Below are 57,671 nucleotides of genomic sequence, written 5' to 3'. Positions count from 1 at the left end.
GAAAACAGGAAGCAAAAACTCACCGAAGCTCACCGTTCCCTGCTCCAACAACTTTACTTTGAAGCCGTCAGTCAGTTTGAGCTGAAGCTATCTCTTTTCGAAAGCACGGAACTATCTCCCCTGGCAGTTACCATTGGTAATCCCGTTCGGATTAACACCAACAATAAAGATCTGGCCTATCGTCTGAGCCGAAGTACCCCCAGGGCAGCCTCTACCATTTACAGACGTTTGGAACGGCTGAAAGAATGTGGAGCCATAAAGAGTAAAATCACCCATGGTGTACAGGCCAACTATGATCTGTACGTAAATCCCGAGCTCATTTTACTCTGGGATGCGGAGGATCCTGATTACCATCCGACCTCTAGATTTTTAAAAGGCGGAAATTCAGCCGTTTACCTCAAAGATAAAGCAAAATGCAAACCATCTAAAGTATCTGTTTCTTTCAGAAAAAATAAAAAAATAATTCCGGTTAATTCTCAGAGTGTTGATAACTCAAATGAATCCGGCCTCGACACGGGCAATGAAATGCCTGATTCAAAGACGGATAAAAAGACACTTTTAGAGACACCGGAAGTGGTTCTGTCTGCCGATCCTGCCCTGTATGCCGGTTTTCCGGAGCGGGCTGCGGTGCAAAATTTCGACAAGCCAGGGGGCGGGCGCGATTATGTTAATCAGAGCGGGTCGAATGCCCGGAAAAGGTCGCTGCTGGCGGCGGAATACCTCTACAAATACGCTGTCTGGCTTTTGTGGAATGCAGACCCGCACCAGGATAATCAACTGCTGCCTGACCATCTGAAAACCCTTTATGGCGGTCAGCTGTGGAACGGACGCAAGGTCCACCGCCCGGAAGAGAAACAAACCATTGAATACCTGGCTGCCAACTACTTCTGTCACGACACATCGCCCAGAGCCCTTGAACTGCAAATTGAGAACCTTCGAAACCGTCTGGTCATGGCTTCCGGTTATCTGCGCAAAAAGGAGTATTACCTGACCGGCAGGTGGTTTGTCTCTCCTTCCGTGTTTTTCCATAAAGACAACTCCAACGGACTTGTCGGCACTTTCAAATGGGTTACCCGGAAAAAGGAATGGCAGGATCGCAAGGCAAAGCAGAAGTCAGATAGGAAAAAGCTGCTTCAGTGCGTGGAAGACTACCTGCAAAATCCCTCAATCGAGAATTACACCCGTCAGCTAAATTCGGTAAGACGCTCCATCCCTTACATGGAGACAGAGTTTATTCAGCGTGTTTCCAGTTGTCCGATGGGAACTACCCCGGCCAAAGAGAAAAGCGATGAACGTTTCCTGTCGATGCTGGACGAGATTAAACAGCTGAGAAACACCAAACAACCTTTCGTTATTGTCAACGCTTAAAACTTTAACATCATGGGAAAATTCTTTGATCCGGATACGGCCTTGTCCTATGCCTGGATTGTGTTCCGCAATGGAACTTCTACGAACAGGGCCTCTGTTACCAAATGGGATCACTATTCACTTCAGTACGGTGCCATGAAGTTGAAACGCTACGTCATGCGCAGCTTCAATGAGTCGGAAATTCAGAAAGTCATCATCTTCGACAACCGGACAAGAGTGGAGATTGACCGAATGATTCCCTTTACCGATTCCTGGAATGACCATTATCCACGGAGAACCATTGAAAAACAAGGGCCTCAAAACGAAAAGTCCCCCATTAATTAATCTCTAAAACAATCTTATGGAAGTAAAAATCAAGGGGTGTGTCCCCAAGTCCCTCTTCGCCCGGATGTACATGCGCGAAGGGGTTTATTCGCGCCCGGTGGAGGCATTCTCCAGGATGCTGAAAGAAAGCCGGGAAGTCATGGAGAAACTCAGGGCAGCCGGCTATGTGCCTACGCACAAAACCCTGACTCCAAAGCAGGCGCAAATAGTCATTGATCACTTTGGATTGCCCGACATTGATAGTCCCGAAACTAAAAAGTATTTCTCATGTTCGACCACTGTCACACCCTCGAAGAGCTGAAAGTGGAATACCGCCGCCTGGCTTTTGAATACCATCCCGACAAGGGAGGTAATGCAGATGAGTTTATTAATATTCAATCGGCCATGCACCAGCGATTAAAAGAACTGTCCGGGAACTCCCCTTTCCGGCTTCCTGATTTTTTGCCGGAAGAAATGTCGCGCAAAATTGTGGATCTGGGCTTTGAGCTGCTTGATGATGCCATTGTTTCTCTCAAGGAGAAGATTACCAATAAGCTTTTTGAACACCGTAACTAGGGTCAACACCGCTCAGCAACAGCCAATCCCTGTTACTATGCAGAAAGACAGATAATTCCCGGGTAACCGGTAAAAAACAACAGAAACACCCTGAATACCTGAGCAACCCCGAAAGGGGAATCTCCATGCTGCTAATTTCGTTTTATGAATCGGAAGAAAGCAGTTTTGTTTGGGTTATTTGCCGTCGGAACCGGCATTGCAGTAAAGAAACTCTGGTCGCTGATGGACATCAGTGACCGGGTTTCTTTCGTTATTTCCTCTTTCAAAATTCACAACCTTGTTGTTCCCTCCAATGTGCTTGATATTGCCGGATACAGAGTAATCCTCTCGGTCGGAATCAGGATCTACAACCATTCGGAAAACACGGTAAACCTTCAAATTCCTTCGGTAAAAGCTTTTTACAAAGGTCAGCCCATCGGTTATTCAACGCCGGATGGTTCAACAACGGTAATCAGACCAAATACAGCCGGAGAAAAGAGCATCAGGATTGAGATGCCTGTTCACTCCCTGAACAGTAATGGTGTAACGCAGGACATACTCCATAATTCAGAGCAACTAAAACAGCTCCTGGCCGATCATCTTACATTTTTCATTACCGTTAAAATCAACGGGACCACCATGACTGCCACCAAATCACTTGAAGGAACAGGACTGGCTTTGTCGGCAGGCCCCCGGAAAGTGAAAGATGGTTCCAGATTCAATAAGTATTTTACCAAACCGGATAATAAAAACAAACGGCTTACCAGCAATGGTGAGGTGGAAGAAGTGGTTGATCTGGCCATCCGGATTGTTCGTGACCACCATCAGGAAGCGGCACAAATAGCACAGGTTCTGAAAGGACGTACCGTACAGGAAACGGCGGCCAACATCTTTGAATTTGCTTACAATTACCTGCAATACCGCCGTGACCGACCCGGCGTGGAGGAGCTTAGGACTCCTGCCCGCAGCTGGCATGATGGTCAGGTGCGTCACAAACAGATGGGCATTGACAGTGCCGGCATTGACTGTGACTGTTATTCAATATTCTGCGGGTCTATTCTTCACTGCCTGCAGATCCCTTTCAAGTTTCGCATAACCAAGTATTACGGACGTGACTATTACCAGCATATCTACGTGTGCATTCCCGCGACAGACAACAACCCTGAAATTATTATTGACCCGGTTCTGGACAGCTTCAATTTTGAGAAGCCTTACTCAGAACAAAAAGACGATTTTAATATGGCTTCACTTTATTCGGTAGAAGGATTGGCAGGAATGCCCATCGAAATGCTTCACGGCATTGACAATGCAGATCTTGAAGATGTTATCACGGGAAGGACGTTCCTTGAAGGGCTGGATGGCCTCGGTGATGTTTCTGATGATGATGTGTTGAAGAAAACTTACAATTACCTGGTCAAAACCCGCGATGCAATTCAGACCAACCCCGATTTGGTAAAAAACTTTACCAATGATCCGGCCAGTCTGCTCAACATGCTCAATGATGCCATTAAATACTGGCATACTCCCATGCGTGATCAGGTATTGGAGCGGTTGGAGAAATATGAAGAGCTTCTGGAGAACAGCGGTGTTTTTAAATTAACCATTCAGGGCCTCGATGGCGGTTTGGAGGGAGGATTCTTTAAGAAAATCGGTCGACTTGCCAAAAAAGTAGGGAAAGGTGTTTTCAAGGTGGCAAAGAAAGGATTTAATACCGTCAAAAAAATTGCAATACCTCTGGTTGCCCCGATTTTAACAGCTGTGGTTGCCTCCAATCCGTTAACTATGGCTCTGGCACCTGCAGCAGGGAAACTCACATCTTCTTTGGTAAATAAGTCACGAAGCAGTTCTTCAGGTGGGAAAACCATTGTACCAGCCACCCGGCTTATTCAAAGTGCTGTTGCCTCACGCAGGCCTAAGGTATCCAGACCGGTTGTTTCCAGACCGGTTGTGCAGGCACAAACTTATGCCAGACCAAAGGCACCGGTTATTGCACCCCGCGTAGCAGCCAGGGCCCCTGTTCAATCTTATGCAAATCCAATGCAAACCATATCAACTATGTCAACACCAGCACCCGTTCAACAGCCCGGTTTTTTGGCCAGGCATAAGAAGAAGTTACTTATTGGCGGAGGTCTTCTTCTTGTGGGGACAGCAGCCTATGTAATGTTCAAACCAAAGAAAAAACCGGCAGCCCTGCCCCGTTCAACCAGCCGCCCTAAAGCCCTGGCAGGCCCTCCGGCACCCAACAGAACAAAAAAGAAAAGAAAACCTGCTAAAAGAAAAACGGCAGTACGCAGAAAAACCCGAAGAGGAGTTAAAAAAGTAACTCTTCGGTAAAGAGAAAAACCCCTTTAAAATTTCACAAAATGGCAAAAAGAAAAACAACAACACGAAGACGCCGGAGGTACGTTAGCAGAACTTCCCGCAGAACTTCCTCCCGGGTGTCGGGTGATAAGATGATTGACGATTTAAAATTTGCAGCCGCCGTAGGAACCGGACTTATCCTGGGAAAATCCGTGGCCGGCTTTGTTGATCAGGGCACCAATACCGTGAGTGGTATGATGGGGATTGACGGCACAGATCTGAAACAGTTTATTCGCCCGGTGGTAACCGCCGGTATTGGTTTGGTAACCCATCAGATGGTAAAGCATCCGTTGATTAAACGCGTAGGTTTGGGAATTGCCGCCTATGGCGTGGTGGATGGTGTGCAAAAGATAACAGGCCAGAAGATGCTTGCAGGCCCGGGCCTGGGAGATGTTCCACCTTCTTACCAGGCACTGCCTGAATATCAAATTCCCGTTATGGGCCCTGACGATGATCAGGAAGAGATTGTTGAGGAAGTTTCAACGGAAATTCAGGGTGCCGGGGATATTGGCGATTTATCAGCGGTTACCGGTAATGAAATCACTGCCGGACTTGACGGAGACGGCTCCATCTCAGCTATTGATGAAGACGATGACCTGGCAATAACAGCATAATAACTGACAAGCTGCTTTCTTTCCGATAAAACAGTTTTAATCACTAATTAATTAATGCCATGATTGAAGGTTTAGAGTATGCAAGCTCTTCTATGGAAGAGGAAATCGAAGGTGTTTTGGGTGAAATCGGGGTTCCCGCCCAGGTTCGTCGTCCCGCCGCAAGGAGAATTTCACAAAGAGCTGTTAAGCCTTTTGTTCGTCAGGCCCACAATGCCGGACAAAACAGGGGTAAAAACAGTGTAATGACGGCAGCCGCTTTTCGCACCGACATTACCTCCAAGGGGTTCTTTGAGATGAAGAAGAATGAATTACCCCCGGAAATTGTAAAAGGTCTGGCCAACAGGGCTCTTCAGGTGGTAGATGCCAACATCTACGGAATAAAAGCAATCGAAGGCAAAAGTGTCATTGACCTGCTGACCAGTAGTGATGATAAAGCAACCGGTCGCAGCAACCTTAACGGAGCCAAGCTCGATTTGAATGAGCATTTCCTGGTTACTGCCGTATGTCTTGACTTCGGTACATTCCCGGATGGCGGGGCAGCTACCGACAGTGATTTTGTGGATGATTTGCCGGCCAAAATCAAAAATGGCGAGTTTGAATTAAAAGTGGGTGCAGAAAGTCTGTTGCCTGAAAATATCTCCTGTGAGATTTTCAACAACGAAAGCACCGATGGTGGCAAGCGTCACATTTTCAAACTGGATCACCCCAAATGGATCAAGCCCCAGATGGAGATAAAACCCAGGTTGACCATGACCAAAGCAGGAGCAGCGCTTGAAGCTGTGAAGTTTACTCTCGTAGGGTGTAAAGTGCACAAAAAGTAAGAGGAACGGGCTTTATGTTTCTAATCCTGTTCTGGATTTTTTTCAGGAAAAGGCGGCAGCAAAAGCCGTCTTTTCTTACCAACAAAAAAACTAAAAAACTCTCTGCCATGGAAAATGAAGATTTAGGCTCGGTAAGAAAGAAAGGGCAACCGCAGCAGCTCAGAGGCAAACAAAAATATCAGGTTTTAAGGCTTCAGATAACCGAGGCCGGACAATCACAATTACTGAATACCAACACCAAGCAGGAGCACGACCGGATTACCGGAGCTTTCATCAATGTGGATCAGCAAAACGCTCTGGTGGGTTCCATGATCGATCTGAGTATTGATGACACCGAGATTATCCCCGAAGGCTTTGAGGCGGTGTTGATCAACCGCACGGTGGGTGTAAGTATCAACGATATGCCTTACGAGTTTGATGTACGCGCCCGCAACAGCAAGATCAAGCTGAACTATAAAGACGGAGCTGCTCCCGGAGCTGTTTATCCATACACAGTAAGTGTCTATTTGAGGGCCATTGATTATTAATTTTTTCATTTCCCTGCATGGCAAAGAAAGTGCTCATACATACCCACCAGGCTTTTCCCAATGAGGATTTTATGGCAGACATCCAGCTACCTCTGAATACACGCGAGGTTACCGGAATGCTTGTGAATGCTTATGACCGCGAAAAAGGCGTTACCGTCTCCTGGGGTTATGACCATTTGCAACCCACTTATACGGCAACCGCTTTCCTGAATGACAATCAGGGACTCCCGGCTTTTATGGGGCGAAGTGTACTTGAGAATGGTGCAGGTGATCAGGAATTGACAGAATCAGCTCGTGATCATTTCATTAACTCGCTGGTATCAGAATACATCACCGCTCTTATTGACAGGGAGCAGGATTCCGAGAAGAAAAGCATTTTTACCGCTGATTATCTGAATGGCAAACTGGTCACGCTGAAAGACCGGGTAAATGCAGGATTCTTTGCCATCGGACTCAGACAACGCTGGTATGTACAGCTGGGAGTAAACAAACAAAAGCTGGTGGACGGAAGCTATATCTACGGCACACAGGAACCTCTGAAGTTTGTGGCACAGCAAAAAGCCTGGAACCCTGAGGATTTAAAAGCCTGGTACCAGAATTTTGCAAAGGAGATGACGCTCAAAACCGGAGCAACCACTCCCAACTACCGAAACACATTCTTTGAAGAGCCATCCAATTTTGCCAGGGAAACTTATGAAGCAGCCACCGTTTATGTAACGATTACTTCCGGAGGCCGGGAAGGATCGAGGGAAGTAAATGCCTATACCTGGTTTGGGAACCTTTACGGTTATCCCGACTCATCGTGGTTTGGCTATGTGCCGCAGACCTATAACACCTACAGTTTTGATGCTTATGAAACGGCCCGCATTGCGCTGAACCACTTTTTCAATCACATAACCTGGATAAAATCGGGTAGTTACCGGCAAAACATCAACTGGGACAAATCCAATGTGGGGGAACTGAGTGTATTGTTCAACAGTGGACGTGACATCGCTATACGTGATATACCCATCGACCTGAATATGAATTCCAAAAGTGTGCATTACGATCTGTTGCGGCTTTCACAAAAGGAACAGGTCAACTCTTTTGTCCGCCTGGTTTTTAAAAACAACGGACGGGCAGTCAATCCCTTTCATGTGAAGGCTTACTTTTTCTACGAAACCATTTAACCGACTGACAACATGGATGTAATTCTACAGGAAAGAATCAGGGAAAAGGTTTATGAACTGGAAAATATCAAGAGGCATGTCACAGTGCCCCTGGTGCTCATGATCAACTCCCCGAAAGAGATTCATGACATCGGGAATGCTTTCTTCTTCCTGACCGGAAAGAATCTGAATGACATTGACCAGGTGGCACGTCTGCGCATCCGCAGTAGTGATTACACCTTTACCACTTCAGCCATCGAGTACGGAAATCTGGAGTTGTCAAAATATGCCGCTTTTCGCGATTACATGGAAATCACTCTGGAGAATTACCTCACGTTTCGCCCTTACAAACTGGAATTTTTAAAAGTCCAGCCCATTTATCACGATCACGAATAACTCATTAACGACATGGAAAAGAAATACCTAAAAGAAATTGAAGCCATCGCCAAGAAATACGACTATTGGGACGAGGCCAAGAGTCCTTATGCCTTTCTGGTTAGTTACGAGAATGACTCCAATCCCGGGATTGCGCATAAGTTCATTACCAAAAGGATGAAAGGCGGAACTGTGTTTCGCGAATGCATCAACAAGATGATGAATAATTTCACTCCTGATGTGATTATTATAGAGGAATTTACCGGCATTAAAGGCAATGCACTGAGCAATTATCCCCTGCGGATCCGTATAAACGAAGAACCCGGGCCCGGGGTCACTGCTGTAAATATGCCAATGATGCAACCGTTGGTGGCACCTTATGCCATCGACAATGTATTCGAAGGATTGAGCGGTATTGAAGGATTCGAGGGAGTCAAAAACGGTCTGGGAGCTTTGCTGGCTTTTGAGCGGGAACGTCACACCAAAGATATGATGATCGACCGTCTCAACTATGACCGCAAGTTTACCGAACTGGAGCTCAAAAACCACATTACATTGCTGGAAGAAAAGCTGGAAAAGCTTTCAACCGAAAACCGGGAGATGGATGATGAGCTGCGTCAAACCCGTCATTCCCTGGATAGCCTTGAAACGGCCAACGAAGAGCTGAAAGAGGAAAACGAGCAATACAAACCCAACCGACTGATTAAAGATGTCGGAATAGGCGCTATCACAAATATTGCCATGCAGCTGGCCACCAAAAGTCCCATGCTGAAAGGGCTTTTAGGTATTGATGAAGATATGAATGTGGCAGTCCCCGTTGCAGGTCAATCCATGTCAAAAACGGAAGCCCCTCCAATTGATTCCACACCCAAAGCCAATACCATACGGGAGATATCCCAGGTACTTTCCACCTGGCCCGAAACAGCCATTGACCACCTTATTCATGTGATGGCTTACATGGAAAACAATGTGGAGGGACAGCTTGAATTGCTGGAAATCATCAGGCAAAAATCACTGCAACAGGAGGAGGCTTAGAATATGAAAAATCATATCACTGTTCAGGTTCAGAGCGATAGTCTTTTAAAGATCAAACGCATGGAGAACCTTTTGCAAAATGTGGTAAAGAAGGTCAATCACGATGATTTTTTGCTGCTTTTACAGAAAGTCAACGACAATCCTTCGGTAGCCAAAACGGCGCTGAAGTTTATCCACCTTGTTTAAAACCTTATTTTCATGAACCCTTTAGTCGCTGCCGCTGCCGTTCAGGCCGCTCCCGGAATAATCGACAAATCTTTTTCGATGATGAAGCTGGTTTTTGTGACCGCGCTGACCGTAGGAGGAGGCTATTTCATTTACAAAAAGATAAAGGGCAATACCAAAGTAACACCCGGCAACAACCTGAATAAACTACAGATAAGCAAGACAGGCCTTTCGTACAGTGACAGTGAATACGGGATTATGGCCCAAAGCCTTTATCTGGCCATGGACGGACCGGGAACAGACGAGGATACCATCTTTCCTATACTCGGGAGCATGCGTAACCGGGATGATCTTCTAATGCTAATCAAATCTTTCGGCATCCGTCGGTATGGAATGGTTACCAGTCTTTGGTTTGGCAATGATCTGAACCTGGTAGGCTGGCTTAATGAGGAGCTGGGCAGCAAAGACAAAAACAAAGTACGCGAAATATTCAACTCACTTAATGTTCCCTTTTAAGCATGGAAAGCAGAACCAGACAAATCGTAGCTGCCTCATTAATTGCAGGGAGCATGATCCTGGCCATCATAGCGGTAAGACAGGCCAATAAACGAAAATCTTTTCCCCATGTCAGTCGTGAGAGTGACCCGGCGGTCAGAAATTATTTCGGACTGCCGGGATTTCTCAGCTCTGACTATCCACGGGGAATCCGCAACAATAATCCGGGAAACCTGAAGATTACTTCTTCCCCCTGGAATGGAAAAATTGCGGCAGGTAAAAACTCCGACAGGACATTTGAACAATTTATCTCCTTTGAATACGGAGTAAGGGCCATGATAAAGCAGCTGAAAAATGATATTGACCGTGGGTACAATACTCTGGTTAAGCTCATAGGGAAGTATGCTCCGCCATCGGAAAACAATACTTCCGGTTACATCACCTTTGTTGTGTCACAGACCGGTCTGGATAAAAATGCAGGACTCGTCAGCACCAAAGCGCTGCTGAAAAATCTGGTGCGTGCCATGTCCGTGATGGAAAACGGCCCCGCTTACCCTGTAACTGATCGTCAGTTTGAAGAGGCTTACCAAATGCTTTAAATCTCCATCCCATGATTCTCATAACATCAGTCAATGGCATTGAGGCCGCGTTTCCCGATTATATCTTTTCCTCCCAAAGAGTTCGCTTTGTGGAGGGAGAATATGTCATCATTGACAATGAGGCTTACATTGCTTCTTCAATCCGAAAAGTAAGTGATCCGGATAAACCGGGAGGTATTGTTGACATTCCACTGATTACCGATTTGCCTTTTGACGGCAACCGCACCGTAAAGCGGGCAGGTATTCCACAAATTAACCCGGCGGCCATTTCGGTAAAGGGTTTTCTGGAAAAATACTTTTATCCTTTCGTGCCTGCGGAGATTTCTTTTACGGGTAATGATGCCATTTATGAATATGGCACCAGTCAGAGTGTTACACTCAGGGCCACCATTACGGCCAATGATGAGACAGAGATTGCTAACCGTCGGATAATTTATGTAAGCAACGGCGATACCCTGGTGCATGTTGGAACCACAGATGATTTCTCCGCGCAAATCACGATTCAGGGAGATGATACTGCACCCCTGCACAATAAAAAGCAAGTCTTTAAAGCTCTGACAGACGTGGGTGGAAACGGCTCACCCGGCAGCATTGCTTCCGGACTGAGAACTTACAGTTTCTACTATCCGGTGCTCTATGGTATGGCACCGCTTTTAAATGGTGCCACTATTTACAACGGATTGTCAAAGGTGGTTGTTGCTGATTCCACCAGACAATTTGCAATTCCTTTAAACGGAGAAAACCAATACATCTGGTTTGCACCCCCTTTTAAAAATGTGAAACCGGTTTTTCGCGATAACAACGGCTTTGATGTTTCAGATTCCTTTTTCATGCAGAATATGATGGTTACCACTTCCCAAAAATATCCTCAGTGGACATTCGGATATTTTGTCTGGAGAAGCATTGCACCCACTTCGGTAGCAAACAAAGTATTTTCAGTCATTTACCCATAATAATAAAGCTATGCCCATTGAAATCATTGACGGATTTAAGGTCAATAAGAACGTACCCGTGGATACTCAAAGGACGGTAGTTGCCTCTCTGGAAGATCGCGATGCCATTGATCCGGCTGTTCGATACGAAGGTATGGAAACCCGGGTATTGAGCACTAAAACCAAATATGTTCTGGAGGGAGGAATCACCAATAACCACTGGAAACCGCAATTGGAAGATGAATTGAAAGCCATGGTTCCGTCTGTGCGGATCAGTTTTTCCGCAACAAATGAGCAGGATGTGATTTTTGATCAGGATGTGGATTTATCTAAACATGAATTCAATTCAGGCATATCCGGATTGTCACTGACCGGTGTTTTTAATGAAGAAAAGAGGATTATTGATAATTTTTCCTTTGCATCAGACGATTTAATTTCTATCCCGGAAGGAATTTACAAGATAAACATTTCCTCTGCCACCCCTTTTGCTTCAGTTCTTTTTGCGGGTAAAAATAAGGGGCAAAGGATTTTTAATAAAGATACCCGGGGATTTAATACAGCCTCTTCGGCTAACCCGAGTGTTTCTTCCATTGATGTGGATTACTCTGAGGATCCGGAAAATCCCAAAATATGGGTGGTTGGCTCTGCCAATGACTATCTGGGTATAAAAGCCACCGACCGTTTGTTTATTCTTAATTCGGACGGGACACCTTTTCGCACAGATTTCGGCGGATTTTTAAATTCTTATATCAACAAAGTAAAACTTTCCCCCGATGGCAGCGGAGCCATTGTGTTGGGACAGTTTTACAACGAACAGTTCAAACATATTTGCAAGCTGGACAAACAGGGCAACCAGGATCCTTTATTTTTAACGGGTACCTCCGGATTTTTTAGTTCATCAGGGATCCCCGTAGCTCCTAACGGGTTTGATATTGCTCCGGATGGTAAAATATATGTCTGGGGATCTTCCATTGTCGGCTACGAAGGGCAGCCTTTTACCGGAAAACTGGTGCGGTTGAATGCTGATGGCACCATTGACAATACTTTTTCTTTTACGGGAAGTTCATCCTCTAATGCTCCGTCAGGTATTGCTATCCAGGAAGATCTTAAAATCCTGATTTATTACAGCAGTAAGAACCGGATTAACGGAAGTCTGGAGAGTCTCTATTGTGTTCGTCTAAACCCTGACGGAACGACTGATCCCACATTCAGAGCAGGAATTTCCGATTTGAGATTCAGCGGAATGGCCGTATTACCTGACGGAAAAATCATGGCGGCAGGAGGACAAAGCACAGGTATTAACGGAGCAAGCCAGATTTGGCGTTTAAACTCCGATGGCACCGTGGACGAGACCTTTGTTACTGATTTCTCCCTTGGGCCATATCCACACAACAGCAATGGCGGAAGAATGTATCCCACCCCTGACGGGAAAGTTTTACTGAGTACCAATGGATCGGATCCACTGATCCATCAGGAGGAAGTTTTTTTCAACAGTCTTTTTCGGGTCAACAGTGACGGCTCTTTTGACAAGAGCTTTCAAACAGCAGAAATATTGAACTCTTCAAACGCCAAAGGGACAGCTTATTTTCTGAAACCTTTACGTGACGGCACTTTTCTTTTAGGTGGAACCTTTGTGAAGTGCAACGGACAAGCCAAAGGAGCATTGATAAAACTAAACTACAACGGATTTAACAGATAAAGCTATGAAAGAGTTAATTCAACAAATCCGACTGATCACCGGAAGCAGTCTGTTTTCTGCACGAATGATGAATCTGCTGGTTGCCGCGATTCTTTCATTTTCGGTCATCACAAAAATATGGACAATCGGGCGCAAGGTAGATGAGACGCTGGCTTACTTACAGGATATCCCCACTCTTCAAAAGGAGCTTGTGGAGCTGAAACATGAGAAAAATGCTTCAACCGACAGCCTTCGGCAATTTCGCATTGAAGTGGCAGGCAATTTCCGTCAGGTAGCAACCAATCTTGACGAGATGGATGGGCGCATCGGGCAAACCAATGCCAGCGTTAAGATGGAGCTGAAAAGAATGAATGAGTATTTCATTTTGCTTAGCTCCAGCAATGAAGAGATTAAAAAGATGCTTCTAATCAAGAAGGAAAATGACCAGATGCTTTATGAGCAGATTTTCCCCACCGGACTGGCAACTAAATAGTGTTCGTCAATAAAGCCCGTTTACTGCGTTATGATCATTCTTGAACATAAACTTTTACACACAGCTTAATGGTTGAATTTTAAATCGTTCCAATGTATTAAAAAAGGGATTTCATCCCTTAAACCCTGAATTACTTTTTTGTCTTAACACAAAAAAGTAATCAAAAAAAGTCAAGACTGAGCCAGCTTTCGCTCTAAAAACTACGGTTCTTTCATCGAAATCGTCAAAACTCATCTCGCTTGCTGCGCGCACGAGACTCAAACAGAGACGATTTTTCGATAAAACAACCTTGTTTTTAGGCTTACCTGCCAAGGTCGATCCCAATCAAGACAGAAAGCTCATTACAAATATTTATTCAGCACTGATGTGAGTCTGACTTAACAATAAAAATTTCACAAAATGGCAAGAGAACATCAATTCATTTCCAAAATCATTGAAATCGAAGGAGGGTACGTGAATGACCCATCGGATTTGGGAGGAGAAACAAAATTCGGGATTACCCTGAAAACTGCAAGAGATAACGGGTATAATGGCCCGATGGCAGATCTGACTGTAGAAACGGCCAGGGATATTTATCTCCGGCAGTACTGGTATAAACCCGGGTTTGATAAAATTAGCAACGACCAGCTGGCCTTTGAGTTGCTGGACACTGCCGTAAATATGGGCCCGGAAACAGCGGTGGAAATTCTTCAAAACAGTTGTAACCTGCTTAATCACCGGAACCGGTACGGTAAAGATCTGGAAGTTGACGGTCGTCTGGGATATAAGACTCTGGCTTTTGTCAATCGCTATCCCATGCCCGACAGACTTTGCATACTGATGAATGCGGTGCAGTGTTCGCGTTATGTGAAGATTGCCCAGGCGCGACCGGAACAACGGAAATTTATCTACGGATGGCTCAAAGAGCGGGTCTTCAATCAAACCTCATTTGGGGACAAACTCTTAATCCCCTAATCCCCATGGTAAAGAAATCATTTAAGCAATTTTGCGCCGAAGTGATGCAGAAAGTACCCTCCATTGCGACTGATATTTTTGAAATTGCCACATCTCCTAATCCTGCCGGGGTGGCCATAGGAAAAGTGAGTGATCTGCTAAAATCCAAAGCCGAAAAGGATGAAAAAGCCAGACTGGCACTGGAAGAGTTGCAACAATACCGGATGCAGTGGGAAAAGGAAATGTATGCCCTGGAGATTGAAGCTTATAAAGCAGAGGTGTCTGACCGGGAAGGTGCGCGACAAAAGTACATTGATGCCGACAAGGCTTCTGCCGATGCCATCGGAAAGCAGATCATTAGCAGGAATCTGACCTACATCTTCATTTTGCTTTTGGTACAGGTAGCAGTAACCATCAGTGCTGTTTTCCTGGCATCGGGTTTTATTGAGGACAAACAGACGGCAGTAACCATCGGAAGCTCCCTGGGATCGGTTGTTGGTGCAGCCATAGGAACAGTAATTGGTTCGCTTTTGCAGGAACGCAATCAGGTGGTGGGTTTTCACTTTGGCAGCTCCATGGGCAGCCGGCAAAAAGATTACAAATGAAGATCCGGGCAGAAGTAAGCTTTCATAACGGAAATTCTTACACCAGTGGCGAACTATGCGGGATTACAGAGAAGAACGGCTATTGCCTGCTGATAAAAAGCTACAACAAGCGGAGTATTCCGGTTGCAGAGCTCATCATAAACAGAAATGAAGTCAAATCCATAGCGATCCTTGAATATGGCAACCACAAAATCAGAAGATACATTCTCTCAGCTTTTTGAGCGCAGTCACATATCGGTGATTCGCGATCAGACAGAAATAGTTATTGAGGTTTATTGCTTTAACAAATCACTGGCCCACGGGAAAGTGGTTGAGGCTCCTGAAACTTCGGAGCTGAAAGGAGAATGGCTGGATGTCAGTCTTAATGAAATTATTGATGTTTTTGATCCATGGGAAAGGTAAAATACATTTTTCTGAAAGGAACATTGGGACAATCGCCTGATGTGGTGGAGTTTCTTAAAGAAAAGCAGAAAAAACGTAAGTTCAGGGATGCGGGAGAGTATGTTCCCGGATCTGCCAAAGAGCGCGCTGCCATGCGATCTCTGGTCAACTCTAAAGACCTGGACAAACTGGAACAGGACGAAGTCTCCGCCATCGAGATGGTGGTAAAAGATAACGTCTGGCCTGCTTATGACTTTAAAATCCTGAAGGAATCCAATGCCGATCCGGCCCTTTGTTATCTGAAAAATGAATTCCGGAAATCTTTTCCGCCAAAGCCTTCTGCCAATACCGCGGATATGCGAAAAGTCTATGTCAGGACGGCGGAATATCTTCAGCAGAAACTGGATGAATATGATACGGCAAAACCCCTGGTGGATAATCTGCAAGATGTTTTGTGGTCCTTGGAAGCAGCGATGGCTTACAGCACTTCCGCGCAAATGACGATTGAGCTTTCCGGAATGATACGACACACACTGGAATTTAAAGATTGCCGTGATTATACCGAAGTGGATCTTTTCCTGAAAGATCATTACGACCGGTTAGATCATTATTTTAAAACCCAAAAACACTATTATTTTACACGCCTGTTAAGCGAGAACTTCTCAACCCGTTTTTCCAACATGCTGATGTTGAAAAGCAGGAAGGTTCATGAAACTGCCAATGTCCTCTATAAAGAACCTTCGTGGGAATGGGCTTTTCCAAAGAAGACTAAGAGCACGGAGAAAAGCGATAAAATTGAAATTAACTCAGGATTGCCGCTTTCGCACATCAGGCGCAAAGGCGGGTTGTTTATCTCTGATAATGACATCTCTGAAAAGGTACTGACAGAGAGATACGGTTTTAATGCCGTGCAAATCGGAAATTCCATTACCGACAAGGAGCTGAAAGAGCATATTCGCTATTTCATTGGTGCCATCACCGATTTATGTGAAGTCCTGGACATTGACATTCGCCGGATTCATGAAATCGGAAATCTGGCCATTGCATTTGCTGCCAGGGGAAAAGGGAAAGCTCTGGCACATTATGAACCCGTGCGCCGGATCATCAATCTTACACGCAAGCGCGGGGACGGAACTCTTGCGCACGAATGGGGCCATTTCTTTGACCATCTGCTGGGGATGAGCTACGGATTCCGGAAAGGTAAAATGGCCACCAGCTATTATGCCTTTCGTGAAAAACATATTGAAATTGACAGTGACAGCTATATCCAAAATCCGAAAGCTCTTCATTTATACAACAAAGTCACCAATCTGGGCCGTTTTACCTATCAGGGCAATAATGAGCATAATGCCGGTAAATCCATTACCCGAAGGTTTTACACCAAAGATGCCAAATACGCATTCCGCCTGGAATATGGAGAGTCCCCCGAAGAATCTCTCGATTTCCTGAAACGAAGATACCCCGGCTATCTTAAATATCCGTCTTTTTACAGCAATGCCAAAGCGCTTTTGAGCAGCATTCCCCGAAAGTTTGGTCTTGAATTTCTGGACATCCCGCTTACCCTTAACAATATTTCAGAATTCTATGCAGAATCCAAATTCTACGGCACCAAATACTGGGCTTCTCCGGTAGAGATGTTTGCCAGGGCTTTTGAGTGTTTTGTTTTTGACCGGCTGACTGCCAAAGGAATGGAAAACAACTACCTGGTTAGCGGCGCCCATTTCGGAGTGGGCGTTTATCCACAGGGAGAAGAAAGAGTTTTTCTCAACCGGTTGTTTGAGAGCATTATCCGTGAGGCCCGTGAAGTGATCGAACTCGGTCGGTTTGTGCCTTTTACCGATCAGCGGGTGGATGAATTTATTGAACTGGACAAACAGGGAGATGCTCAGGGCGGGGTTGTTTTTGTGGAAACTGAAAAACAGAAAAATAAAAAAACATCAGAACAGAAAAACAAAGAAACTTCCCAACAAAAAAATAAAGAAACAAAAAAACAAAATGCTCCCGTGACCATTGCCAAAGCACTGGAACTGGAGATGGAAATGGCTTTTGAATTCTGAAGTTTATGAAGACCGCCAAAGTTACACTCACCATATTGTCCATCGCCCTGGCTCTGGAACTGGAAACAGAAATGGAATTTTCTTTTTCTGATGATTCCAAAGGTTCCGGCAGTCGGGAAGCTGATTTTGTTAAAGCCGTACAGCAGGAACTACACAAACGGACATCTCACAATAAAACCAGCATTGAGAAACTGGCCCGTCAGCGCTTTGGGATTGATAACCAAAATAAGGTTAAAGAGCTGACAGAACTTGCTATTGCACAGGAAGCCCGCCGCATTGCTTTTAATGAAAAACGAAACTTTCGTCAGCGTTTTGAGAAAGTAGTGGAGCTTTACCGATCCCAGGTCAATCTTTCGCACCGCACTTCCATGAGTGTCCTTTTGCAACAATATTCCACCCCGGCACCTATCTCTTTCATGGCCGGGTTGTGGGTCAAAAAGCCCAAGGGAGAGGCCCTATACTTTGAGCCCAGTGCCGGCAACGGACTTCTTTGTCACGCACTACCATATAATCAGCTTCATGTAAATGAGCTGGACAAGATACGTCTTCAAAACCTGAACCGACAGCCCTTTAGAATAATTACCAGTCTGGATGCCTCTCTACCATTCGGATTTGGACGAATCTATGACGGAATCATTACCAATCCTCCTTTTGGAGATCTGGAAGCCATCGAGCAGGTAGAAGGTTTTCACATTAAAAAGCTGGAGCACATCATGGCTATCCGGGCCCTTGAAACCATGAAAGATGACGGACGGGCAGCCATAATCATTGGCGGTCATACCCGCTACAATCCTGATTCCGGAGTGATTACCAACAAGAGTGATCGTTACTTTCTGAATTTTCTCTATCACTTTTATTATGTGGAAGACATCATTCCCATCGACGGGCAAAAACTCTATTCCCGTCAGGGAACCGCTTTTGATACACGTCTTATCCTGATTGCAGGACGAAAAGAGACACCCGCAGGAATTGCGGACTATGCTCCGCAAGGCAGCGCAAAGAACCGGCATCTGCGGGAGGTGGTCACTTCATTTGATGCACTTTATGAGCGAATCCTTAATTGTGACATCCGGCACTTTCTGGATCTGGCAGCTCAAAAACCGGAGGAGGAACATCTTTTCAAAACCGGAGACCGCGTTTCGTTCCTGGCCACCGGAAACATCATTACCAACGGCATCGTGACCGGATTACCACGTTCCGGAATTGTGGAGATTACCATTAAGAGCCAGAAAGAACCCTTGGTTTTACAGGAATCACAGGTCGTGCCAGAGCTTTTTGCCTGCAAAGCCGACAAACGGGAAAAGGGATACAAAGCTTTCTCCAAAGTACAGTTTTACCACAACCGCACCTGGACGGCCCGGTTTATCGACGGAGAAGAAATAACCATTGGCCGGGTTTTCAACAACCGTGAGGCACGCATTGCAGCCATTAAAGAAAGATTAAAACAAAGGAACTGAAAAACAGAAAAACTCAGAAAGTAAAGAACAGAAAAACAAAGAAACTTAAAAACTAAAAAGCAATAACATGACCTTTCACATACAGATTGACAAAAAGAAACAGGCCCTGCAGTCGAAGGCAACAATAACATTCGATAAAAGACCCGCTCCGGAAATCAGTGAGAAACTGCTGTTTTGGGGTTTTGAGCCGGCTTCGGGCTTTAAAAAGTTTTCGGCCCGGCTGAAAGATTTATCAGAGCGCAACCCCCATCACTGGCAATTGTTTCTGACTTCCCGTGGATACAAGTCAGCAGGCAAAGGACTCGGGGAACTTTATATTCCCGTTTCGGAAGAAGGGGTAATACTGGAAACCCAGGTTCCGGATTCCATGGTAGATGAGACCCACATTGCAGCCCGTAAAATCAAAAAGCAGATGGGAGGCAATGTGTTTGAACTGGTGCGTAAAAAGCTTGGGTATAAAACCAAAGATGAACTGGAAAAGGCTTTGTCTGCCGAGCAGATTGATGCCGTTGCCCTAGCCATCTACAATATTGAAGAACGCAACCAGTCTTTGATTGTGGGAGACCAGACCGGTATTGGCAAAGGACGCATTGCAGCGGCCATGATACGTTATGCCAATCAGCAAAAAAAGATTCCCATATTTTTAAGTGAAAAGCCCAATCTTTTCTCTGACATATACCGGGATCTGGCAGACATTGGTTCCGGGCACCTGGTGCCGTTTATCGTTAATGCCGATGATGCCAAAACCAAAATAAAGGATGCGGAAGGAAATATTCTTTATCAGCCCGATGCCAAAGCTGTTCAGGAATCGGTTTTCAAATCGCAGCAACTGCCAAAGAAATATGATGTTATCCTGGCTACCTATACCCAGTTTAATCAGCCGGAGAAGAAACCATTAAAACCCATGTTCCTGGCAAAAATGGCGGAAGGGAATATCATCATTATGGATGAAGCCCACAGTGCTTCAGGTGCTTCACAGACAGGCACTTTCCTGATGAATGTGATTCAGAATGCTGCGGGAGTGGTGTTCCTGTCTGCCACCTTTGCCAAGCGACCGGACAATATGCCTATTTACGCACTGAAAACCTGTCTTTCGGAGGCCAACATGACCAAAGATGAGCTGGTGGACTCCATTACCCGTGGCGGGGTGGCATTGCAGGAGATTTTGTCGGCCCAGCTGGTGTCTGAGGGACAAATGATCCGCCGGGAACGCTCTTTTGAGGGCATTGAAGTGGATTACGTAACATTGACCGAAAATGAGCGGGAACACCGCCGCATTGGTGATAAGGTGACGGAAATTATCCGCGACATCATTGCTTTTCAAAAAGATTATGTTACCGAGGCCGTGGATAACATGGATGATGCCATGAAAGCAGAAGGCGGAGAGGCCCAGGCTCGGAAAGGGACTTCTTCCGGGGGTGTGGACAATCAGCCTTATTTCTCCAAAGTTTTTAATGTGATCAATCAGTTGCTATTGAGTCTGAAAGCCGAGGATGTGGCCCGTGATGCCATCCGTTCGCTGAAAGCCGGACGAAAACCGATTATTGCTTTTGCCAACACCATGGGTTCGTTTCTGGAAGAGATTGCTGAATCCGCACCGGGAGAAGCAATCAATACGGACTTTAAGCATGTGTTGTACAAAGGGCTTAAATCGGTTTTGAAAATAACCATTACCGATTACCGTGGACAGAAGAAATATGATTATCTGGAACCGGCCATGATTAGTGAGGAAGCTCTGGCGGAGTACAACCGGATCACCGATGAGATAGACCGCGTATCCACCGGAATCACCATTTCACCTATTGACCGGATTGTGGGGATTATTGAAAAGGCCGGCTTCAAAGTGGCCGAGGTAACCGGGCGGAAAATCATGGTGCAGTTTTCCGGAAAAGAAACGGGTACTATTCTGAGTCGAAAGCGGATTGCCACCAACGATGCATTTCGCCAGTACAACGACAATGAGGTGGATTGCCTGCTGATCAATCAGAGTGGCTCCACCGGTGCATCTGCTCATGCCATTGTGACCCGGAAGGTTGCCAGAGGACAGGTGAAGCAGCGCGAAATGATTGTGCTTCAGCCCGAGCTGGATATTAACACCGAGGTACAAAAACGCGGGCGCATCAACCGCACCGGACAAATACTCAAGCCCCGTTACCGCTACATTTCATCAGCTATCCCGGCGGAAAAGCGGCTTCAAATGATGCTGCAGCGAAAACTCCGGAGTCTGGATGCCAACACCACCAGTAATCAAAAGGCCAATCAGAATCAGATAGGGGAGCAGGTGGATTTTCTGAACAAATACGGTGACAAGCTGGTAGCGGATTATCTTATAGAAAACCCGGAGATCGATGAAATGTTGGGTAAACCGCTTGGGGCGGAAGTCCCGGAAGTACGCGAAGGGGGAATTCAGAAAGTTTCAGGCCGGGTAGCGATTCTTTCGGTGACCGATCAGGAAAAGTTTTATGCCGATATGGCCCTTCGATACACCGAATACGTGGAGTATCTCAAGCAAATCGAGGAATATGACCTGGAGGTGGAAGCCGTGGCTCTGGATGCTGTGGTTATTGACAGAAAAGTCATCAAGGCCGGGAAAGGCGGCAAAAGTGCTTTCGGACGTGACTCTATCCTGAAAACCTGCGATTGCGCCAACCTGCGAAAGCCGTTTCGAAAAAGTCAGATTCAGGAATTGATCCGGCAAACCACCGGCACCGATGATCCGATGGTTTATACAGAAAAGATTATTGCCGGAATGGAAAAATCACTGGAAGCCCGGCTTCAAAATATGCTCAGTCATATTGATGAGCGTCTGGAGGTGGCCCGCAGGCATATTCGTCAGGAGAAGAATTACAAAAAAATGAAAAGTCAGGCAGAGCAGTCTGCCTACCTTAAAAAACGGATGGATGAGATTGAAAATTCCAAAGCATCACTTATCAAATCGGAGCAGGAGAAATCGGAACTTCTCAGGCGGGCCATTCGCAATCGCATAAGGATATTTTATCCCGGACGAGGGGTTTACGTGCCCAACATTGTTTCCAATGATCCGTCTCCGTCCGTTTTCCTGGGATTTGTCATCAACCAAAAGGAAGAAAACCCATACACACTTTCCAAAATAAAGGTACGCTTTGCCGTTGGAGATGGTCGCAAATACATGGTACTGGCACTTTCCGGAGATCAGGGAGCCATGGTGGAGCGAATCATAGGATTGAGCAGTTCTCTGGATAATTACAGTCAGGTGGAGATTCTCAATCAGTGGGATGAAATGATGAAAAAACGCCAGGCAGATCGGATTACCCGTTACATCATCACGGATAATATTCTTCAGGGCATCGCCAATTACCGGGGAAAGTTGATTGATTTTACTTTGCAGGGCGGAGGCAAAGAGAAAGGTATTCTGATGCCTGATGGATGGGAAAAGGACAAAGCAACGGCCAGTGTTCAGGTGCCGGTCATTAAGATTCTGCCTTATCTGCAGTCGCTGCAACGAAACTCACTGGTAGCACTGACCAATGGCATTGTGTTGTCCCGTAGTTACGATGGTTATGACCTGGTAATTCCCTATGGTGCCCGCAACAAAGATATTTACACAGATTCTGATTTGTTCCTGTTGATGAACGGGAATGACGGCTTTAATAAGCGGAGCAGCAACATGGTGGGAAACTTCAATCCTTCATTGCTGTCCAAGGTGACGCAAATTTTGCAGGACAAATACTCACTATCGGCCCAGATGTCAAGAACCATGTATGAGCTCATCTTTGAGGATGAAGATGTGTCTGCGGTTATTGCACATCAGGATCCGGATGAAGCGTATGCACGCCATCAGCTGGCCATTGACAAAAAGCGATATAAGCAACGCGTGGGGCAAAGCAAAGAGACAAAAAAACCAAAAGCGTTCTCCCTGGCAACAGCCCTTGAGCTGGAAATGGAGATGGAATTTGAATTCTGAAAAACTAATATTTCACAAAATGGCATTTACTATCGACAACTACATTGAGAAGGCAAAAGGTATTGACTTCTCTAAACTGGCACACGGCGACTTTTTTACCCGCAAACACCCGGAGATAATCAAGATCATCGAGAACATTCATGAGGAGACCAACCCGGAGAATCTGGCGACCATCCACCGTATTCTGGAAAAGTATTTCGAGATTCTGGACAAGGACATCAAAGCAAACCCGGAAGCCTTGAAAAGTGGGGGAGGTAAAGGGGAAAACAAAGAAACTTCCAAACAAAAAAACTCAAAAACTAAGAAACAGGAAAACAAAGAAACTCAAAAACAAAAAAAGCCGCGACAATCCCGCAAAAAGCTGAAGAAGCACAAGTACAAAGCAGGCCAGTTTCTCTATGCCTACGTGGACGGATATGTGGAAAAGTCGGAAATTGAATCCCTTTCACATGCAGAATCAGGAGAACCGACCTATGTTTATCGAACCGACAAGGGCACAAAAAAGGAAGTTTCTGAAACAGTTTTACAAGGTCTGATTAGACAAAAACTGGCCCGCATTGACAAACCACTTCCCGAGCATACCGAAAAAGTGGATGCTGAAGTTTCATTTCTGCGTCGCTTTGTGGCGATGAACGGGAAAACCAAAACTCATGAGGAGCTGCTTACCATGCTGAAGTCATTGCAGACAGCCATCATTGAAAGGCGTGTACGCAAAGCCTCAACCTATTCCGGACAGATTGAGTACATGCAGGACAAACTGATTGCCATGGTCAATGATGGCGGCAGCATTACTGTCAATTTCTCTGAAGATAAGCTTACAGAACTCAAAGCTATTACCACAGGACTGGCAACCATGCCGGCTGTTTTGGTCATTAAACGTTTCCTGCGTATTCAGGGCAAGACCGGTGTTAAAGAGGAAGCAAGGAAGATACTGGAGAAGATAGAAACCGGAAAAGCAGGGGTTAATGCCTCAAAGCCTTTAAACACAAAACTTAAGATCATCAAAAGAGTACTGGAGAGATACATTGCCGGAAGTACCATAACTCCCACTATCAGTCAGTCAGAACTTAATGGTATGGAAGGTCTGGAAGGCCTGGATGGTTTGGAAAAACAGAATCGGAAAATTACTGTCAAATCCGGTAAAGCAATGCGCTCCACCGATTTTGAGAAAAAAGCTTTCTATCCCATGGGACTCTCCGGAAAGTGGCACAAGCTGCTGGGTGATATGAGTGAGCCTTTCCGGTTGATGATTTACGGCAAAGGTGGTAGCGGTAAGTCCACCCTGGCAATCGACCTGGCTAAATACCTGGCCGACCAAATGGGAAAAACCGTTCTTTTTGTAGCCAACGAGGAAGGCTTCGGAGCCACGCTCCAGAAGAAAATCAAGATGCTCAAAGCGGTGCATCCGGATCTCTTCCTGGTGGATAAAATACCGGCGGATCTTAGCAAATACGACGTGGTGTTCCTGGACAGTGCCGACAGTCTCCGTCTCTCTCCGGAAGCAGCAACCAAGCTTACCTTGAAATACCCCAACATGAACCTGGTCACCATTCATAAGGTCACCAAAACCGGAAATTTCCGTGGCAGTGCTGAATGGGAGCATGATTGTGATACTTCTGTGGTGGTTATCGGTGGTGTGGCCAGGGCCGAGAAAAACCGGTTTGGTGGGAGTGGGGAGATAAGTGTGTTCTGATGATTTTGAAATGATTATGTTTGAAGAAAGGCTGCCTTTGGGTGGCCTTTCTTCTTTTAAAAGGATCTGTTGGTGGAAAAATGTTAATTTTCATTTGAAAAAGAAAACAAAAAAGTTAGTTTTACGGGGAATAAAAAAACTTTAAAACTAAAAAACAATAAAACAAATTGATGGCCCAACCCTACATAAGGATTAAAGACAATTTTAGATCTCTCTCCTCTTATGGCCGGGGGATGATTGATAAGCATTTAAAGGTGTGCAATTCATTCGGTATTTGGATGTTTTGTGCACCTTTTGTTTTGGTAAAGAAATATAACCGTTCTTTGGAGTGCGTTTATTGAATCGTTAGGTTTCATGCCAAGAGCGACATGCCAACGCGCATTTGGCACATTTACAAGCTCCTACGCACAAGCCGATTCTTCAGCTTGTAAAAGAGCCAAATTTTTGCCAACACACAGACTGAAATGAAATAATTGACATTATGACAGCAGAAGAAAAGCAATTAGAAAGCTGGCAAGGAAAACATATCCTTAAGCTTCGAGATTATAAAGTTCCAACGGAAATTGAGGATCCTGATTCTGATGAATTGAGAAATGTAGTAGAGCCTTGGTTAACAGCCTTGTTTCAAAGTGAACATTTAGCACTTTTGACAGGTGCAGGGATGTCTTCTGCGGTTCACCACCTTGCAACAGGTAGTCCTGGTGCAGGAATGGGCAATATGGTGATTTCAGAATATACTGACGAAATAAAACATATCGCAGATGAATCAGCTAAAAAATCTGGAAGAGGTGTTGCAAATATTGAAGACGAAATCAGAACGTTAAATGAACTAATTAGAGGTTTAGAAATAGTTACTTCTTTAGGAACTAGAGAACCTGCAAAAGAAAAATTAGAATCACTAAAAAAAGATTTAGAAACTGGTATAATCAATTTTGCAAATGCAGTTTTAGAATCAGAGAAAAATGTAGTAACTAGTGCAAAAGAAGAACCTGCAGAGTATCTCATGAATTTCTTATTAAGTTTTGCAAGTAGGATTGCAACGCGAGAACGCCTTAATTTATTTACAACTAATTATGACAGGATTACAGAATTTGGAGCTGAGCTTGCTGGTCTACATTTGATAGATAGATTTGTTGGTAGTATTTCTCCGATTTTTCGTTCTTCTAGACTAAATATAGATATTCATTATAATCCTCCTGGGATTCGGGGAGAACCTCGATATCTAGAAGGGGTTGTCAATTTTACAAAACTTCATGGGTCATTAGATTGGATTGAAAGAGATAATACCGTACGACGTTTTTCTTTGCCGTATGGTGCTGTTGACATTAAAAGATATAGCCAAGAAGGTAGTCTAATGATTTATCCCAATTCTTCAAAAGATAGGGAAACTTCAGAATACCCATATGTTGAATTATTCAGAGATTTTGCAAGCTCTGTAATAAGACCTAACTCTACGATTGTAACTTATGGCTATAGTTTTGGAGACGACCATATTAATCGAGTACTAATTGACATGCTCACAATACCTTCCACACACCTTGTAATTATTGGCTTTGATGATGTTGGTGATAGAATCAAAAGGTTTTATTCAAAAGCTAAACGACCTGTTCAAATTTCATTAATGCTTGGATATCATTTTGGCAACATAAAGACTTTAGTAGATAATTATTTGCCAAAACCAGCAATAGACCGTACCACATATAAGATGGCTGATTTACTTAAGGCACGTGGTACAGTTACTCCATTATCTAATCAAAATAAAGAAGGTGATGAGTAGAACTCCAATTGAAAACCATGCTTCATTGAGAATTGGAGTAGTTGAGTTTGTTGCTCCTGACGAAATCAAAGTTCAACTAGATTTAGATGCTCCAGATGGTATCTCTGCAAATGCAGGAGTTCCTAGAGAGTTTCCTAGAATTAATAGTTATGTTTTAATCCCCAATGAAGGAGGAAGTATTGTTTGTCAGATAGAATGGATTGCTATAGAACGTTCTCCTTTTCCTAAAAGAAAGGGGTATCAAGACTATGGTTTAATTGATTTACCTTTCCCACTCAGAAAAATGAAACTTGCTCCTTTAGGTATCCTGAAGGTATCATCAAGTGAAACATTCAAATTTCAAAGAGGGGTACATTCTTTCCCAAGTATAGGTTCCTCTGTATTAATCCCAACTGATTTACAACTGAAATCAATTGTTGAATCGGGTGAAAACAGAAGAGTTTATATTGGTAATAGTCCTTTAACTGCAAATGCAGAAGTGAAAATTGACCCTGATAGATTGTTTGGGAGACATTTAGCTGTTCTAGGTAATACAGGTAGTGGCAAATCATGTACCGTAGCTGGATTAATTCAATGGTCAATTGAAGCAACGGAACAAGAAGAAAATACTAATGCCAGATTTATCATACTTGACCCAAATGGAGAGTATGCAAAAGCATTTAAGGAAAAGGCAACAGTATTAAAAGTTGGAGATGAAAAAAATAGCTTAGATGTACCTTTATGGTTATGGAATAGTGCTGAGTGGAGTTCTTTTACTCAAGCAAGTACCAAAGCTCAACTTCCACTTTTAAAAAGAGCTTTAAGAGCCATGCGGAATGAAGAATTTGCATTTGAGACAGACCCTAACCTAAAAGCAAAGAAGTTTGTAGGTATTATTCTACAATCAACTATTTCTAGTGAGAATAAAGGTGAACCATACAATGGATTTCCTCATAATAAGAACTTCACCGAAAGACTAATTATTTGGAATAATTCATTAGAAAATTTTGATTTAGAAGGCGATAATCTGAATGACCTTAATGAAATGATTACTGAATTAATTCAGAAACATAAGGAGGTGCAGAATAATGGCTGGGTTAACTATTCTGAATTTACAACAACCGAAATAGTAGAGTTAATCGAAACAATTCGAACTTGTTATATTAGTCTTGGAGGTAATGAGGTTGAACTTTATCCAAAGAATGAAGATATTCCAATACCTTTTGAAGGTGATATATTTTTAAGTTACCTAGAGGCTCTTGCTCAAGAGACTGGTAATGAACAATATTTGGAATTTCTGATTGCAAGAATAAGAACAATACTAGCCGACACAAGGATGGATTCAATTATTGGTAACAAAACCAATATTGAGCTTGATAAATGGTTAGAGAAATATCTTGGGGCATCTAATAAAACTTCATTTACAATAATTGACTTATCTTTAGTTCCGTCTGAAATTATTCATGTAACAACTGCAGTGATTTCAAGAATCGTTTTTGAAGCACTACAAAGGTATAGGAAGTTAAACGAAGTGACTTTACCAACAGTTTTAGTAATGGAGGAGGCGCATTCCTTTATAACTAGATATAATGATAATTCTGAAGGTAATGCGTCATCTACCTGTACGAAAGTATTTGAGAAAATTGCCCGTGAAGGAAGAAAATTTGGTTTAGGTTTGGTTTTATCTTCTCAAAGGCCATCTGAATTATCTCCAACAGTATTATCACAATGTAACAGTTTTATACTTCACCGGATAAGCAATGATAGAGACCAAGATTTAGTAAGTAAATTATTACCAGATAACTTTAAAGGTTTACTTAAGGAATTACCATCTCTTCCATCACAGAGAGCAATATTGTTAGGCTGGGCTTCTGAATTACCAATACTTCTTAAAATAAGAGATTTAAGTATAGACCAAAGACCGCAATCTGACGACCCAGACTTTTGGGATGTTTGGACAAGAAAAGATAAAGATGGTCAAGTGGTAGAAAGGGAAGTTGATTGGAAAGATATTGCGGATGATTGGCAAGAGAAAAGTAAATAGCCCACCCTTCGCAACCATACACATTGCCAAGTCACGCAAAAATGCAAACGCGCAAACCAAAACTTGTCAAAGAGTATGGCTGCCCCAACACACGGACAGACTGAGGAGAATAAAGCACGAAAACCTAACACGCAATATACGTAAGCCGGGGGATGTGGGTAATTTAAACTTTTGTACACTTTCTCAAAATTGTAACGGTTTGACAAGTTGGAGCTTCGAAATCCCGGCCTCCGCATATTGCCATCCGTTGGCAGTAACTGAAAGTGCGACACCGTAAAATAGATAATAAATGACATTAACTCTACCAAAAATATCAAAACTTGTTGATGAAATTGGCTCGAATCAGATTTGGCAACTTTTTGGAGAGCAAACAACAATAGACAATGTTCAAATTATTAGCTCAGCCCCTTTCGTAATACAATCTGAAGGAGTGAAGTACTTGTTGACAAGTAATATTAACCATCAAGATGATACAATTGGATATATTCTACTTACTTCTAAAATTCCTAGAAGAGCGGATTTTAACGCAGGGAGAATAAAAATTCTACGATGGCTTAAACATCCACTTTTTCAAAACATAACACCAGAAGTTGTTGTAACAACTTGGATTGACAAATTCAAATTCATTAAGGAAGATGAACAACAAAATATTAAAGGACTTAGACCACCCCAGATTGGTGCATTACACTCTATCTTAGCTCACATTCACAACGCTGACGACAAAGCAATTGTAGTAATGCCAACAGGGACAGGTAAAACAGAAACAATGTTGGCAACACTAATTTCAAATTGTTGCAAAAAGCTTCTTGTTTCTGTTCCTTCTGATTCACTCAGAACACAGATTGCACAAAAATTTATAACGCTTGGATTACTAAAGGAATATGGAATTGCTGATGAATCATGCTTGAATCCCATTGTTGGGATTGTAAATAGCGGTTTTGCCACTCCACGGGAATTACAAAGTTTCATTGACAAGTGTAATGTTGTTGTTTCAACAATGACATTGTTAACAGGTTTTTCACTTCAACAGAAAGAAATATTAAAAAATTCTTTCTCTCATTTTTTTGTTGACGAGGCTCATCATTCAGAGGCGAAAACTTGGAAAAAACTTATCAGTAAGTTTGACAAGGAAAAAGTATTTCTATTTACTGCGACCCCTTTTCGAAATGACGGACAGAGTTTACAAGGAAAGCAAATCTTTAATTTTTCTCTAAGGAAAGCACAAGAACAGAAATATTACAAACAGATTAACTACCTGCCAATAAGAGAATACAATAAAGATTTAGCCGATAAAAAAATTACAGAAAAGGCTATTGAACAGCTAAGAGCAGACCGTGCAGATGGTTTCAACCATCTAATTATGGCAAGGTGTAAAGATAAAGTGAGGGCAAGAGAGGTTTTTGAATATTACAGGGATTACGATGAATTTAATCCTGTATTAGTTTATACAGGAATTGCAGGCTTAAAAAATAAAATTGAAGCAATAAAAAGAGGGGAACATTCAATAATTGTTTGTGTCAATATGTTAGGCGAAGGGTTTGATTTACCAAATCTTAAAATTGCTGCAATTCACGATGAACGACAAAGTTTACCAATTACGCTTCAATTCATTGGACGATTTACAAGAACATCATATAACCAATTAGGAAATGCAAGTTTTATAACGAATATCGCTTACCCACCAATACATGAAGAACTAGACCAGCTATATGCGCGGAACTCTGATTGGAATTTACTTTTACCCCGTTTAAGTGCTAACGCAACTGAAAAGGAACTTAACATTAAAGCCTTTTTAGAAAACTTTGATAATCTCTCAGATTCAATTATTCCCTTTCAGCAAATAAATCCTGCAATGAGCACAGTGATTTTTCAAAGTGCCGTTGACACTTGGCATCCTTCAAATTGGGAATCAGGGTTTCCAGGAATTAGTGGCTACGAACACATTTTCAGTCGACACAGTAATAACACTTTAATAATCATCTTGGGTAAAATTGAAAAAGTTGAATGGGGAAGATTTGAAACAGTTCATAATTTACAGTGGAATTTAGTAGTGGTTCATTGGGATTTAAGACCTAATATAAACCGTGTATTCTTAAATACTTCCCTAAAGGGATTTTCGGGAATATCATTGATGGATGCCATCTTCGGCAATGGGAACACAAACCCTATTAAGGGGGAAAGTGTATTTAGAATATTTCATAAGGTAGATAGGTTAGCACTTTATAATGTAGGAACAAGAAAAGCTATTGGTCAAGATATTACATTTCAGTCATATGTTGGAAAACTTGTTCAAGATGGCATAAAAGGATTAGAACAAGGTACATTGATTAAAAACAACTTCTTTGGAGTTGGCTATAAAGAAGGAGAGAAAGTATCATTAGGTTGTTCTGTAAAAGGAAAAATATGGTCATATCAAAGAGGTAATTTAGATGAGCTAACAAAATGGTGTAGAGATATAGGGGAAATAATCTCAGACAATTCAATTGACCCTAATGTTGTGCTGCAACATACTTTAGCAATAAAGAAATTACAGCAAAGGCCTAATGTGATGCCAATTTTGATTGATTGGAATCCTGAAATGTACAAGAACAAAGAAAGCCGATACTCTTTATCCATTAATGGTTCAAACTATGATTTTGCATTTGTAGAGTTAAACTTGTTGAATCCGAGTGCTGACATTAATCAGGGCTTAAAGTTCGTTATTGAGGCAGAGAATGAATCTGTTCAATTCGAAATTGAAATAGGTCTCAGCCAAGTAACGAACGAACCATATTGCAAAGTCAATCAAATAACAAATCAAATCTGTACAATACAATATGGGAATAAGAATGAAAGTTTATTGAGTTTTTTCCAAGACACCACGCCAACAATTTGGTTCGCTGATGGCTCACAGTTATTTGGAAATCTTTATGTCAAACTTAAAATTCAGCCCGATATTATTTCTGATGAATTAATTATTGCAGACAATTGGACAGGTGTAAATATTAGAAAAGAATCTCAAGATATAGCACCATATATTCAAGATTCAATTCAGTATTACTTTATTGAAAAAATAAAAAACGATTTTCAAATCATTTATGATGATGATGGCAAAGGAGAAATTGCTGACATTATTGGAATTAATGATTCAGATACAATGATTGATATTCATCTGTACCATCTCAAATATGCTAAAAATGGTAATGTAAGCAATGACATTGACAACTTCTATCAAGTTTGTGGTCAAGCAGAAAAATCATTAAAGTGGAAACACAAAGATGGCAGAGAATTTTTTAATCATTTATTTAAGCGTAAAACAAAGAAACTTGAAGGCAATAGTTGCAGTAGAATCATAAAAGGAACAGAAGATGATTTAGAGAACTTTTTAAACCAAGCTAAATGGTCAAAGGCAATGCGTTTTCATATTTACATTGTTCAGCCATCATTAAGTAAGGCAAATCCGTCAAATGACATTTTATTATTATTAGGTAATGTTCAGCATTATCTTGCCACGGTTGGAAACATAGAATTGAAAATATATTCAAGCCCATAATACGATTTTAACAAAATGAAGACTAAACAAAAAAGAGAATAACAGCAGCTGCCAATATCATGCATAAAATTCTGAGGGGCTTAGTAGTTACGTGAACCTCTCTGTCCCGTATCAAATTTTGTAACGGAAGACAGTAACGACTCCCGCAATCCCCCAAAATTTCATACAAGTGGGCGTTGTATGCAAGTGTAAAATAAAAAAACTACTAACTATCTTAAAAAATGGACAAAATTGAAGGATTAACAAAAATAATAAACCAAGAAGAAATTTATAGCATAAGAGTGGAATACGAATCCAAAGATTTAGATAAAGATGTACCATACATAAGCATAAGAAGTTTTGACCATTATGGGAAAGAGCCAATTCATGATATTATCGACCTAATTAATGTAACAGAGAAATATATAGATTTAAATCCTTCTTGCTATTTTAATATCCTTTCAGAAGTCATTCAGAAGAGAGAAATTAATAAAGATATCTATATACGAAATTTCAATTTTTTCAATATATTTATTCTTGAAAGTCAAAACATCAAGAGCAGCATCACCATATCAGACACATTTTTCAAAGACAATGTAATGTTTACGAAATCGGTGTTTAATGAAATAATAAAGTTAGAGAGGTGTGTGTTTGAAAAACATGTTTCATTTCAATCTGCATTTTTTAGAAATGGCTTTGATTTTAAGAATGTTAACTTTAATTACATTTGCTCATTTAATCAGTTAAACAACAAAGAATCTGAACCTTGCAGCAGTATTAGCCTTAGTAGTTTTAATCTTAGGAATATAGAATTCAAAGACCGTGTCTTTTTCAACGACGCTAAATTTCGTAAAGCTCTGTATTTAAAAAATTGCAAATTTCATGAAAAAGTCCAGTTTCATTCAGTTAATTTTTTGAACACAGCAAATTTCGACAATACTACATTTTATAATCTAGTGGATTTCTATTACGCTGAATTTAATTCCCCTCAAATATTTCATCTAACAGATTTTCTAGATAGAGCTATTTTTTCAAATACGGTTTTCCATAACCAACTATCATTTATTCATTGCAAAACTCAAACAGATTCATTTATAAATTTCGAGTCAGCTGAATTTAAGCAATCCTTGGATATTTCAAGAGCAAATTTTAATTGTGAAACAAATTTCTGGAACATAAAAATTGAAAAGAAATCAATTATTCCAAACCAATTTAATGTTTATAACACAGATGGTTTAGAAGATATTTCAAATGATCTTATCTCTAAAAAAGCATTGCAAAAACTAAGAGAATCTTATCGAATAATTAAGAATTCACTAAGAAAATCTGGAAATGAAATAAATGCATTGAAATTTAAAAGCTATGAAATGATAGTCTTTGAACGAGAATTAAGATTATGGGATAAGGGAAAGACAATTTTATTTTTTAGTAAATGGTCAAATCATCATGGCTTAAATTGGGGAAGAGGATTCCTATTTACCGTTTTTTCAGCGTGTGTGTTTTTATATATCTTTTTAATAATCCCCAATAACGGATTAGAATGGTCATGTACCAGACAAGCAAGGTTAGAAACTTTAAGTGCATTTGTTCAATTTTTAAACTTAACTGAATGGAATCCAATACTATGGGGCAAAGACATCAACTCATATAATTATGGGTATTTGGTTCTATTCTGTAGCAGGATTTTTATCAGTTATGGCTATTATCAAACAATATCCGCATTTAGGAGATATGGTAGAAACTAACAATAAAAAAACACCTGCATACAACATTTAGCCACCAATCAAGCGTTGCTTGCACACGCTTGATATTGGAGGCTATTATTGAACTAAACAATCTTCAGGATGCCTCGCAATAAAAAACTATATTACAATGATTTAACTATAGTGTTTTCAATCGGTTTCCGGGAAGGTATTTAATGTGTAACCGGCATTAAATATATCATTTTCGGCAATCTAGGATGTATTAAAATCGGCAAATAAGGATGCATAGATAAAATATCCGAAATAGCCAGTGTCTAAAAAATAGCTCAAAAAGCGGAGCATTGGCGGGTGATGTTTTTACGATATTGAAATGATGATTATATTTGAAGAAAGGTTGCCTTGGGGTGGCCTTTTATCATTTAAAAATGAGTTATTGGTAAAAAATGTTAATTTTCATTGGAAAAAGAAAACAAAAAAGTTAGTTTTACGGGGAACTAAAAAACTTTAAAACAATAAAACAAATTGACGGCCCAACCCCACATAAGGATTAAAGAAAATTTGAGCTTCCTCTCCTCAACCGGATGGGGAATGATTGATAAGGAATTTAAAGGTGTACAAAGCATTCGGAATTTGGATGTTTTGTGCACCTTTTGTTTTGATAAAAGGAATATGGTCTCACGTTGAGGCATGGGTATGGAATCGTTTAGCGTTCATTAAAAAGATGGTGCAGTTACCAAATAAAGTAACTATGATAATTGAAAATATATAAAAATGGCAGGAGAAATTTCATTAATTTCAGGCGAACATGGGGCATTAATTTTGAGGATTGGGAAATTGACAAAGAGGGCTTTTTGCACCTTAACTTTTTGAATAAAGAGATCGAGTTAAAAATACTTATATTGTGTAAGCCTACAGCCTGAAACAAACTTAGCACCTTGGAAGCACCGGCCGACCGCATACAATCGAACAGTTGCTTTTAAACAAACAGGTAATGCAGAATTGCAGAAGCACTAAAAAAACAATAAATCAATGAGTGAAATATTAAAAGAGAAACATTTTAATCCTAAAGCACATATATTAACATTGCTAGGAGAAGAATTAATTAAAAGCCCAGTAATGGCAATTTATGAGTTGGTCAAAAATTCATATGATGCTGATGCAACAAAGGTTGATGTGTTTTTTCGAGATATTGATGATTTAGAAAAAGGAGCCATAATTATTGAAGATGACGGATTAGGAATGACAACTGATATCGTAGAAAATGTTTGGCTTGAACCTGGGACAGACAATAGAAAACCTTATAATATTGAAACTGGTAAAAGACAAGTTATTAAGTCTCCTGTTTTTAAAAGGGTACCTATGGGTGAAAAAGGGGTAGGTCGATTTGCTGTTCATAAATTAGCTCAAAAAATACTTTTAATCTCTCGTCCCAAGATAATCACTATAAATGAAAATACAGGAGAAATTGAATCGCAAACAATAGCAAATTATGAAGTGGAGCTTTTTATCAATTGGAAAGATTTCAGCCAATCTATAAATTTATCAGAAATTCCAATTAGATGGAAAATCAAGAAAGATGAAAAGGGATTTAGATTCAAAAATAATAGTGGTACATATATTAGACTTAGTGGACTAAAAGAAAACTGGACTAGACGAATGGCAAGGGGATTGAAGAGAAATACATTATCAATGTTATCCCCAAAAAACGATGAAACAAAGTTCAGAATTAATTTAGATTTCGGAAATAACTGGTTAGAAGGTTTTCCTGATTCGAAAAAGGTATTAGAAATAGCACCCTATAAATATACAGCACTTTTAGATGATGAATTTAATTTAACGGTCGATTATAAATTTTCTCTTGAACTTAATCCTGAATTTGGTGAAAGAACGATTAATAGTGCCGCTCAAAATATAAAGGGTTTATTAAGACCTAAACTCCGAGAAAAGCTAGAAGATGATTTAATTGATAGCAATGAAGTTGAACAGACACTAAATGAACTGGTTAATAAAAATAATCCGTTTGGTAATATTCTCATTGAAGTTTACTCTTTTGATTTAGATTCAGATACGTTGAAAAATTACACTTACGATGCAAAAACTGTAAAGGAGGTGCTAAAAATGCATTCAGGTGTAAAAGTATTTAAAGATGAAATGAGGGTGTTTAATTATGGAGACCCAGGAGATGATTGGTTAGAGCTTGATATTAGAAGGGTTCAAAATAAACAATGGTTTTCAAACAATCAGATAATTGGTTACATTTACTTAGACTCAGAAAATTCTACAGAACTTATTGAAAAAACAAACAGGGAAGGTTTCATTGATAATGAGCAATTTAAGTTGTTTTATGAGATAGTTGTAACAATTTTAACAGATTTCAGAAATGAACGACTAACTGATAGAAATAAATGGTTATCAAATATAAAACCTGTTTCTAAATCGTATTCAAATCCCAATCAAATTAGCTTGTTTAAAGAATTAATAGATTCAACGAATTTTTCCGAAGAGGACCAGAAGAAGAAGTTAAAGGATGAAGCTGATAAAATTGAAAAAGACTTTGAAGATAAAAAAAATACGTTATTAATTCCTGCAGGAGTTGGAATGACTGCTTCTGTTGCGCTCCATGAACTAGAGAAGCTTGTGCCTCGTATGAAAGAAGTCATAAATAGCAAACCTTTTAAGGTTAATATAGCTAATGAACAAGTTGAAGAAATGCATGATTATCTGAATGGAATTCTGTCAGTACTTCGAAAAGGAGGAATCTCTAAAATATCAGTCCATGATTCAATAAATAAAGCTATTAGTAATTATCGGACGAAGTTTGAAACTAGGGGGCTGCATTTTAATTTGGATTATAGTGGTAAGGTAAATAAGATCAACTGTGATAAAAGATACTTTATAACGATGATTATGAATATCTTAGACAATAGCATGCATTGGTTAGATACCATATACAAAGATAATAAAGGTGTATATATAAAAACAATGCACGATGATTTCCCATCAATTATAATCGCAGATAATGGCCCAGGTTTTAAGGATGACATAACTGATATTGTTAGACCTTTCTTTTCGAGAAAAGAGGATGGTATCGGTATTGGGTTATATTTAGTAGATACCATTATGCTAAAGTATGGTAAGCTTAACATTATTGAAGTAGAGGAAGATTTCATGTATTATGACATCCCTAGTGATTATCGGGGTGCAGCATTAAAACTAACATTTAATAAAAATCAATAAAATGCTTTCATTAGAACCCAACATCTTTTTTGTCGATGATAAGAGAAATGAAGTTGAAGAAATAGTTGAAATCTATCGAAATCAAGGATACGGCGTTAAATTTTTTAATGCTGATCTCACTTTTGGAGATGATGTTCCAAGGCCCAATACCTATAAAGATGCCATATTGGTTTTTTTAGATATATATTATACTCCGGACCGGATACTTGATGAGGAAAAATGTTCCGAATGGATTAATGGCATTGTCAATCAAAATTCCTTTTTTATTCTTGTTATTTGGTCGCAGGATACAGATGAAGCAGGTAAGGTAATAAATAAGATAATGGAAAATAACAGATTCCCTTTCGTAACAATTATAAAACAGAAGTCTGACTATCAGGATGGAGAAAATCATTGGGACTTTAAAAAATTACATGCTGACATACAATATAAGCTTGATGAAAGACCAGAATTAATTGAGTTGGCCTCTTGGAAACGGAGTATAAAAGAAGCATCTAATCTTATAATTGGTCATCTTGCGAAGAACGAAAATCCAGATGATTTTACAAAGCGATTGCAAAAAATAATTTTAGGACATGGTGGTAGAAGTATGATATCTGAAAAAGAATTGACTGGGAAGCAAGAAGTACTTTTCGATGCTTTAGATAGTGTATTAATTTCAAACTCAAAGAATACAAGACCAAATATAGAAATAATTAAGAAAAATATAGATGCATTATACAAAATAGAAGAAGGCTTGAATAGTGAAATTGACTCAAAATTAAATAGTTGGTTTCATTTTAAGTTTCATCCTCAACCAATTGACCAAAGTAAAATAACACCAGGTTTAATAAGTAAAATTCTCTCAGAAGATGTAGTTAAAGAATATGGACTGTTAGATGATAAGAATGTTAAAGAATTCTTGAAAGTTCAAATTGAGAACCAACAAACTAAGATTGAAGATATTTGTTTGCTTTTAACTCGGCCATGTGATATTGCTCAGAATAAATTTGGTAAAAATTTAAAGTTGCTTAGCGGCGTTAAAATCAGCAATCCTGTGAGGAAGGATAATGCCCGTAAAGAGTTTAAAACTGGACATAAATATGATTCCATTAAGTTATATGATCATTTATGTTTTGCAGAAGAAGACAATGACGTTGCATTATTATTCGATTACAGATATTCTTTTTCCATATCTAAAGAAAAATTTATTAATGATTTTGACAAGGTAAATACTTTCAATAAAGATTTGCTATCGGAAATCCAAGTTGAATATTCAGCTTATTCTAGCAGGTTAGGAATCACACAAATTATATAATGCTAACCCGCACAGCCAAATACAATTACAATTTGCAGGATCCAACACATAATACAAAACAGCAACAGAGTTCGTCCAAACTCCAATCCTGCAAAGGAGTAGTAGTCTTTAAGACCACCTTAGGCCTGGAAAGCACCCGACAAGTAGCTATTTGAAAGCACACGATTTCAATCGCACTTATAATCATGGCAGATACCCACAATAAAGAAACAAGAAGCTATAACATGTCAATGATTAAAGGGAAAGATACTAATCCGGAAATCGTTGTACGAAAATTTCTACACAAAAATGGATTCCGATATCGTTTAAATGATAAAAATCTACCCGGAAAACCAGACATTGTTCTTCCCAAATATAAAACTGTAATTTTTGTTAATGGTTGTTTCTGGCATGGGCATGAGAACTGTAAATATTTTGTTGTTCCAAAGACAAAAACTGAATGGTGGTTAGAGAAAATAAATAAAACCAGAGCCCGGGATAAGCTGAAAATAAATGAGCTGAAAGATTTGGGTTGGCGTATAAAAGTGATTTGGGAATGTGAATTAAAATCTGATAAAAGGGACAATGTTTTTAATGATTTAATTGTATTTTTGAAAGAAAATAAGCACAGATGAATTTTATAGATTTATTTTCAGGAGCCGGGGGCTTGTCGGAAGGATTTATTCGGGCAGGATTTAAGCCTGTTGCTCACGTGGAAATAGACAAAGCAGCTTGTAACACTATGATTACAAGAGCTGCATACCACTATTTAAAAAGGACAGGTAATTTCAATTCCTATCTGGATTATATTCAAAATAAAATTACTCGTACAGAATTATATTCTTTAATTCCTAATAAGGAAAGAGAATCTGTAATTAACCTATCAATCGGGGATGAAAACAATGAAATAATATTTGACAAGATTGATTCTCTTAAAGGAGATAAATCAATTGACTTTATAATCGGGGGACCACCGTGTCAGGCATATTCGATTGTTGGCAGATCCAGAGATGGAAACAGAATGCAGGGTGATTCAAGAAATTACCTTTTCAGAGAATATGCTAAATTTCTGGAATATTATCAACCAAGGTATTTTGTCTTTGAAAATGTAATTGGTCTAAAATCAGCAAAAACAAAAAATGGTGACTCCTATCTTGAAATGATGCGTGAATTATTTCTGGAAAAAGGTTATTATACCGAATATAAAATTTTAGAAGCGAAGGATTTCGGTGTTCTGCAAAACCGAAAGAGAATTATTCTAATTGGGAAGAAAAATGGTAAAGAAGGCTTCTATCCTAAATTTGAAAAAGTCCAGTCCGGCGTAACTGTTTCTGAGATATTTAAGGATTTACCTTCATTGCGAGCCGGAGCCGGCGAATACTACAAGACAAATTACAAACCTTACAACGGGACGTATTTGTTTGAAAGTCATATCCGAAACGGATTGGATTTTACCACTCAGCATATTTCCAGGCCAAATACGGAACAAGACAAGGGGATTTACAAACTGGCAGTCGAAAAATGGGAGGATGGTCAACAACGATTAAATTACAACGATATTCCTTTACATTGGCAAACTCATAAAAATACAAAGTCCTTTGTTGACAGATTTAAAGTAGTAGCAGCAGATTTACCATATTCCCAGACTGTGGTAGCCCATATTTGTAAAGACGGACACTATTATATTCATCCGGATAAAAGTCAAAACCGCTCGTTAACACCAAGAGAGGCAGCAAGACTTCAAACCTTTCCTGATGATTTCTTTTTTGAAGGTATCTCTGAAAAACCAAGCAGGACTGCTGCATACAAACAAATTGGGAATGCCGTACCTCCGCTTATGGCAGAAAAGATAGCTAATAAGCTTAAAGAAATATATGAATAATCTGAATAATTATATTTCCGAAGAAACACCACCTAAAGCCAGTGCCATGATCAATACGTTTAGGGCATTTGGTTATAATTTACAAACCGCAATTGCTGATATTATTGACAATAGTATTTCAGCTGAAGCGGGAAACATATGGGTAAATTATGAATGGAAAGGCGCTGAATCATGGGTTTCCATAATTGACGATGGTGTCGGAATGGATAGTAACACTTTAGTTTCTGCCATGACTCCCGGATGTAAAGACCCTAATGATGAGAGAGAAATAACTGACCTCGGAAGATTTGGTCTGGGGTTAAAAACTTCATCTTTTTCTCAATGTAAAACACTTACGGTTGCAACTAAAAGGGCAGATTCTAAAATTTTAAAGCGCTGCTGGGATTTAGACTTTGTAAACAAAACAGAGAAATGGTCATTACTTGATTATATCTCTGATGAAAGTCACATTGAAAAGCTGGATGAATTAGATAGCGGATCAATCGTTTTGTGGGAACATCTCGATAGACTTGTGGGGATTTCACATATTGAAAACGAGGCAGCCAGGAAAGTTTTCTTGTCAGAATTTTCTTCTGTTGAGGAACACCTTAGTCTTGTTTTTCACAGATACCTTGAAAAAAAGAAAATTAAAATCTGGATTAATGGTTTAGAAATAAAGCCGTGGGATCCTTTCATGAAAGATTCGGAAGGTGGGCAATTGATTTGTAATGAATTTCTTGACAATTCGAACGTTCATGTTAAATGCTACGTATTGCCTCATATTTCAAAAATAAAAAAAGACAAAAGAGAATCAGCAAAAACTGAAAAGTGGTATGGATTGCAAGGCTTTTATATTTATCGAAATGAAAGGTTATTGTTATATGCTGATTGGTTGGGTTTATTCAGTAAAAATGAGCATTACAAAAATGCACGTATTTTAATTGATATTTCAAATCAGTTAGACCATGACTGGAAAATTGATATTAAAAAAGCAACAGCATCCCCACCGGTAAATGTTAGAAAGGACCTGGTCAGACTGGGGAAAATGACCAGGCTGGCTGCAGGAGGCGTTTACCGTTTCAGGGGAAACCAGGTAATGCTTGATGATTCAATAAAAAGCTTTGATTTTCAACCTGTATGGAAAGCTACAAAAAAAAGGGATGGGGCTTTCGAATATTTCATTAATGAAGAACATCCGGTTCTTAATAAAATCATGAATAATGAAGTTGTTGAAAAGAAAGATATTAAAACAATTTTAAAGCTAATTGGAGAAACGACTCCTGTTGAAGCAATAATTCAGAACTATAGCGAAAATCCCGAAAGTGCAGAACTTAGAAGTGAACAAAGGGAACTGGAAAATGGGACTATTCAATTAGCAAAGTTGATGTTTAAATCCTTGCAGAAATCAGGCCTTTCAAATGAAATAGCAATAAAACAAATCCTCCGAATAGAACCTTTTAATGAATATCCACAAATCATTGAATATCTAAATTAATTATGAGTGAATTTTCAAGTGCAAGGAATATAGCCCACGTATTATTACAACAATACAAAAGAAAGGAAGTTACTTACGAAATCATTGCAACGGAAGTTAACAATCTTTCGTTAATGCCGGATTTCAAGAGTATTAATAAGGATGAATTAATAGAACAACTGGAGGCCGACTTTGAAGTTCACTCTAAAGAAGCGACATTATTAGTTGCCGAAGATGTTAAACCCTGGCTATATGATGAAAAAGTAAATATTAAGCCTGATTTATGGACCAGATATAAAATCTACATGAATCAGGAGAATGCTTCTTTTCCAATTGATACATTAGATGATATAACAGATAAAATACTGGATAAATGTGTTAATCCCAAAACCAAAGGACGTTGGGACAGACGTGGAATGGTTGTGGGAAATGTCCAGTCAGGAAAAACGGCGAACTATACCGGTCTTATAAATAAAGCAACTGATGCAGGGTACAAACTGATTATCGTTATAGCTGGTATTCATAATACGCTCAGAGGACAAACCCAGGGAAGAATTGACAATGGCTTTATCGGTCGTGATAGTTCTGATTTCATAAAACGGCAACGGAATAATAAAACAGGTGTTGGCCATATAAGTGCAGACACGGAAATCTATTCATTTACCAATGCAGATCCGGATGGAGATTTCAAAAAAAGTATTGCGACACGAATTAATGTTCCTATTGGAGGTCAAAGTCCCACTGTTTTAGTAATAAAGAAAAACAAAAGCATCCTTGAAAATTTAATTCTCTGGCTACTTGGATTTACAAATAAAGACGATAAAGGGGAATCTAAAATATTTAATGTTCCCCTGCTTTTAATTGATGATGAAGCTGATAATGCTTCAGTTAATTCAGGTACTGAACTTGATGTAAAAACCATAAACAGATTAATCAGGACTTTATTAAACCTATTTAACCAGAATACATTCATTGGATATACGGCTACACCTTATGCGAATATTTTTATTCCTTCCTCGTGGAGTGAGGATTTAGAGACTATAGTAAAGGATGTTAAGCTAAAAGTTGGTGAAGACTTATTTCCACGAGACTTTATTGTTAATATCCCACCTCCATCAAATTATATTGGCGCAACTCAGGTTTTCGGTTTTGAAAACGAAGATACAGGAGAAGTATATGAAGGACTGGATATTATAAGATTCGCTGAAGACCAGGAACCATATTTCCCCAAAAGACTAAACAAAACAAACAGAGATGAACTTCCTGATGATGTGCCAGCCAGCCTGAAAGAAGCTGTAAAGTCCTTTATTTTAACTTGTGCAGTCAGGCGTTTAAGAGGGCAGCAGTATAAACACAATTCCATGTTGGTTCATGTCGCTTTATATGTTGCATGGATTGACCGCGTTTCCTGGTTATTAAATGAAATATTAAGAGATTATATCCGGCAGATTCGTTCCGGACAAGGAAACTTATTGAATGAATTGCAAGAGCTGTTTGAGAATGACTTTGAACCAACGACCAATTCTGTTATACAAAAGATAGCTTACAGAGATCCAAAAATCAAAGCACATTCATGGAATGAGGTCAGGGCAGTTCTGGTTGAAGCTGCAACGAAAATAGAAGTAAGAGCAGTCCATGGAACGAAAAACACACGTCAACTTGAATATCATAAAATAGAAGACATAAAATATGATGATTATGAAAATGGATTGTCAGTAATTGCCGTTGGAGGTAACAGGCTCGCCCGGGGCATTACTCTGGAAGGCTTATCGGTGAGTTATTACCTGAGAACAACGAGGCTTTATGATTCCCTCATGCAAATGGGGCGATGGTTTGGTTACAGACCAGGCTATGTTGATTTATGCCGTTTATATACCACAGAGCAGTTAGTGAATTGGTACAGACATATTACATTGGCTACCGAAGAGATGCGTGCAGATTTTGATGTCATGTCAGCTCAAAATAAAAGACCTGTTGATTATAGATTGAAAGTACGAACACATCCTGGATTATTAAGTATTACGGGTGCGGGGAAAATGCGGGAACATGAGAAAATACAAATAGGTTTTTCTGGAAAAATCAAACAGACCTATCAGTTGATTAAAAGGCATGATGTTGTCAGAGCCAACTTTAAAGGTTTCGAAAATCTTCTTCATAGAATGGATAACCCAACTATTCGAAGAACAAAAAAAGCTAATAAGATCAACGGCATAATCTGGGAAAATGTATCGTCAGAATTAATTACAGATTTCATTGCCGGGTTCAACTCCGATTTACCGGATATCAGACCAGAAGTTTTAACAAATTATATAAATAAGCAAACCGAACATGATTCCCTCAAATACTGGACTGTTGCTGTAATCCTTAGCTCAGAATCCACACAGACTTTTGAATTTGAGTGTAAAAATGAGATAATCGAAGGAGGTTTACCAGAAAGGAATAGTGTTCCACCAAATAGTAAGGATTATTTCACCCTGCCAAAAAACAATATTCTGGATAGAAAAGACAGGCGGCTGGATTTAGACATTTCCGCACAAAATCCCAAAGAAAAAGAAATAAAAGAGGTTCGGGCCAAATCAGGAAAATCATTGTTAGTTATCTATCCTTTAAACTGGGAAAATGATAACAGCTTGGAACAGGGTATTCCATTAATTGGCTGGGGTATTGTTTTTCCAGAAATAAAAAATGAAGAAAAAGTTGAATTTGCTGCTCGTCCCCTTATTCCAGATTTCGAGGATGGACAAACAGATGATGATAATGACATAGAAAATGGAGGTAACTAATCTCAAAGAAATATGGAGTAGTCAAATTATAAACTCAGGTACAGGGGTTGTAAAAGAGAGAATTGATAATTTAAACCATTTCAATTGCTATTTAGGAACAATTCTAGCTTCAAAAGCCAAATTCTTTTCAGTTGAACTACCTGAAGGAGCTATTGTAAAACAGAGTTACCTGAAAAGGTTTACTGGTGTTGAAATACAGGTTTTACCCTCAAATGAATTGATATTAATCCTGCAGGAAAATGAACTTTCTGACATTTTCGTAATGTTCATTGATGATATTATTAGGTCGATTTCAACGGTTTATAATATCGATGATGCATTACTAAGGATTTCGCAAAGAGTTTTATACTGGAAGAGATTATTTGGTAAATTTTCCGGAGAAATGCTCACTCCTCAACAACAAAGAGGACTGTATGGTGAATTATTGATTCTGGAATTTCTACTTAAAGAAACTAAAAAGCATACGAAAGTTATTGAATCCTGGCAGGCTCCCGCAGGAACTAATCAGGATTTCTACTTTGGAGCTTCAGCTATTGAAGTTAAAACCTCTAAATTAAATAACCCTGCAATTAAAATTTCAAATGAATATCAATTAGATTCTTCTTTATTTAATAACCTTTTCATTGCTTTTATCCGGCTTGCAGAGTTACCCAGTGGTGCAGATACCTTAACTAATAAAATCAATGAGGTTAGAGATATTTTAAAATCAGATCCTCTGTTAATTAATGAATTCAACCTGAAGTTATCTTTTTTAGGGCTTAACCCAGAGATAGAAAATGAATACAATAAGACATCATACAATATAAGAAAGGTTACCTATTTACAGGTTTCAGATAAATTTCCCAAAATCATTTCGTCAATGGTAGACAAGGCAATCTCGCATATCAGCTACGAAATATCCCCCAACGACTGCGTTGAATTTGAGATTACTTCTGAAACCGTTATTAAAGAAATCTTAAATGCAGAATAAAAACATTGATTTTGAACTAGATACATTTATTCAAAACTTGTATCATGAGGTACAGTCATTGGTTTATGCCGATGAAAATGGTGATTCAAAAGAAAACAAATTTACAGAGTATGTTATGGAAACTCTTGCTGATGCAGGAGAAACAGACGGTATTAGGCTTTGTAGTTACATCAAGGAGAATAGAAATGAAAATATTCAATACAAAATTAATGGTTATGCAATTGAAGAAGGATATGAGAATATAGATATTTTTATTTCTTCCTACCGGGATACGAATGAACTTTACCGCCTGGGCAAGTCTGACTTTGAAAAACTTCAAAAATGGTCAACCGGCTTTGTAAATGCAGCATTAAAAGGCTATTTAGAAGACATTGAACCATCAACAGAAGCTTACGGATTAGCTACAATATTACATAAGTACCGAAAGGATATTATTCGGATTAATGTTTTTATTCTTTCAAATGGAGATATTCCACATGAGCCACCAAATAATTTTAAATTAAAGAGTCTTGAAGATATTCTTGTTGCATTTAAAGTATGGGATATAGAAAGGTTACACCGATTATCTCAGTCCAGAGGCAATAGAGAGCCCATCGAAATAGATTTTGAAGAATTGATGGGTGAAGTTATACCCTGTCTGGAAATGCCTTCTCAAAATGAATTATACGAATGTTACCTTGCAATTGTACCTGGAAGTATTCTAGCGAATCTTTACAGGAATTATGGGACAAGGTTGCTTGAAAGTAACGTTAGAGCATTTTTACAGCAAACAGGAAAAGTAAACAGGGGAATTCGCGATACAATAAGGTTTAATCCCCATATGTTTTTACCATATAACAATGGACTGGCAACAACAGCCCAGGAAGTAAAAACAAAGCTGAATAATGATGGTCAAAAAGTAATAACAGCAATTAAGGATTTTCAGATAGTAAACGGAGGACAGACTACAGCGTCATTATTTCATACAGCCAAAAACTATAAGGAAGCTAACATATCAGATGTTTTTGTCCAAATGAAATTGACTGTTATCAAGGATGAGGAAAAGAAGGATGAAACTGTTCCTTTTATTTCCCGGTTTGCAAACAGCCAAAACAAAGTATCCGAACTGGATTTAACTTCCAATAGTCCATTCCTGCAACGCCTGGAAGAACTGTCAAGGACAACTTATGCAGTTGATTCAGAGGACAGAAATAAACAAACTATATGGTTTTTTGAACGTGTAAAAGGACAATATAAGGAAGCCCTAAACAAAGAACCAACAAAAAGTAAGGAAAATGCATTTAAGTTGAAATTCCCTAAAAATCAGGTAATAATAAAGTCAGACGTGGCTAAGTATATGAATTTATGGCATGTAAAACCATATCATGTAGCCAAAGGTTCCCAGAAAAACTACACTGCCTTTATGCGTGATATTGATGCGGAATTTTCTAAAAAGAAACCCGGGAGAGTATATTGGGAAGATATTGTTGCTAATGCATTATTATTCAAGGCCACAGATAAGCTTTTTGGTCGAAAGAATCAAAATCCTATAGGGGACACAAATATAAAAGCTCCCACAGTAGCTTATACCTTATCTTACTTCCATCACATTACCAGGAATAAGTTAAACCTTGGTCTGATATGGAATAATCAGGTAATAGAAGAAGATTTACAGGCTGAACTAAAGAAACTTCTGATATTCGTGTATGATTTTCTCACGAATCTTGATGTTGCCTTGATTAGTGAAGCTGCCAAGAGCGAGAAGGTATGGGAAAAGCTGAAAGAAAAAAAAGCTGAAAACACTGATTTTGATGTAATTAAAAAACACTTAATAACAGAAGAAGAATTCAAATTAAGATATGATTCAAAATCGGATGAAGTCGCAGAAACAGAAAAATATAACACCTTAGAAGAAATCACATCCCTTGGTATGAAGTTTTGGGATGGATTATGCTTATATATGATTCGTACAGACTGTCTTACACAGGTAGAACAAAATTATGTATCAGTGATTAGAGGCAAATTAAAGAAAAATGGAAATTTTACTGATTCAGAAATAAAAAGAGGGGGTAGAATTATTTCCAAATTAAAAGAGCTTCAGTTAGATTTTGCAGATATTAGTTCAATCAGTAAATTGTCGGATTCAGAAACTTTCGATCCTTTAGTCATTTATAATAGATTAAAACTAATTGATAAAGAAACCTGGAAGAAAGTCATCGACATTGGAGAACAAACAGGCAAACTGTCTTTTAATGAGATTAGTGTTATTAAAACTGTCATATCAAAGGTTAAAACACAGGAAAACATTGATTTGAAAAGACTGGAAATTGTAAATAATGCATTGGATAAAATTAAAAAATTTGGAGTTAATATATAGATAAGCACCCTGGAAATTCCCCAATTTCAAAGCAATGGAGCAACAACCAACCCCGATAATAGAAATAATTGAGCTCATTTTGCTAATGGGCTCAATTACTTATTTCCTTGGGGCAGGTTTTCAGGTTTATATTCTGCGTAGAAACAGAACATCATTTTTAAAAAGTCTGGCGGTTATTCTAGTGACCCGGTGTTTGACAATAACGGCCTCATTTTTTATCTGGAGTTTCTGGAATTTTCCTTTCGATATAATGTTTTTCTTTGTTTTTCTGCCGGCTCTTTTGCCTGAGGTGATATTGAGCCCGTTAATGTTGAAATTGTTTGGGGTAAGGTTATCTTGAGTAGCACCTTTTTAATTCACAGGGATTCCCATTAAAACTGATCCTTTGAACCACAATAAATTCCTGAAGGAACCTGGATTGCCATTAAAATTAGTGCGACTTTCTGTATTCAGCGAAGGTTTTATTGGGCATTTTACTGCCTCTGGTAATCACATTATTGATGAAAATATCACATTCTTTTTCAGTAAGCAGTCCGGTCTCAAAAGCAGCCTCAATGAAATCCATAGTTGTCAGATAAGCAATTTCATTCTCTTCGCAATATTGTTTAATGTCTTTTAAATTACTACTGGCTAACACATCGCGATGAAATTTGCAATATGCCATACAGGCACTCTCTCCGGGACCAAATTTTTTCTTCAAACGAGCATATTCCATGATGACTTCCATATCAGATGAAAAATCCAGTTCCTTGAGGAGAGACATCTTTAATAAGTTTTCAATTTCCATTCGAAGTGGTCCTTTGAAAACCTCCAGAAATACATCCTTTACTATGTATAGTTGATTTGAAAATATTTGGGTCAGTAAGAATAGCCGTTCGCCTTTGGAAAAATGTATGATAACATCCGCATCAACGATTATTTTTTTCTTTTTATCAATTGATTTCATCGGCATTGGTGTTTGTTAAGGCATCAAAGCCGATGCTATTCATCAATTCCAAATAATGTCCCTCAGAGATTTTTTCTTTATCAAAAAGCCTCTTTGCTAAAGACCCAAAATCTCCAATAACAACATCTTTATTGCCTGGTCGATAAAGAGAGTCGTCATATCCATATTTTCTGGCAGATAGGATAATATCTGATTTAAAGTTATTGATTGTACTGGAAGAAATTAATCCCAGTTCTTTAAACCTTACCAGTAGTGCATTTCGTGAACAGCTGAAATAGTGTTCTACCTTTAAGATAGTTTCAAGTGAGATTTTGTCCTTCCCTAATTCGTGATCAGGTATTAAACTAATTATGCCCTCTTTAGGCATTAGCAAGTGTGCTGCAAATAAATCTGCCTGATATTCTGTGGAATCTTTCCTGTTGAACGTGCCGGCAGAACAGTGATGTGGGGTAAAGTTTTCCTGAATGAAAAGATGGTATAACTCATGGCTGATAGAAAAATGCTGTCTTCCCAGTGAATGGTTGGAATTAATAAGCATAAAACGAGCGTTTTCCACTTTTACAGCCATGCCGGAGAAGTTTTCGGAAAGAGGCTTAAAGAGTGTAATCACATTTAGCTTTAATAAAAGACTCTTTAATCTGATTGGGTCGAAGTTTGCAAATCCGTATTTTGCCCTGAATTCGGACGCTTCTTTCTCGATTTTATAGTGCATTTTCTAAACGCTCCATTTTTAAGTAATTCAGAACGATTTTTTTAAACGAGGCGATGTGTTCCAAATCCGACTCTGTGTTTTTACTTCTAAAAGCAAAAGCCAGGTTCAGATCTTGCATCTCTGGATTTTCTTCCAACAGATCAGACAATTCAACCCCAAATAAATCAGCTAATTTATTAAGCTCTGTTACGGAAATATCTCTTTCGCCTCTTTCATAATGAGATATTTGTACACGGGAAACACCCAGGTATGAAGCCAGATTGTCCTGAGTAAGGCCTTGTATATTACGTAAATTAGCAATATTTTTACCTATGGTTGCTTTCATGGTTTTAGTTTGTTGATGTGTTACAAAATAACGATTGATTTAATTAATACGCAATAATGTAACAAAGGTTTGATTGAATTTGTTCTCTATTTAGAATTTGTAAGCATAAAGCATTCTTTTTTTGCTGCATTCTTTGAGGATCTTTTGTAGCAGGCTAAATTGAAATTTTCCAACTTCTACTGGAATCTCCTGGAATTAGTTGGAATTTTCCGGGAATTGTTAAAGCATTTCCGGAAATGCCGGAGATATTTCAATTTTCCCAATCCCTCTTTCTTAATATGCATTTCCTTGTACTTTGTTCACAAAATTCATTTGTTCACGTTCTGTGAACGTTGCGATTTTGTGAACAGCATAATGAAAAATGGTTATTGGATAATCTTAAAAACCACATATAAGACTCCATAAAAAATGCCCATCTTTATACATTCAAACCATCGGAAATTTTTATGGATAAAGAGCACAGAGGCGTGGTAACCCAATTTAATGTAAACAAGGAATACGGATTTATTAAAGAAGAGTTAACCGGAAAGTCCTACTTTTTCCGGTATGAACGAAAAGAACAGATTTTGTGGGCCCGGCAAACAAAAGAGCCAACTTTGACTTGTCCTCATAAAGACGATGTGGTAACTTTTCGTTTAAGAACTTCCGATAATAAAGATCATGATTATCAGGCCTGCCACCTGACTTTTATTAAAAACCCAACCATTGAATCCATCAAAGAAAAGATGGCCCAGGGAGTAAAATTTTATGGACGGATATCTTTTTGTAAATCCCGGTATTTTATTAACGATACCAAAACCGGAATAGTCTTTCCGGTAAAGATCCTTAACAAAGAGAAAGACTATATGGATTTTGAACAACTGGACACCAATCCGGTTATGGAGTATATCCTGGAACAAAGAAAAAATCCGTCAACGGTTCTTGCCAGGCTAAAGCTCCCGGTTGGGGAGGTGCTGAAAAAACCAGTTTAAAACCCGAAAACCATGTGCTTCCGTACCAAAAACAACAAAACCTTCCAGCAGCATGAAGATCGTTTCAAAGCCAGGTTCCTGACACCGGAATGGTACACTCCGGATATTTTCAATGCTTTTACTTTTCCAGTCACTCCGGTAATTACCAATGATAGGAATGATGCCATTCAGGGCTTTTCCTGGGGACTTATTCCTCCCTGGGCGCTCCCTTAAAAGTTTGCTATAAGGGGTAACGTCACCGGAATTTTTGGATTGAATCAGTAAATCTCTTTTGGAAAAAGAAAACAAAAAAGCTAGTTTTACAGTAAACTAAAAAACTTTAAAACAAATTGGTTGCCCTGCCCTACATAAAGCATAAAGAATATTTGACATTCCTCTCCTTATCCGGATGGGGATTAATTGATAGAAAACATAAAGGTGTACAAAGCATTCAGAATTGGTATGTTTTGTGCACCTTTTTTTGGCAAACGGAATATAGCACTTTGAGGTGTGGTTATAGAAACGTTGCATGCAATTGAAAGCCAGCAACCAAGTACTTAAAAACAACATAAAATGATTACTAGATTTTATACTTTTCTTATTTCAATTACATTACTATTTAGTTGCAATATTTCTCAAGATAAATCTCGTGGGATTATGGTGAAAAAAGATATCCCAGAAAATATATTAAATAGATTGATTGAATTAGAATTAATCAATTCCTCTGATACTGTCTTAGGGTTATTTTATCACACTGCAAATGAGCCGAATAATATTTCAGAAGACTACACTTTTTTTACATCAAATAAATTATTGAGATATTTTCAATTTGGTGAAAAGGATGCCAAGATATATGTTGCACCATTTAACAAAACTCTCAGTATAAAAAGAGAAATTGACTCTGTCTATAATAGAATTGAAATTAATACCTTGATTTTCGACACAATTTTATTTAACAAATATGAACAGCGAGATGATATTTTCTATGACAATACTAATTTCTATTGCAATTATGGGACTCAATTTTCAAAACAAGAAACATTTTATCAACTTCTACTAGAAACATGGAAAAACAATAATGAGTATCTTTCATTGAAAGAAATAAATGACAAGTATTTTGATAAAAACGGCGAAAGAAAAGCGACTCCTGATAAAATTTTTGAAAGAGAAAAAATTCAATCAATAAAAGATAGATTAAAAGAACTTTCTATTGATGTAATTGATGAAGAAGATTATTTGGTAATTAATTATAATAAATCAATAATTCGAATAAGCTATTATTTTTATAGCAAGGAGTTTACGGTTTTAAAATTAATTGTAGAACCATTTCCAACTGATGACTTTGAGATGACAGGAATTGCAGCAGCTTATCCGACACATAAACTAAAAGAAAAAGTATTTCCATATTCAGAAAGGGGAATTACATATAAAGAAGTTTCTTTATCTAAAGAGAAATCTGAAAATGAAATTATTGAAAAATATTTTTAGAAATAACAACTGCATACAATCTGTATACGCCAGCCTTGGCATCCACGGCATATTGAGAGTTTTGTATTTTCTTCATTAAAAACAAACCAACCTATGAAAGAAGTAAAATTCATTATCTTATTATTTGTAATCATGGCAGCTACCTTTGCCCAAACAACAACGAAGACCCTTGCGGTAAGTTCGAAAATTACAAAAAGCACCGACGTTCTGGTCGAAAATTACAGGATAAAGAAAGCTGTCACTCTCTACGACTTAGCCCTGAACCTGAGTTATTTCCATCACCTTTCCAAGGGTTTTACGAGAGAGCACCTTACCCTTCCGGTGGTTTTGATTAACAACAAATATGTCGTTGACAACAAAATAGCAGATATCAAAATATCGGAAGTGAATGAATATACATTTAAGTCTGGAGTTGTTGCCAGCGTTTTATATGGTTCCAAAGGAAGGTATGGTGTGTTATCCGTGAATTTAAAGGGAGAGAGTGCTGATGAACAGGAATAAACATCATGCGTCCGAAAACAACGGCGAGTAACCTATAGCTGGAATATTAGTTCTATCTCAGAGAATTAAAATATTTTGCAATGAACCTTTTTAAAATTTGTATTCTAATAATTGCACTTGGATATTCAGAAGGAATCTATTGTCAGAAAGATTCAACTTATTGTGATTGTTTACCTGATTCAATTAATGCGTTTACGTGGTATGAAGAATTACCCACATTTCCAGGCGGATCAGAAGCGGTTTCGGAATACATCAAAGAAAGTATAAAATATCCTGAAGAAGCAATAGGCAATTTACTTGAAGATAGAGTTTACGTAAGGATTTGTATTTCTGAGACTGGAAAAGTTGAAAATGCTGCGATATCAAAGGGGAAATATGAAATGTTAAATAAAGAAGCATTAAGAGTGGTCTCTCAAATGCCTGATTGGAAGCCAGCTTTTTTAAGAGGAAGAAGTGTTTGCTGTCCATATACCTTACCTGTAAATTTTAAAATAGATAGAATTACGAAAAGAAAAATACGACAGGAAAGGAGAACAAAATGATTGGTAAAACAGCCATCCTTCTTCAGGCGGGCAATCCACAGCATATTGAAGGTTTAGTTTTATCCTCTCCCATGCTTTCAAAATGATACAACGCTTTACATTAGGTATAAGCCTACACAGCAACGTTTAAAAGATGAACCATGTGTTTCAGAACCAAAAACAATAAAACCTTCAAGCAGCTTGAAGATCGTTTCAAAGCCAGGTTCCTGACACCGGAATGGTACACTCCGGATATTTTCAATGCGTTTACCTTTCCGGTCACTCCGGTAATTGCCAATGACAGGAATGATGCAATTCAGGGTTTTTCCTGGGGCCTCATTCCGCCATGGGCGAAAGACACCAATATCCGCAAAAGCACTCTCAATGCCAGGCTGGAAACACTTGATCAAAAGCCATCTTTCAAGCCGTCACTTTCCAAACGGTGTATGATCCTTGCCGATGGTTTCTATGAATGGAAGTGGCTGGATCCGAAAGGAAAATCCAAACAGAAGTACCTTCTAACACTGCCGGAAGAAGAAGCTTTTGCCTTTGCGGGACTCTGGAACGCCTGGACAGATAAAATCACGGGAGAATCTCTGAATACCTATACCATCATCACAACCGCTGCCAATGAGCTGATGAGTGAGATTCACAATACAAAAAAACGGATGCCGGTAATTTTAAATTCAGATGCTGAAAGAGACTGGCTCGGTGGGGGAGAGCTGGTAATGCAAAATGATTTTTTGCAGGCAGTTCCGTCTGAATAATCAAATTTTGCAAGTTTCAAAAATATGTCATAATTTTATATCGGGTTAGGGTTAAGGTTGAAAGGTCTGTCGGAATGCCGACAGACCTTTCTTTTTATTTTTTAATTAGAAACCATATATCAAATATAGTTGCTGGTTATCTTTCTACTCTCTTATCTATCATTTTCCCATCTTTGAAAGTTAACTCCCAAATTTCCGGCGCCCATGTGGTTGGAGGTGGAAAAACAGTGTTTAATTGAAAATTATCTTCATTAAGGTTTGGGTCATTCCCTAAATCTTTAACCTTCATTTTGAAATACCTATACTCTTCAGGGTAATAAGTTTTCATCAACTTAATTATGGACTCATTCGAAAGTTTAAATGAAGGAAAAAAAGGATCTTCACAATTAAAATATACACAAACCGGATGCCCTTCAATATCAATTATCATATGCGTATAGCCACCCACAAAAAATGAAGCACTAGTAATATATGTAATGCTATAATTTAAACAAGAGGAATCCTTCATGGAAACACCTAAATAAAGGACATTATTTTGAAAGTTATCTCCTGTATCAACAGTCTGGAAATACTCTAAAATTTGTTCTTTTAACTCATCATTACTAACAATCCATGAAAAACTTTTATCCCTATCCTGTTCCTGATCTTTTTCTTTCTCAGTACAAGAAGCAAAAAGCAAGGATGAAACCAATAAACCAATAAATAATTTTCTTATCATACTCCTTTTAGTTTATAAATTCCTATAAAATCTTGAAAAATCCAATTCCGAGGCCGGCATTCTCAAGCGGGAAGACTTTTCACTTTTTCAAAACGGGAACCGAGTACTTCTATTCATGAAACTAATCGAATCTATCTTCTTTATTTATAAGTTTATCCCCCTTGAATGTTAACACTCTATATCGATCTCGCGAGGTAGGCGGCACAGGCCATTCACCATTTTCTTGATAATATGCATATTCTTTGGGAAAATAGCGCTTACAATACTGCATTATTTCTTCATCTTTTATTCTGAAAAAGAATTCTGAAGAGTGCATCATTTCTTCTATCTCCACAGGAATGTAATCTTCACCGACTTGGACAAAAAAGGCAATTGCATGATGGTAAAAAAGCAAAGGTCCCCCAAAATAATCAATCCTATAAACCACGGTATCTGTATTAAGATACTTAATCGTAAGATAGGGATGAGAATTTGATTCTCTACCACTCGGAGGATCAACTTCTTCCATGAAACTGATAATTTCTTCAGTTAAATCTTCATTTGAAATATCCAAAGTCCGAATAGATAAAATCTCTTTTTTTGATTCAGTGTTGCAGGAAATACCAGTGAATAAAATCACTATGCTAATTATATATCTTACCATATCATTAATTCTTCATTTCAACCCGGTTTGTCAGATTTCATAAATAATATTTATCATCCTGAGGATACCAATTAAAATGCAGAGAACATAAATATCTTAAATAATGGTACAGTCGGTATTTATACTTATAATTTCTGCTCCGACTATCCATAGCACAATGATCGGATAAAACATAATAAACAGTTTCTTTATCTTTTTCACTTATTTCATATAGCCAACTATTCAAATTGAATTTACAGGAAATATCAACTGGCCTTATCTTATTAAAAAATTTAATGAGTTTCTTGCGTTCACGATCAGTTAAGACTATCGAATCACTCCGAACAAATGAAAGACCGGTTTTATCCTCAGACTGTCCAAAATAGCTAAACAACTTGATTGAATCCGTATAGTCCATAAAGTCAATTACACAGTAATCATAAATACTGTCTTGATCCGAAATTGGAAAGGTCAATCTTACCTTTTTGTCAACCTCGTTTTGAAGTCGGTTGTGGTCAATCTGCAAACGGTTTTGGATAAAGGAGAACAAAAAATCGTCTGACAGTGATAAACTGTTAAACCTGCCAGACAATGAATCCTTTCTGCCGGTATTTTTATAATTTATATTTTCAACCAGCCAAATTCCTTTTTTATCACGAACATGGTACCTCACCAAATCATCATAATCCGCTTGACAATCAAGAGCAAAATTGAAAAAACCATCTTCTACAGTCCTTAAGTGAATGCAATCCATTGCGTCTCCATGCTGAAAAAAAATCTTTTCCAAATAAACGACTGTTTTTATGGTATCTGGTGAGTTTTGCTGAGCAAAACACTGGCCTATTCCAAAGAAAAACAGCAAAAGACTAACGAACAAAGCTTTGCCGGTAATCATTTTCTCCATAAGAACAAATATTTCTATACGAGCCAACCTAAATTAATTGTTCTATTTTTAACACTTAAAGATGGGTTTAATTTCATAATTTTTACTCAAAAAAGAAATAAATTGATTGACTATTAACCCAAAGGATATTAATTAAGTCTAGACATCACCTAAATTGCTATCATTGCATGATAGCTTCAAAAACTAAGGCTTCTCTTTGCAGATTTTAAAAGATTTTGTCTTCGGAACTCCTGTTATATATTCTTCACATTTTCTTTCTCTCAATACAAAAACCCAAACATCCACAACGGAATCTTGCGCAAATGCCCCACCTCAATTCCATCAGCAACCACATATGAGTTGTCAAGGTGCTTAACCTGCTTGTTCGTTTTTCCACGTCCACCAATCTCAAAAACATAGTCCTTGTAAGCAAAGTCCCCTTCGGGAGTATATTTCATTGGTTCCAATACCCCCAGTTGATTAATAAAAAAGCTCTCCCTCACATTTCCAATATTGGGATTCTCAGAAGCTAATGCATATTGGAGGTTGGGATGATGCATATAAATCTTCTCGGGCTTTTGTAATGCCCCAATTCCTTTTGTATCTGCATAGAGGCATTTTATCACTCTTATATCTTCCAGGTAACGAATGAACTGCACCAGACTGTTACGACTGACACCAATGCGTTCACTTAGTTTGGAAATATTAGGTTTAAACGGTACGGATTCTGAAATAACATGCAGGAGCAATCTTATTTTCTCTACACTGGCAAAACTAATATCGTGAGAAGATGGTAAATCAATACTCAAAGCCAGTGAAATGGTTTCAGATAGCTTTTGGTGGTATAGTTTATGGGCTTCTTTAAAATAAGGGTAGTAGCCATATTCAAGGAAATCAGAAAAATGGGCAAGAGGCCGTATTTTTTCTATAATTTGCAATGCCTGATTGGTGTGGTTTTCCAGTAATTCCTCAAAGCTGACTGGCTCAAAATTTGTTCCCTGCGTAAAATTCAGATACTCCCGAAAGGATAATCCGGCCAGCTCATACATAACAGCTCTCCGACTTAAATCTCCTTTGGCCTGATTCAGGTGTATCAACGAAGAGCCTGTGAAAACAATCTTAAGATCCGGCTGATCATCATAGATATTCTTCAATTCCTGAGACCAGTTCTGATAACGATGTACTTCATCCAGAAGCAGATATTTTCCCCCTTGAATGACAAATTGTTCAGCAAAATCGACAAGCGTATTTTCCGTAAAATACAGATCATCCAGACTTGCATATAGCGTCTGATTATCCTGTGGCAGAAATTCTTTGGCATATTGGAGCAACAGTGTTGTTTTTCCGGCCCCGCGGGCTCCTTTAATTCCAATCAGGCGACTGTCCCAGTCAATTTTGTCTGCCAGGTATCTCTTAAACTGAGTTGGTACCCGGTATAGTTTCTGATATGATTTCTGAAAAAGCTTCTCCATATTGTTTCGGTTATTAAACAAATATATGAAAAAATGCTTTCTGTAAAAAGCATTTTATAGCAATTCATCTAAAAAAAAGCCGGCCCCTTCCGGAACCGACCCTTGCACGGTGGAGGCAAAGCCCCCTCCGCAATTCAAAATTAATGATTATTAGACAATTCTGTCCTAAATAAATATTTTGAATGTACTGACTGGCTTGATAGGGGCTGACCTTGGCAGGTAAGCCTAAAAACAAGGTTGTTTTATCGTAAAATCGT

50 protein-coding genes (1 of these 50 running past the window's edge) are annotated in these 57,671 nt (G+C 39.2%); 43 read left to right on the top strand and 7 right to left on the bottom strand.

Annotated features, from left to right (window positions below):
• The 37 genes from W7W_RS0112225 to W7W_RS22150 all read left to right on the top strand — a co-directional run.
• A protein-coding gene (locus W7W_RS0112225) for a hypothetical protein (protein ID WP_148660902.1) crosses the window boundary here: on the top strand, positions 1 to 1,368 show its 3' portion. The gene continues 126 nt to the left of window position 1, outside the view; the window shows 1,368 of its 1,494 coding nt (coding positions 127–1,494); the start codon falls outside the window, past its left edge; its stop codon occupies positions 1,366 to 1,368.
• A 12-nt stretch (positions 1,369 to 1,380) separates the two neighbouring features.
• Positions 1,381 to 1,692, top strand: coding sequence for a hypothetical protein (locus tag W7W_RS0112220; RefSeq protein ID WP_010664031.1), 312 nt, complete (start codon positions 1,381 to 1,383; stop codon positions 1,690 to 1,692).
• A 16-nt stretch (positions 1,693 to 1,708) separates the two neighbouring features.
• Complete coding sequence (locus W7W_RS23520; RefSeq protein ID WP_114437837.1) at positions 1,709 to 1,993, top strand: DUF4248 domain-containing protein; 285 nt, start codon at positions 1,709 to 1,711, stop codon at positions 1,991 to 1,993.
• A complete protein-coding gene (locus tag W7W_RS0112215) occupies positions 1,960 to 2,247 on the top strand; it encodes a hypothetical protein (RefSeq protein WP_010664029.1) in 288 nt (95 codons plus the stop codon). The genes W7W_RS23520 and W7W_RS0112215 overlap by 34 nt, the downstream gene beginning before the upstream one ends.
• Before the next feature lie 144 nt (positions 2,248 to 2,391).
• On the top strand, positions 2,392 to 4,560 hold the full coding sequence (locus tag W7W_RS0112210; RefSeq protein WP_010664028.1) for a hypothetical protein: 2,169 nt from the start codon (positions 2,392 to 2,394) through the stop codon (positions 4,558 to 4,560).
• Between the two features lie 29 nt (positions 4,561 to 4,589).
• The gene (locus tag W7W_RS0112205; RefSeq protein WP_010664027.1) at positions 4,590 to 5,201 is read left to right on the top strand and encodes a hypothetical protein; all 612 of its coding nucleotides are present in this window, start codon (positions 4,590 to 4,592) and stop codon (positions 5,199 to 5,201) included.
• 59 nt (positions 5,202 to 5,260) lie between these two features.
• A complete protein-coding gene (locus W7W_RS0112200) occupies positions 5,261 to 6,022 on the top strand; it encodes a hypothetical protein (RefSeq protein WP_010664026.1) in 762 nt (253 codons plus the stop codon).
• Positions 6,023 to 6,129: 107 nt separating this feature from the next.
• The gene (locus W7W_RS0112195; RefSeq protein ID WP_148660905.1) at positions 6,130 to 6,549 is read left to right on the top strand and encodes a hypothetical protein; all 420 of its coding nucleotides are present in this window, start codon (positions 6,130 to 6,132) and stop codon (positions 6,547 to 6,549) included.
• 17 nt (positions 6,550 to 6,566) lie between these two features.
• The gene (locus W7W_RS0112190) at positions 6,567 to 7,718 is read left to right on the top strand and encodes a hypothetical protein (RefSeq protein WP_010664024.1); all 1,152 of its coding nucleotides are present in this window, start codon (positions 6,567 to 6,569) and stop codon (positions 7,716 to 7,718) included.
• 12 nt (positions 7,719 to 7,730) lie between these two features.
• On the top strand, positions 7,731 to 8,093 hold the full coding sequence (locus W7W_RS0112185; RefSeq protein WP_010664023.1) for a hypothetical protein: 363 nt from the start codon (positions 7,731 to 7,733) through the stop codon (positions 8,091 to 8,093).
• A 12-nt stretch (positions 8,094 to 8,105) separates the two neighbouring features.
• Positions 8,106 to 9,107, top strand: a complete 1,002-nt coding sequence (locus W7W_RS0112180) for a hypothetical protein (RefSeq protein WP_010664022.1) — start codon at positions 8,106 to 8,108, stop codon at positions 9,105 to 9,107.
• A 3-nt stretch (positions 9,108 to 9,110) separates the two neighbouring features.
• Positions 9,111 to 9,293 carry a hypothetical protein gene (locus W7W_RS0112175; RefSeq protein ID WP_010664021.1) on the top strand — a complete coding sequence of 61 codons (183 nt, stop codon included), beginning with the start codon at positions 9,111 to 9,113 and terminating at the stop codon, positions 9,291 to 9,293.
• A 12-nt stretch (positions 9,294 to 9,305) separates the two neighbouring features.
• Positions 9,306 to 9,788, top strand: a complete 483-nt coding sequence (locus tag W7W_RS0112170; RefSeq protein WP_010664020.1) for a hypothetical protein — start codon at positions 9,306 to 9,308, stop codon at positions 9,786 to 9,788.
• Between the two features lie 2 nt (positions 9,789 to 9,790).
• Entirely contained in the window at positions 9,791 to 10,366 is a 576-nt protein-coding gene (locus W7W_RS0112165) for a hypothetical protein (protein ID WP_010664019.1), read from the top strand.
• 11 nt (positions 10,367 to 10,377) lie between these two features.
• Positions 10,378 to 11,319: a hypothetical protein gene (locus W7W_RS0112160; protein WP_010664018.1), complete on the top strand. Its 942-nt coding sequence runs from the start codon at positions 10,378 to 10,380 to the stop codon at positions 11,317 to 11,319.
• Positions 11,320 to 11,329: 10 nt separating this feature from the next.
• Entirely contained in the window at positions 11,330 to 12,997 is a 1,668-nt protein-coding gene (locus tag W7W_RS0112155; RefSeq protein ID WP_010664017.1) for a hypothetical protein, read from the top strand.
• Between the two features lie 4 nt (positions 12,998 to 13,001).
• The gene (locus tag W7W_RS0112150) at positions 13,002 to 13,469 is read left to right on the top strand and encodes a hypothetical protein (protein ID WP_010664016.1); all 468 of its coding nucleotides are present in this window, start codon (positions 13,002 to 13,004) and stop codon (positions 13,467 to 13,469) included.
• Between the two features lie 399 nt (positions 13,470 to 13,868).
• Positions 13,869 to 14,423 (top strand): glycoside hydrolase family 108 protein, encoded by a 555-nt coding sequence (locus W7W_RS22160; RefSeq protein WP_010664015.1) that lies wholly within the window; start codon positions 13,869 to 13,871, stop codon positions 14,421 to 14,423.
• A gap of 5 nt (positions 14,424 to 14,428) precedes the next feature.
• Positions 14,429 to 15,007: a hypothetical protein gene (locus tag W7W_RS0112140; protein WP_010664014.1), complete on the top strand. Its 579-nt coding sequence runs from the start codon at positions 14,429 to 14,431 to the stop codon at positions 15,005 to 15,007.
• Complete coding sequence (locus W7W_RS0112135) at positions 15,004 to 15,228, top strand: hypothetical protein (RefSeq protein ID WP_025007025.1); 225 nt, start codon at positions 15,004 to 15,006, stop codon at positions 15,226 to 15,228. Before W7W_RS0112140 ends, W7W_RS0112135 begins: the two co-directional genes overlap by 4 nt.
• Entirely contained in the window at positions 15,185 to 15,409 is a 225-nt protein-coding gene (locus W7W_RS0112130) for a hypothetical protein (RefSeq protein ID WP_010664013.1), read from the top strand. The genes W7W_RS0112135 and W7W_RS0112130 overlap by 44 nt, the downstream gene beginning before the upstream one ends.
• Positions 15,397 to 17,445: an LPD1 domain-containing protein gene (locus W7W_RS0112125; RefSeq protein WP_010664012.1), complete on the top strand. Its 2,049-nt coding sequence runs from the start codon at positions 15,397 to 15,399 to the stop codon at positions 17,443 to 17,445. The genes W7W_RS0112130 and W7W_RS0112125 overlap by 13 nt, the downstream gene beginning before the upstream one ends.
• 5 nt (positions 17,446 to 17,450) lie before the next feature.
• Complete coding sequence (locus tag W7W_RS0112120) at positions 17,451 to 18,902, top strand: DNA methyltransferase family protein (RefSeq protein WP_029510593.1); 1,452 nt, start codon at positions 17,451 to 17,453, stop codon at positions 18,900 to 18,902.
• A gap of 67 nt (positions 18,903 to 18,969) precedes the next feature.
• A complete protein-coding gene (locus tag W7W_RS0112115; protein WP_029510592.1) occupies positions 18,970 to 22,845 on the top strand; it encodes a strawberry notch-like NTP hydrolase domain-containing protein in 3,876 nt (1,291 codons plus the stop codon).
• Between the two features lie 19 nt (positions 22,846 to 22,864).
• Positions 22,865 to 24,538, top strand: coding sequence for an AAA family ATPase (locus tag W7W_RS0112110; protein ID WP_010664011.1), 1,674 nt, complete (start codon positions 22,865 to 22,867; stop codon positions 24,536 to 24,538).
• A 481-nt stretch (positions 24,539 to 25,019) separates the two neighbouring features.
• Positions 25,020 to 26,315, top strand: a complete 1,296-nt coding sequence (locus tag W7W_RS0112100; protein WP_010664010.1) for an SIR2 family protein — start codon at positions 25,020 to 25,022, stop codon at positions 26,313 to 26,315.
• On the top strand, positions 26,308 to 28,338 hold the full coding sequence (locus W7W_RS0112095; protein ID WP_010664009.1) for an ATP-binding protein: 2,031 nt from the start codon (positions 26,308 to 26,310) through the stop codon (positions 28,336 to 28,338). The genes W7W_RS0112100 and W7W_RS0112095 overlap by 8 nt, the downstream gene beginning before the upstream one ends.
• Before the next feature lie 289 nt (positions 28,339 to 28,627).
• Entirely contained in the window at positions 28,628 to 31,870 is a 3,243-nt protein-coding gene (locus tag W7W_RS0112090) for a DEAD/DEAH box helicase (protein WP_010664008.1), read from the top strand.
• A 221-nt stretch (positions 31,871 to 32,091) separates the two neighbouring features.
• The gene (locus W7W_RS0112085; RefSeq protein ID WP_010664007.1) at positions 32,092 to 33,594 is read left to right on the top strand and encodes a pentapeptide repeat-containing protein; all 1,503 of its coding nucleotides are present in this window, start codon (positions 32,092 to 32,094) and stop codon (positions 33,592 to 33,594) included.
• A gap of 987 nt (positions 33,595 to 34,581) precedes the next feature.
• Complete coding sequence (locus W7W_RS0112070; protein ID WP_010664006.1) at positions 34,582 to 36,789, top strand: sensor histidine kinase; 2,208 nt, start codon at positions 34,582 to 34,584, stop codon at positions 36,787 to 36,789.
• Position 36,790: 1 nt separating this feature from the next.
• Complete coding sequence (locus W7W_RS0112065) at positions 36,791 to 38,086, top strand: hypothetical protein (protein ID WP_010664005.1); 1,296 nt, start codon at positions 36,791 to 36,793, stop codon at positions 38,084 to 38,086.
• A gap of 185 nt (positions 38,087 to 38,271) precedes the next feature.
• Entirely contained in the window at positions 38,272 to 38,700 is a 429-nt protein-coding gene (locus W7W_RS0112060) for a very short patch repair endonuclease (protein WP_025007221.1), read from the top strand.
• On the top strand, positions 38,697 to 39,947 hold the full coding sequence (locus W7W_RS0112055) for a DNA cytosine methyltransferase (protein WP_010664003.1): 1,251 nt from the start codon (positions 38,697 to 38,699) through the stop codon (positions 39,945 to 39,947). The genes W7W_RS0112060 and W7W_RS0112055 overlap by 4 nt, the downstream gene beginning before the upstream one ends.
• Positions 39,940 to 41,421, top strand: coding sequence for an ATP-binding protein (locus tag W7W_RS0112050; protein ID WP_010664002.1), 1,482 nt, complete (start codon positions 39,940 to 39,942; stop codon positions 41,419 to 41,421). Before W7W_RS0112055 ends, W7W_RS0112050 begins: the two co-directional genes overlap by 8 nt.
• 2 nt (positions 41,422 to 41,423) lie before the next feature.
• Positions 41,424 to 44,183 (top strand): Z1 domain-containing protein, encoded by a 2,760-nt coding sequence (locus W7W_RS22155; RefSeq protein WP_010664001.1) that lies wholly within the window; start codon positions 41,424 to 41,426, stop codon positions 44,181 to 44,183.
• Complete coding sequence (locus W7W_RS0112040) at positions 44,170 to 45,153, top strand: PD-(D/E)XK motif protein (RefSeq protein WP_010664000.1); 984 nt, start codon at positions 44,170 to 44,172, stop codon at positions 45,151 to 45,153. The genes W7W_RS22155 and W7W_RS0112040 overlap by 14 nt, the downstream gene beginning before the upstream one ends.
• Positions 45,143 to 47,509, top strand: coding sequence for an AIPR family protein (locus tag W7W_RS22150; protein WP_010663999.1), 2,367 nt, complete (start codon positions 45,143 to 45,145; stop codon positions 47,507 to 47,509). Before W7W_RS0112040 ends, W7W_RS22150 begins: the two co-directional genes overlap by 11 nt.
• A gap of 430 nt (positions 47,510 to 47,939) precedes the next feature.
• On the opposite strand, the gene W7W_RS22145 is transcribed toward W7W_RS22150, so the two are convergent.
• Genes W7W_RS22145 through W7W_RS0112015 form a run of 3 tightly spaced genes read right to left on the bottom strand, consistent with a single transcriptional unit; the run spans position 47,940 to position 49,492 of the window.
• Positions 47,940 to 48,455, bottom strand: a complete 516-nt coding sequence (locus tag W7W_RS22145) for a hypothetical protein (RefSeq protein ID WP_010663997.1) — start codon at positions 48,453 to 48,455, stop codon at positions 47,940 to 47,942.
• Positions 48,442 to 49,167 carry an ImmA/IrrE family metallo-endopeptidase gene (locus W7W_RS22140; protein ID WP_010663996.1) on the bottom strand — a complete coding sequence of 242 codons (726 nt, stop codon included), beginning with the start codon at positions 49,165 to 49,167 and terminating at the stop codon, positions 48,442 to 48,444. Before W7W_RS22140 ends, W7W_RS22145 begins: the two co-directional genes overlap by 14 nt.
• The gene (locus W7W_RS0112015; RefSeq protein WP_010663995.1) at positions 49,157 to 49,492 is read right to left on the bottom strand and encodes a helix-turn-helix domain-containing protein; all 336 of its coding nucleotides are present in this window, start codon (positions 49,490 to 49,492) and stop codon (positions 49,157 to 49,159) included. Before W7W_RS0112015 ends, W7W_RS22140 begins: the two co-directional genes overlap by 11 nt.
• Positions 49,493 to 49,938: 446 nt before the next feature.
• Between W7W_RS0112015 and W7W_RS0112010 the strand changes: the two genes are divergently transcribed.
• The 6 genes from W7W_RS0112010 (at position 49,939) to W7W_RS0111980 (ending at position 53,719) form a co-directional block, all read left to right on the top strand.
• A complete protein-coding gene (locus tag W7W_RS0112010; protein WP_010663994.1) occupies positions 49,939 to 50,463 on the top strand; it encodes a hypothetical protein in 525 nt (174 codons plus the stop codon).
• Positions 50,464 to 50,475: 12 nt separating this feature from the next.
• The gene (locus tag W7W_RS0112005) at positions 50,476 to 50,676 is read left to right on the top strand and encodes an SOS response-associated peptidase family protein (protein WP_010663993.1); all 201 of its coding nucleotides are present in this window, start codon (positions 50,476 to 50,478) and stop codon (positions 50,674 to 50,676) included.
• Between the two features lie 339 nt (positions 50,677 to 51,015).
• Positions 51,016 to 51,930 carry a hypothetical protein gene (locus W7W_RS0112000; RefSeq protein WP_025007222.1) on the top strand — a complete coding sequence of 305 codons (915 nt, stop codon included), beginning with the start codon at positions 51,016 to 51,018 and terminating at the stop codon, positions 51,928 to 51,930.
• A gap of 93 nt (positions 51,931 to 52,023) precedes the next feature.
• Positions 52,024 to 52,431: a hypothetical protein gene (locus tag W7W_RS0111995; RefSeq protein WP_010663991.1), complete on the top strand. Its 408-nt coding sequence runs from the start codon at positions 52,024 to 52,026 to the stop codon at positions 52,429 to 52,431.
• An 80-nt stretch (positions 52,432 to 52,511) separates the two neighbouring features.
• The gene (locus W7W_RS0111990) at positions 52,512 to 52,973 is read left to right on the top strand and encodes an energy transducer TonB (protein ID WP_010663990.1); all 462 of its coding nucleotides are present in this window, start codon (positions 52,512 to 52,514) and stop codon (positions 52,971 to 52,973) included.
• 140 nt (positions 52,974 to 53,113) lie between these two features.
• On the top strand, positions 53,114 to 53,719 hold the full coding sequence (locus W7W_RS0111980; protein WP_010663989.1) for an SOS response-associated peptidase: 606 nt from the start codon (positions 53,114 to 53,116) through the stop codon (positions 53,717 to 53,719).
• Positions 53,720 to 53,855: 136 nt separating this feature from the next.
• On the opposite strand, the gene W7W_RS0111975 is transcribed toward W7W_RS0111980, so the two are convergent.
• From W7W_RS0111975 to W7W_RS0111960, 4 genes are all read right to left on the bottom strand, one after another.
• Positions 53,856 to 54,437 (bottom strand): hypothetical protein, encoded by a 582-nt coding sequence (locus tag W7W_RS0111975; protein ID WP_010663988.1) that lies wholly within the window; start codon positions 54,435 to 54,437, stop codon positions 53,856 to 53,858.
• Between the two features lie 121 nt (positions 54,438 to 54,558).
• Positions 54,559 to 55,080: a hypothetical protein gene (locus W7W_RS0111970; protein WP_010663987.1), complete on the bottom strand. Its 522-nt coding sequence runs from the start codon at positions 55,078 to 55,080 to the stop codon at positions 54,559 to 54,561.
• Between the two features lie 37 nt (positions 55,081 to 55,117).
• Positions 55,118 to 55,963, bottom strand: a complete 846-nt coding sequence (locus tag W7W_RS0111965; RefSeq protein ID WP_010663986.1) for a hypothetical protein — start codon at positions 55,961 to 55,963, stop codon at positions 55,118 to 55,120.
• 260 nt (positions 55,964 to 56,223) lie between these two features.
• Positions 56,224 to 57,414, bottom strand: a complete 1,191-nt coding sequence (locus tag W7W_RS0111960) for an ATP-binding protein (RefSeq protein ID WP_010663985.1) — start codon at positions 57,412 to 57,414, stop codon at positions 56,224 to 56,226.
• Positions 57,415 to 57,671 lie beyond the last annotated feature (257 nt).

This window comes from Marinilabilia salmonicolor JCM 21150 (assembly GCF_000259075.1).
GTDB classification, from domain to species: domain Bacteria; phylum Bacteroidota; class Bacteroidia; order Bacteroidales; family Marinilabiliaceae; genus Marinilabilia; species Marinilabilia salmonicolor.
The sequence above is the reverse complement of the archived record's forward strand: the minus strand, read 5'-3'. Positions and strand labels throughout refer to the sequence as shown.

What these genes read in the sequence shown, in the direction of transcription:
- W7W_RS0112220 (WP_010664031.1), top strand. Translation starts at nt 1,381, where the DNA reads ATGGGAAAATTCTTTGATCCGGATACGGCCTTGTCCTATGCCTGGATT.
- W7W_RS23520 (WP_114437837.1), top strand. Translation starts at nt 1,709, where the DNA reads ATGGAAGTAAAAATCAAGGGGTGTGTCCCCAAGTCCCTCTTCGCCCGG.
- W7W_RS0112215 (WP_010664029.1), top strand. Translation starts at nt 1,960, where the DNA reads ATGTTCGACCACTGTCACACCCTCGAAGAGCTGAAAGTGGAATACCGC.
- W7W_RS0112210 (WP_010664028.1), top strand. Translation starts at nt 2,392, where the DNA reads ATGAATCGGAAGAAAGCAGTTTTGTTTGGGTTATTTGCCGTCGGAACC.
- W7W_RS0112205 (WP_010664027.1), top strand. Translation starts at nt 4,590, where the DNA reads ATGGCAAAAAGAAAAACAACAACACGAAGACGCCGGAGGTACGTTAGC.
- W7W_RS0112200 (WP_010664026.1), top strand. Translation starts at nt 5,261, where the DNA reads ATGATTGAAGGTTTAGAGTATGCAAGCTCTTCTATGGAAGAGGAAATC.
- W7W_RS0112195 (WP_148660905.1), top strand. Translation starts at nt 6,130, where the DNA reads ATGGAAAATGAAGATTTAGGCTCGGTAAGAAAGAAAGGGCAACCGCAG.
- W7W_RS0112190 (WP_010664024.1), top strand. Translation starts at nt 6,567, where the DNA reads ATGGCAAAGAAAGTGCTCATACATACCCACCAGGCTTTTCCCAATGAG.
- W7W_RS0112185 (WP_010664023.1), top strand. Translation starts at nt 7,731, where the DNA reads ATGGATGTAATTCTACAGGAAAGAATCAGGGAAAAGGTTTATGAACTG.
- W7W_RS0112180 (WP_010664022.1), top strand. Translation starts at nt 8,106, where the DNA reads ATGGAAAAGAAATACCTAAAAGAAATTGAAGCCATCGCCAAGAAATAC.
- W7W_RS0112175 (WP_010664021.1), top strand. Translation starts at nt 9,111, where the DNA reads ATGAAAAATCATATCACTGTTCAGGTTCAGAGCGATAGTCTTTTAAAG.
- W7W_RS0112170 (WP_010664020.1), top strand. Translation starts at nt 9,306, where the DNA reads ATGAACCCTTTAGTCGCTGCCGCTGCCGTTCAGGCCGCTCCCGGAATA.
- W7W_RS0112165 (WP_010664019.1), top strand. Translation starts at nt 9,791, where the DNA reads ATGGAAAGCAGAACCAGACAAATCGTAGCTGCCTCATTAATTGCAGGG.
- W7W_RS0112160 (WP_010664018.1), top strand. Translation starts at nt 10,378, where the DNA reads ATGATTCTCATAACATCAGTCAATGGCATTGAGGCCGCGTTTCCCGAT.
- W7W_RS0112155 (WP_010664017.1), top strand. Translation starts at nt 11,330, where the DNA reads ATGCCCATTGAAATCATTGACGGATTTAAGGTCAATAAGAACGTACCC.
- W7W_RS0112150 (WP_010664016.1), top strand. Translation starts at nt 13,002, where the DNA reads ATGAAAGAGTTAATTCAACAAATCCGACTGATCACCGGAAGCAGTCTG.
- W7W_RS22160 (WP_010664015.1), top strand. Translation starts at nt 13,869, where the DNA reads ATGGCAAGAGAACATCAATTCATTTCCAAAATCATTGAAATCGAAGGA.
- W7W_RS0112140 (WP_010664014.1), top strand. Translation starts at nt 14,429, where the DNA reads ATGGTAAAGAAATCATTTAAGCAATTTTGCGCCGAAGTGATGCAGAAA.
- W7W_RS0112135 (WP_025007025.1), top strand. Translation starts at nt 15,004, where the DNA reads ATGAAGATCCGGGCAGAAGTAAGCTTTCATAACGGAAATTCTTACACC.
- W7W_RS0112130 (WP_010664013.1), top strand. Translation starts at nt 15,185, where the DNA reads ATGGCAACCACAAAATCAGAAGATACATTCTCTCAGCTTTTTGAGCGC.
- W7W_RS0112125 (WP_010664012.1), top strand. Translation starts at nt 15,397, where the DNA reads ATGGGAAAGGTAAAATACATTTTTCTGAAAGGAACATTGGGACAATCG.
- W7W_RS0112120 (WP_029510593.1), top strand. Translation starts at nt 17,451, where the DNA reads ATGAAGACCGCCAAAGTTACACTCACCATATTGTCCATCGCCCTGGCT.
- W7W_RS0112115 (WP_029510592.1), top strand. Translation starts at nt 18,970, where the DNA reads ATGACCTTTCACATACAGATTGACAAAAAGAAACAGGCCCTGCAGTCG.
- W7W_RS0112110 (WP_010664011.1), top strand. Translation starts at nt 22,865, where the DNA reads ATGGCATTTACTATCGACAACTACATTGAGAAGGCAAAAGGTATTGAC.
- W7W_RS0112100 (WP_010664010.1), top strand. Translation starts at nt 25,020, where the DNA reads ATGACAGCAGAAGAAAAGCAATTAGAAAGCTGGCAAGGAAAACATATC.
- W7W_RS0112095 (WP_010664009.1), top strand. Translation starts at nt 26,308, where the DNA reads ATGAGTAGAACTCCAATTGAAAACCATGCTTCATTGAGAATTGGAGTA.
- W7W_RS0112090 (WP_010664008.1), top strand. Translation starts at nt 28,628, where the DNA reads ATGACATTAACTCTACCAAAAATATCAAAACTTGTTGATGAAATTGGC.
- W7W_RS0112085 (WP_010664007.1), top strand. Translation starts at nt 32,092, where the DNA reads ATGGACAAAATTGAAGGATTAACAAAAATAATAAACCAAGAAGAAATT.
- W7W_RS0112070 (WP_010664006.1), top strand. Translation starts at nt 34,582, where the DNA reads ATGAGTGAAATATTAAAAGAGAAACATTTTAATCCTAAAGCACATATA.
- W7W_RS0112065 (WP_010664005.1), top strand. Translation starts at nt 36,791, where the DNA reads ATGCTTTCATTAGAACCCAACATCTTTTTTGTCGATGATAAGAGAAAT.
- W7W_RS0112060 (WP_025007221.1), top strand. Translation starts at nt 38,272, where the DNA reads ATGGCAGATACCCACAATAAAGAAACAAGAAGCTATAACATGTCAATG.
- W7W_RS0112055 (WP_010664003.1), top strand. Translation starts at nt 38,697, where the DNA reads ATGAATTTTATAGATTTATTTTCAGGAGCCGGGGGCTTGTCGGAAGGA.
- W7W_RS0112050 (WP_010664002.1), top strand. Translation starts at nt 39,940, where the DNA reads ATGAATAATCTGAATAATTATATTTCCGAAGAAACACCACCTAAAGCC.
- W7W_RS22155 (WP_010664001.1), top strand. Translation starts at nt 41,424, where the DNA reads ATGAGTGAATTTTCAAGTGCAAGGAATATAGCCCACGTATTATTACAA.
- W7W_RS0112040 (WP_010664000.1), top strand. Translation starts at nt 44,170, where the DNA reads ATGGAGGTAACTAATCTCAAAGAAATATGGAGTAGTCAAATTATAAAC.
- W7W_RS22150 (WP_010663999.1), top strand. Translation starts at nt 45,143, where the DNA reads ATGCAGAATAAAAACATTGATTTTGAACTAGATACATTTATTCAAAAC.
- W7W_RS22145 (WP_010663997.1), bottom strand. Translation starts at nt 48,455, where the DNA reads ATGAAATCAATTGATAAAAAGAAAAAAATAATCGTTGATGCGGATGTT.
- W7W_RS22140 (WP_010663996.1), bottom strand. Translation starts at nt 49,167, where the DNA reads ATGCACTATAAAATCGAGAAAGAAGCGTCCGAATTCAGGGCAAAATAC.
- W7W_RS0112015 (WP_010663995.1), bottom strand. Translation starts at nt 49,492, where the DNA reads ATGAAAGCAACCATAGGTAAAAATATTGCTAATTTACGTAATATACAA.
- W7W_RS0112010 (WP_010663994.1), top strand. Translation starts at nt 49,939, where the DNA reads ATGGATAAAGAGCACAGAGGCGTGGTAACCCAATTTAATGTAAACAAG.
- W7W_RS0112005 (WP_010663993.1), top strand. Translation starts at nt 50,476, where the DNA reads ATGTGCTTCCGTACCAAAAACAACAAAACCTTCCAGCAGCATGAAGAT.
- W7W_RS0112000 (WP_025007222.1), top strand. Translation starts at nt 51,016, where the DNA reads ATGATTACTAGATTTTATACTTTTCTTATTTCAATTACATTACTATTT.
- W7W_RS0111995 (WP_010663991.1), top strand. Translation starts at nt 52,024, where the DNA reads ATGAAAGAAGTAAAATTCATTATCTTATTATTTGTAATCATGGCAGCT.
- W7W_RS0111990 (WP_010663990.1), top strand. Translation starts at nt 52,512, where the DNA reads ATGAACCTTTTTAAAATTTGTATTCTAATAATTGCACTTGGATATTCA.
- W7W_RS0111980 (WP_010663989.1), top strand. Translation starts at nt 53,114, where the DNA reads ATGTGTTTCAGAACCAAAAACAATAAAACCTTCAAGCAGCTTGAAGAT.
- W7W_RS0111975 (WP_010663988.1), bottom strand. Translation starts at nt 54,437, where the DNA reads ATGATAAGAAAATTATTTATTGGTTTATTGGTTTCATCCTTGCTTTTT.
- W7W_RS0111970 (WP_010663987.1), bottom strand. Translation starts at nt 55,080, where the DNA reads ATGGTAAGATATATAATTAGCATAGTGATTTTATTCACTGGTATTTCC.
- W7W_RS0111965 (WP_010663986.1), bottom strand. Translation starts at nt 55,963, where the DNA reads ATGGAGAAAATGATTACCGGCAAAGCTTTGTTCGTTAGTCTTTTGCTG.
- W7W_RS0111960 (WP_010663985.1), bottom strand. Translation starts at nt 57,414, where the DNA reads ATGGAGAAGCTTTTTCAGAAATCATATCAGAAACTATACCGGGTACCA.